General features: G+C 59.9%; 53 protein-coding genes, 1 tRNA gene and 1 pseudogene (1 of these 55 only partly in view). 39 read left to right on the forward strand and 16 right to left on the reverse strand.

The genetic code is table 11. The annotated features are described in order from the left end of the window. The first annotated feature begins 292 nt into the window (after window positions 1-292). Both HMPREF2785_RS09210 and HMPREF2785_RS09215 read left to right on the forward strand, forming a co-directional pair. Window positions 293-1951 carry a DIP1281 family NlpC/P60 protein gene (locus HMPREF2785_RS09210; protein WP_070615044.1) on the forward strand — a complete coding sequence of 553 codons (1659 nt, stop codon included), beginning with the start codon at window positions 293-295 and terminating at the stop codon, window positions 1949-1951. Between the two features lie 31 nt (window positions 1952-1982). After that, on the forward strand, window positions 1983-3041 hold the full coding sequence (locus tag HMPREF2785_RS09215) for a ferrochelatase (RefSeq protein WP_070484805.1): 1059 nt from the start codon (window positions 1983-1985) through the stop codon (window positions 3039-3041). Here HMPREF2785_RS09215 and HMPREF2785_RS09220 read toward each other — a convergent pair. Then, window positions 3038-3793 carry a hypothetical protein gene (locus tag HMPREF2785_RS09220; protein ID WP_070615045.1) on the reverse strand — a complete coding sequence of 252 codons (756 nt, stop codon included), beginning with the start codon at window positions 3791-3793 and terminating at the stop codon, window positions 3038-3040. The two genes, HMPREF2785_RS09215 and HMPREF2785_RS09220, sit on opposite strands and share 4 nt — an antisense overlap. A gap of 40 nt (window positions 3794-3833) precedes the next feature. Between HMPREF2785_RS09220 and HMPREF2785_RS09225 the strand changes: the two genes are divergently transcribed. From HMPREF2785_RS09225 to HMPREF2785_RS09235, 3 genes are read left to right on the forward strand one after another with little or no spacing between them, the layout of a single operon-like run. Further along, window positions 3834-4685: a DUF3097 domain-containing protein gene (locus HMPREF2785_RS09225; protein ID WP_070615047.1), complete on the forward strand. Its 852-nt coding sequence runs from the start codon at window positions 3834-3836 to the stop codon at window positions 4683-4685. Window positions 4686-4695: 10 nt separating this feature from the next. Beyond that, the gene (locus HMPREF2785_RS09230; RefSeq protein ID WP_070423155.1) at window positions 4696-5124 is read left to right on the forward strand and encodes an NfeD family protein; all 429 of its coding nucleotides are present in this window, start codon (window positions 4696-4698) and stop codon (window positions 5122-5124) included. Next, entirely contained in the window at window positions 5125-6366 is a 1242-nt protein-coding gene (locus HMPREF2785_RS09235) for an SPFH domain-containing protein (protein WP_083308955.1), read from the forward strand. On the opposite strand, the gene HMPREF2785_RS09240 is transcribed toward HMPREF2785_RS09235, so the two are convergent. From HMPREF2785_RS09240 to HMPREF2785_RS09250, 3 genes are all read right to left on the reverse strand, one after another. After that, a complete protein-coding gene (locus HMPREF2785_RS09240) occupies window positions 6338-6898 on the reverse strand; it encodes a MarR family transcriptional regulator (RefSeq protein ID WP_070615049.1) in 561 nt (186 codons plus the stop codon). The two genes, HMPREF2785_RS09235 and HMPREF2785_RS09240, sit on opposite strands and share 29 nt — an antisense overlap. Before the next feature lie 35 nt (window positions 6899-6933). Next, window positions 6934-7581, reverse strand: a complete 648-nt coding sequence (locus tag HMPREF2785_RS09245; RefSeq protein WP_070423157.1) for a TVP38/TMEM64 family protein — start codon at window positions 7579-7581, stop codon at window positions 6934-6936. Between the two features lie 77 nt (window positions 7582-7658). Further along, a tRNA-Leu gene (locus HMPREF2785_RS09250) sits at window positions 7659-7744 on the reverse strand. Between the two features lie 231 nt (window positions 7745-7975). Here HMPREF2785_RS09250 and HMPREF2785_RS09255 point away from each other — a divergent pair. The 4 genes and pseudogenes from HMPREF2785_RS09255 to HMPREF2785_RS09265 all read left to right on the forward strand — a co-directional run bounded on the left by HMPREF2785_RS09255 (window position 7976) and on the right by HMPREF2785_RS09265 (window position 12143). After that, window positions 7976-9415 (forward strand): ABC transporter transmembrane domain-containing protein, encoded by a 1440-nt coding sequence (locus HMPREF2785_RS09255; protein ID WP_371326011.1) that lies wholly within the window; start codon window positions 7976-7978, stop codon window positions 9413-9415. After that, a pseudogene (locus HMPREF2785_RS09260) lies at window positions 9416-11218 on the forward strand (ABC transporter ATP-binding protein); the annotation flags it as partial. Window positions 11219-11242: 24 nt separating this feature from the next. After that, window positions 11243-11776: a YbhB/YbcL family Raf kinase inhibitor-like protein gene (locus HMPREF2785_RS11640; protein ID WP_070423160.1), complete on the forward strand. Its 534-nt coding sequence runs from the start codon at window positions 11243-11245 to the stop codon at window positions 11774-11776. A 10-nt stretch (window positions 11777-11786) separates the two neighbouring features. Beyond that, window positions 11787-12143 (forward strand): hypothetical protein, encoded by a 357-nt coding sequence (locus tag HMPREF2785_RS09265; protein WP_070423161.1) that lies wholly within the window; start codon window positions 11787-11789, stop codon window positions 12141-12143. Here HMPREF2785_RS09265 and HMPREF2785_RS09270 read toward each other — a convergent pair. Both HMPREF2785_RS09270 and HMPREF2785_RS09275 read right to left on the reverse strand, forming a co-directional pair. Further along, complete coding sequence (locus HMPREF2785_RS09270) at window positions 12140-13219, reverse strand: quinone-dependent dihydroorotate dehydrogenase (protein WP_070423162.1); 1080 nt, start codon at window positions 13217-13219, stop codon at window positions 12140-12142. The genes HMPREF2785_RS09265 and HMPREF2785_RS09270 overlap by 4 nt on opposite strands. Window positions 13220-13228: 9 nt before the next feature. After that, the gene (locus tag HMPREF2785_RS09275; RefSeq protein WP_070615051.1) at window positions 13229-14266 is read right to left on the reverse strand and encodes a YncE family protein; all 1038 of its coding nucleotides are present in this window, start codon (window positions 14264-14266) and stop codon (window positions 13229-13231) included. 72 nt (window positions 14267-14338) lie between these two features. Between HMPREF2785_RS09275 and HMPREF2785_RS09280 the strand changes: the two genes are divergently transcribed. The 7 genes from HMPREF2785_RS09280 to HMPREF2785_RS09310 all read left to right on the forward strand — a co-directional run bounded on the left by HMPREF2785_RS09280 (window position 14339) and on the right by HMPREF2785_RS09310 (window position 22097). Continuing rightward, a complete protein-coding gene (locus HMPREF2785_RS09280) occupies window positions 14339-15166 on the forward strand; it encodes an undecaprenyl-diphosphate phosphatase (protein WP_070423249.1) in 828 nt (275 codons plus the stop codon). A gap of 10 nt (window positions 15167-15176) precedes the next feature. Beyond that, a complete protein-coding gene (mshC, locus tag HMPREF2785_RS09285; RefSeq protein ID WP_070615053.1) occupies window positions 15177-16391 on the forward strand; it encodes a cysteine--1-D-myo-inosityl 2-amino-2-deoxy-alpha-D-glucopyranoside ligase in 1215 nt (404 codons plus the stop codon). Window positions 16392-16415: 24 nt separating this feature from the next. Continuing rightward, a complete protein-coding gene (locus tag HMPREF2785_RS09290; RefSeq protein ID WP_070451478.1) occupies window positions 16416-16811 on the forward strand; it encodes a hypothetical protein in 396 nt (131 codons plus the stop codon). Then, a complete protein-coding gene (locus HMPREF2785_RS09295) occupies window positions 16804-17478 on the forward strand; it encodes an HAD family hydrolase (protein ID WP_256374921.1) in 675 nt (224 codons plus the stop codon). Before HMPREF2785_RS09290 ends, HMPREF2785_RS09295 begins: the two co-directional genes overlap by 8 nt. A gap of 55 nt (window positions 17479-17533) precedes the next feature. Next, entirely contained in the window at window positions 17534-18967 is a 1434-nt protein-coding gene (gene aspA / locus HMPREF2785_RS09300; protein WP_070615056.1) for an aspartate ammonia-lyase, read from the forward strand. A gap of 146 nt (window positions 18968-19113) precedes the next feature. Continuing rightward, the gene (locus HMPREF2785_RS09305; RefSeq protein ID WP_070615058.1) at window positions 19114-20424 is read left to right on the forward strand and encodes an anaerobic C4-dicarboxylate transporter; all 1311 of its coding nucleotides are present in this window, start codon (window positions 19114-19116) and stop codon (window positions 20422-20424) included. Between the two features lie 5 nt (window positions 20425-20429). Then, window positions 20430-22097 carry a formate--tetrahydrofolate ligase gene (locus HMPREF2785_RS09310; RefSeq protein ID WP_070615060.1) on the forward strand — a complete coding sequence of 556 codons (1668 nt, stop codon included), beginning with the start codon at window positions 20430-20432 and terminating at the stop codon, window positions 22095-22097. Here the strand turns inward: HMPREF2785_RS09310 and HMPREF2785_RS09315 are convergent. Beyond that, complete coding sequence (locus tag HMPREF2785_RS09315; RefSeq protein WP_070451605.1) at window positions 22094-22933, reverse strand: RecB family exonuclease; 840 nt, start codon at window positions 22931-22933, stop codon at window positions 22094-22096. The genes HMPREF2785_RS09310 and HMPREF2785_RS09315 overlap by 4 nt on opposite strands. A 26-nt stretch (window positions 22934-22959) precedes the next feature. Between HMPREF2785_RS09315 and HMPREF2785_RS09320 the strand changes: the two genes are divergently transcribed. Genes HMPREF2785_RS09320 through arc form a run of 3 tightly spaced genes read left to right on the forward strand, consistent with a single transcriptional unit; the run spans window position 22960 to window position 26582 of the window. After that, window positions 22960-24171 (forward strand): M18 family aminopeptidase, encoded by a 1212-nt coding sequence (locus HMPREF2785_RS09320; RefSeq protein WP_070615062.1) that lies wholly within the window; start codon window positions 22960-22962, stop codon window positions 24169-24171. A gap of 15 nt (window positions 24172-24186) precedes the next feature. Further along, window positions 24187-25020: a tRNA (adenine-N1)-methyltransferase gene (locus HMPREF2785_RS09325; protein ID WP_070423170.1), complete on the forward strand. Its 834-nt coding sequence runs from the start codon at window positions 24187-24189 to the stop codon at window positions 25018-25020. A gap of 38 nt (window positions 25021-25058) precedes the next feature. After that, window positions 25059-26582 carry a proteasome ATPase gene (gene arc / locus HMPREF2785_RS09330; RefSeq protein ID WP_070615064.1) on the forward strand — a complete coding sequence of 508 codons (1524 nt, stop codon included), beginning with the start codon at window positions 25059-25061 and terminating at the stop codon, window positions 26580-26582. A 9-nt stretch (window positions 26583-26591) separates the two neighbouring features. On the opposite strand, the gene HMPREF2785_RS09335 is transcribed toward arc, so the two are convergent. The 3 genes from HMPREF2785_RS09335 to HMPREF2785_RS09345 all read right to left on the reverse strand — a co-directional run bounded on the left by HMPREF2785_RS09335 (window position 26592) and on the right by HMPREF2785_RS09345 (window position 28545). After that, a complete protein-coding gene (locus tag HMPREF2785_RS09335) occupies window positions 26592-26852 on the reverse strand; it encodes a Txe/YoeB family addiction module toxin (RefSeq protein ID WP_070423172.1) in 261 nt (86 codons plus the stop codon). Next, window positions 26849-27109 (reverse strand): type II toxin-antitoxin system Phd/YefM family antitoxin, encoded by a 261-nt coding sequence (locus HMPREF2785_RS09340; RefSeq protein ID WP_070423251.1) that lies wholly within the window; start codon window positions 27107-27109, stop codon window positions 26849-26851. Before HMPREF2785_RS09340 ends, HMPREF2785_RS09335 begins: the two co-directional genes overlap by 4 nt. 77 nt (window positions 27110-27186) lie before the next feature. Then, window positions 27187-28545 carry a MocR-like pyridoxine biosynthesis transcription factor PdxR gene (locus tag HMPREF2785_RS09345; RefSeq protein WP_246821222.1) on the reverse strand — a complete coding sequence of 453 codons (1359 nt, stop codon included), beginning with the start codon at window positions 28543-28545 and terminating at the stop codon, window positions 27187-27189. Window positions 28546-28603: 58 nt separating this feature from the next. On the opposite strand from HMPREF2785_RS09345, the gene pdxS reads away from it, so the two are divergent. Beyond that, entirely contained in the window at window positions 28604-29479 is an 876-nt protein-coding gene (gene pdxS / locus HMPREF2785_RS09350) for a pyridoxal 5'-phosphate synthase lyase subunit PdxS (protein WP_070423174.1), read from the forward strand. A 162-nt stretch (window positions 29480-29641) separates the two neighbouring features. On the opposite strand, the gene HMPREF2785_RS09355 is transcribed toward pdxS, so the two are convergent. From HMPREF2785_RS09355 to HMPREF2785_RS11645, 3 genes are all read right to left on the reverse strand, one after another. Continuing rightward, window positions 29642-30226 carry a hypothetical protein gene (locus HMPREF2785_RS09355; RefSeq protein WP_141750679.1) on the reverse strand — a complete coding sequence of 195 codons (585 nt, stop codon included), beginning with the start codon at window positions 30224-30226 and terminating at the stop codon, window positions 29642-29644. Between the two features lie 113 nt (window positions 30227-30339). Next, the gene (locus HMPREF2785_RS09360; protein WP_070484790.1) at window positions 30340-31644 is read right to left on the reverse strand and encodes a hypothetical protein; all 1305 of its coding nucleotides are present in this window, start codon (window positions 31642-31644) and stop codon (window positions 30340-30342) included. A 16-nt stretch (window positions 31645-31660) separates the two neighbouring features. After that, window positions 31661-32410, reverse strand: coding sequence for an ABC transporter ATP-binding protein (locus HMPREF2785_RS11645; RefSeq protein WP_083279525.1), 750 nt, complete (start codon window positions 32408-32410; stop codon window positions 31661-31663). Between the two features lie 642 nt (window positions 32411-33052). On the opposite strand from HMPREF2785_RS11645, the gene dop reads away from it, so the two are divergent. Genes dop through HMPREF2785_RS09405 form a run of 8 tightly spaced genes read left to right on the forward strand, consistent with a single transcriptional unit; the run spans window position 33053 to window position 42140 of the window. Further along, complete coding sequence (gene dop / locus HMPREF2785_RS09370) at window positions 33053-34573, forward strand: depupylase/deamidase Dop (RefSeq protein WP_070615068.1); 1521 nt, start codon at window positions 33053-33055, stop codon at window positions 34571-34573. A gap of 16 nt (window positions 34574-34589) precedes the next feature. Then, complete coding sequence (locus tag HMPREF2785_RS09375) at window positions 34590-34784, forward strand: ubiquitin-like protein Pup (RefSeq protein WP_070423179.1); 195 nt, start codon at window positions 34590-34592, stop codon at window positions 34782-34784. 5 nt (window positions 34785-34789) lie between these two features. After that, complete coding sequence (gene pafA, locus HMPREF2785_RS09380; RefSeq protein WP_070615070.1) at window positions 34790-36184, forward strand: Pup--protein ligase; 1395 nt, start codon at window positions 34790-34792, stop codon at window positions 36182-36184. A 3-nt stretch (window positions 36185-36187) separates the two neighbouring features. Further along, window positions 36188-37123, forward strand: a complete 936-nt coding sequence (locus HMPREF2785_RS09385) for a helix-turn-helix transcriptional regulator (RefSeq protein ID WP_070615071.1) — start codon at window positions 36188-36190, stop codon at window positions 37121-37123. After that, window positions 37113-38045, forward strand: coding sequence for a helix-turn-helix transcriptional regulator (locus tag HMPREF2785_RS09390; RefSeq protein ID WP_070615073.1), 933 nt, complete (start codon window positions 37113-37115; stop codon window positions 38043-38045). The genes HMPREF2785_RS09385 and HMPREF2785_RS09390 overlap by 11 nt, the downstream gene beginning before the upstream one ends. A gap of 34 nt (window positions 38046-38079) precedes the next feature. Then, entirely contained in the window at window positions 38080-38346 is a 267-nt protein-coding gene (tatA, locus tag HMPREF2785_RS09395) for a Sec-independent protein translocase subunit TatA (RefSeq protein WP_070570299.1), read from the forward strand. A gap of 6 nt (window positions 38347-38352) precedes the next feature. Beyond that, a complete protein-coding gene (tatC, locus tag HMPREF2785_RS09400; protein WP_246816802.1) occupies window positions 38353-39372 on the forward strand; it encodes a twin-arginine translocase subunit TatC in 1020 nt (339 codons plus the stop codon). 5 nt (window positions 39373-39377) lie between these two features. Next, window positions 39378-42140, forward strand: coding sequence for a DEAD/DEAH box helicase (locus HMPREF2785_RS09405; protein WP_070615075.1), 2763 nt, complete (start codon window positions 39378-39380; stop codon window positions 42138-42140). Here the strand turns inward: HMPREF2785_RS09405 and HMPREF2785_RS09410 are convergent. Beyond that, entirely contained in the window at window positions 42127-42678 is a 552-nt protein-coding gene (locus HMPREF2785_RS09410; RefSeq protein WP_224212714.1) for a S1 family peptidase, read from the reverse strand. The genes HMPREF2785_RS09405 and HMPREF2785_RS09410 overlap by 14 nt on opposite strands. A 23-nt stretch (window positions 42679-42701) precedes the next feature. Here HMPREF2785_RS09410 and HMPREF2785_RS09415 point away from each other — a divergent pair, with 23 nt between their 5' ends. From HMPREF2785_RS09415 to HMPREF2785_RS09440, 6 genes are all read left to right on the forward strand, one after another. Then, window positions 42702-43814, forward strand: a complete 1113-nt coding sequence (locus HMPREF2785_RS09415) for a M24 family metallopeptidase (protein ID WP_070615078.1) — start codon at window positions 42702-42704, stop codon at window positions 43812-43814. Further along, window positions 43807-44532, forward strand: a complete 726-nt coding sequence (locus HMPREF2785_RS09420; RefSeq protein ID WP_371326406.1) for an SDR family oxidoreductase — start codon at window positions 43807-43809, stop codon at window positions 44530-44532. Before HMPREF2785_RS09415 ends, HMPREF2785_RS09420 begins: the two co-directional genes overlap by 8 nt. Before the next feature lie 365 nt (window positions 44533-44897). Beyond that, a complete protein-coding gene (locus tag HMPREF2785_RS09425; RefSeq protein ID WP_246821224.1) occupies window positions 44898-45746 on the forward strand; it encodes a lipase family protein in 849 nt (282 codons plus the stop codon). 10 nt (window positions 45747-45756) lie between these two features. After that, window positions 45757-46281, forward strand: coding sequence for an FxsA family protein (locus HMPREF2785_RS09430; protein WP_070451519.1), 525 nt, complete (start codon window positions 45757-45759; stop codon window positions 46279-46281). Then, on the forward strand, window positions 46282-47826 hold the full coding sequence (gene lnt, locus HMPREF2785_RS09435) for an apolipoprotein N-acyltransferase (RefSeq protein ID WP_070615085.1): 1545 nt from the start codon (window positions 46282-46284) through the stop codon (window positions 47824-47826). 26 nt (window positions 47827-47852) lie between these two features. Then, window positions 47853-48839 (forward strand): polyprenol monophosphomannose synthase, encoded by a 987-nt coding sequence (locus tag HMPREF2785_RS09440; protein ID WP_070615090.1) that lies wholly within the window; start codon window positions 47853-47855, stop codon window positions 48837-48839. A 4-nt stretch (window positions 48840-48843) separates the two neighbouring features. Here HMPREF2785_RS09440 and HMPREF2785_RS09445 read toward each other — a convergent pair whose 3' ends face one another. Next, the gene (locus HMPREF2785_RS09445) at window positions 48844-49221 is read right to left on the reverse strand and encodes an RNA polymerase-binding protein RbpA (protein ID WP_070615094.1); all 378 of its coding nucleotides are present in this window, start codon (window positions 49219-49221) and stop codon (window positions 48844-48846) included. A 124-nt stretch (window positions 49222-49345) separates the two neighbouring features. On the opposite strand from HMPREF2785_RS09445, the gene HMPREF2785_RS09450 reads away from it, so the two are divergent. From HMPREF2785_RS09450 to HMPREF2785_RS09460, 3 genes are all read left to right on the forward strand, one after another. Further along, window positions 49346-49693 (forward strand): hypothetical protein, encoded by a 348-nt coding sequence (locus HMPREF2785_RS09450; protein WP_244268723.1) that lies wholly within the window; start codon window positions 49346-49348, stop codon window positions 49691-49693. A gap of 38 nt (window positions 49694-49731) precedes the next feature. After that, entirely contained in the window at window positions 49732-50397 is a 666-nt protein-coding gene (locus tag HMPREF2785_RS09455; protein ID WP_070615097.1) for a YceI family protein, read from the forward strand. A gap of 99 nt (window positions 50398-50496) precedes the next feature. Further along, window positions 50497-53418: an FAD-binding and (Fe-S)-binding domain-containing protein gene (locus tag HMPREF2785_RS09460; RefSeq protein WP_070615099.1), complete on the forward strand. Its 2922-nt coding sequence runs from the start codon at window positions 50497-50499 to the stop codon at window positions 53416-53418. On the opposite strand, the gene HMPREF2785_RS09465 is transcribed toward HMPREF2785_RS09460, so the two are convergent. After that, on the reverse strand, window positions 53415-54749 hold the full coding sequence (locus tag HMPREF2785_RS09465) for a class I SAM-dependent methyltransferase (protein WP_070615102.1): 1335 nt from the start codon (window positions 54747-54749) through the stop codon (window positions 53415-53417). The two genes, HMPREF2785_RS09460 and HMPREF2785_RS09465, sit on opposite strands and share 4 nt — an antisense overlap. 116 nt (window positions 54750-54865) lie before the next feature. Between HMPREF2785_RS09465 and HMPREF2785_RS09470 the strand changes: the two genes are divergently transcribed. Continuing rightward, window positions 54866-56206 (forward strand): NAD(P)/FAD-dependent oxidoreductase, encoded by a 1341-nt coding sequence (locus HMPREF2785_RS09470; protein WP_070615105.1) that lies wholly within the window; start codon window positions 54866-54868, stop codon window positions 56204-56206. Between the two features lie 244 nt (window positions 56207-56450). Then, window positions 56451-56924, forward strand: partial view of a pyruvate formate lyase family protein gene (locus tag HMPREF2785_RS09475; protein WP_070615108.1) — the beginning only. It continues 1644 nt past the right edge of the window; 474 of the gene's 2118 nt are visible here — the first part of the coding sequence; its start codon is at window positions 56451-56453; its stop codon lies off the right edge, out of view.

Raw genomic sequence — 56924 nt, forward strand, 5'->3', positions numbered from 1 at the left:
GCGGGTCGATAGTTGTCACACGTTTCGCGTGAAGCTTCATTGAGCGCTCTAGTCAAGCGTTCGACTGATGGATCGGGCTTGTGGGGAAGCACGCCGAGATCCTGAAACATTGTTGAAGCGCCACGGATTCTTGTGGTGGCTACTTCTTCGCGCTGCCGCGTTAGTAGTCAACATCGAGGCCGCACGTTCCTACCCCTAGTCAGGGTTTATGTGTGCCTTGGCGCGCCTGCAGGTTTCTTGATCACCTGCAGGCCTGCCACGGTATGCGCGTGCGGCGTGAAGGAGCACCTTCGTGGCAAATCCACTTAGGGGCACCCGGTTTGGACGTGCACGTAATGTGTTCGGTACTGCCGCGTGTGTCGTTACCGTGTCGTTGGCGGTGGGCCTCGTCAGCCCGGCTGCCTCTGGTCAGAGCTCGACGTCTACCGTCAGCGAACTCGTTTCCGCAGTCACCCGCGCTCAAGCGGACGTGGACGCCCGAAACTTGAACCTCGGCGAACTGCAAGAGGCGGTTAACCAGTCGCTCGTCGATTTGCACGACGCTCATGCAAAGGCCCAGCAGGCCCGCCTCGGCGAAGAGGAAGCTAAGCGTCGACTGGACGAGGCTCAGGCTCGCGTCGAAAGGCTGCGCACCGAGCTTGATGAGTTAAGCCGTTCCCAGTATCGCGGGGCGTCGACAAGCGATGTGCTCACGTCGATTAGCGGTAAGGACACGCAGCGCGACGTGCTGGATCGCTCGCTGTTCCTGCGCCAGCGTTCTGAAGAAAAGCGTGCGAAGCTGCAGGAAGCGGAGCAGGCCCGTGCAGAGGCGGCGAACGAAGAGTCGACGCTGCGTCAGACGCGTGAGCTTGCCGACTCGGCTGCTCAAGAAGCCGAGGCTGCGGAGGCGCAAGCGCGTCAGCTTCTCGACGACAACCGCGCAGCGCTCGAGGCAAGCACGGCTGAGCGCGACGCCGCGCAACGCGAGCTTGAAGCAGCGCAATCTGATCTCCAGGAGCAGCGCGCGCCTGAGCAGCAGGAAGCATCCGATGGGACAACGGAGGGCCCTGTGGCCAGCCCGTACGCTTCAACCCTGACCATTTCGCGCGGCGATGCCACCTATGAGGTCCCAGAAGAGGTCGTGGACCGTGTTCGGGAGCGCATCTCTGGTACCTCCCCTGAAGCCGGCGAGCCGAGCCGTGAGGCCATCGTGGATGCCGTGCGTGTTGTCGCCCAGACTTCTTCTTCAGATACGACGTCCGACGACGTGTCCCAGGTTGCTGCGCTTTCTTCGGCAGCAGGCTTGCCACAGCTTGACGACGACGCTATCGCGAAGGCTGGTGCCATCGCCGTCGGCGTAGCCCTGGTTGGCGGCGTTGCTGCGAACCACGGCTCCTTCTCTGATGCAGTGAATAGCGGTGACGCAGGCCAACTTGTGACTGCGTTCGCAGAAGGGCTCACTGGTGCCTTGGGCAATGTCGATAACACCTCAGGCACTGTGGCTGACGTATTGCCGCAGGTGCAGACTGCGGCAGATCTTACTGAGAAGGCTCGTGCTGCCTCTGCGGCCGTATCCGACGCCTCTCAGGTTGAGACGGTTATCGCACGCGCTCAGTCGATGATCGGCACGCCGTATGTCTGGGGCGGTGGCGATGCAAACGGTCCAACCACGGGCTTGGAAGGTGGCGGTCAAGCTGGCTTCGACTGTTCCGGCCTCGTGCTTTACGCATTCGCCGGCGCTGGCATTGCATTGCCCCACTACACGGGCTACCAGTACCAGCGCGGCACGCATGTGCCGGCGAGCGAAGCGCAGCGCGGCGACTTGCTGTTCTGGGGTCCGGGCGGCAACCAGCACGTTGCTATCTACCTCGGCGACGGCACCATGATCGAGGCACCCCAGTCTGGCATGAACGTGCAGATTTCTCCGGTCCGTTGGTCCGGCATGGCGCCGAACGCGGTCCGCCTGCTCTAATTTTTCGGGGCCACAGTCTAGGCTCAAGGCTATGGCTCTCAACGACTACGACGCACTCCTCGTCCTTTCCTTCGGTGGACCCGAAGGAAAGGACGAGGTTATTCCTTTTCTAGAGAATGTCACCCGTGGCCGCGGGATTCCGCGTGAGCGGCTCGCCAAGGTAGGGGAACACTACTTCCACTTCGGTGGTGTTAGCCCGATCAATGAACAGAACCGAGTGCTGATTAGCAACATCGAAAAGCAGTTGGAGGCTCGGGGGATTGAACTTCCGGTGTACTTCGGCAACCGGAACTGGCACCCCTTTGCGGAAGATACTGCGAAGCAGCTGGAGGCTGACGGGCATAAGCGCGTGCTGGTGTTCGCGACCTCGGCATGGGGTGGGTACTCGGCCTGCCGACAGTACGACGAAGACATCCAGAGGATCCGCGAAGTGACACCGCAGCTTGAGTACACCAAGCTTTGGCAGTTCTACGCCCACCCGACGTTCGTGCGGCTTATGGCGAACGTGTTGCGTAGCGCCGTCGATGCAGCGCCGGCTGGTGCAAAAGTACTGTTCACTGCTCACAGTGTTCCGAATGCTGCGGATAATGTCTCAGGTGGCCCGGAGGATGCCAACCTGTACTCACGGCAGGTGCATGAGGCGGCCCGGCTGGTCGCCGCGGAAGCTGGCGTCGAAGAGTACGAGGTTGTCTGGCAGTCTCGCTCCGGCAATCCGGCAACGCCGTGGTTGGAGCCGGACATCGTAGATCGCACCGAGGAGCTCCATGATCAAGACAGCACCTTTACGCACTTGATCTGTGTGCCACTCGGCTTCATCACCGACCACATGGAGGTGATCTGGGACCTCGACACCGAGCTGCGACAGGCCTGCGAGGCACGCAACATCACGCTAGATCGCGTTGCGACGGTGGGGCTCGAGCCCGATTTCGCTGGCATGGTCGTCGATATCGCGCAAGCTATCGCCGATGGTGACAAGCCTGAAACCTTGTCTAACGTTACTGTTCAGGGTTGTACCGTCAACGGCGCGCCGTGCAAGCCGCATTGCTGCGAGCCGTTGAAGCACCCGGGCCGACCGGGTAGCGCAAACTAATTCGCTAGATATTCGCGCCGGTAATCGATCACTGCGTCTGCGACCCCCGCCATGCGGGCGGTGCGGACGTGCCGCCACAGTGCAAACAGGTGGGGGTCGAAGGAGTGGTCGTCGAGGCGCTCCGTTACCGTCTCGATCGTCGCGGCAACACGGTCAGCCCTGGCAAAAAGCTTTGCCGCTCGCGCAGTCACCCCAGCCGGCAGCCCAGGGGTGTCGTAGAAATCAGCGAGCGTGCCGACGGTAAGCCGGGGATTTGGCAATTCCTTCGTGGTGCCACCAGCCGCCTCAATCAAAACGGCGGCTTCATCGGTTGCGCGCGACAGCAGTTGATCTGCCTCACCTGGAGTTAGCCAATCCGGTTCCGGCAGCCGCTCAGTTTCTTCAAACCAACGCCAGCGCACTTCCGCCCCCGAGTAGTCGGGGACAAGGATGTGGCTGATCCCATCTCCCCGGACAACCAACGCACCAGCCTGGGAGAGGGCGTCCATTGCGGGGGATCCAGCTCGGAGGCGCGGTGCCTGTCCTGGCCCCCACAGAATCAAGCGGATAACTGGATCCGGAGACTCAAGGTCGGCGGCGGCGCGGACGTCGCTAAGCAATTGCACCATGGGGGCGTCGCAATAGGTGTGGGTGCCGCCAAGGTCTGTTAACGCGTCGAGGGTGTCGTCCGTGGACTCGATGTTGTACAGCCATGCGGCAAGCCACACTGCAGTGTTTTGGAGAGGCGAGTAGACCTGAGCGCGCGTGTGCATCCAGTTGAGTCTAGCTAGGGGGATAGAATACGGAGCCACTATGGGAGATAGCCGGTATAGCGGAGATATTTTTCAAGGCCACGCGCGTAAGAGGAGGCCAACGTATCCAGAGATGCCTGCAGAGCCAGGCATCATCGTGGAGATCGTCGGCAACGACTTTGTTGGCGCAGTGGTTGGATTCGAGCGAACCTACGACGGCGACTTCGTCCGCCTGGAGGACCGCTATGGAACCCAGCGGCTGTTCAAAATGCTGCCGGGGGCATTCATGGTCGAAGGGCAGCGTGTCACCCTCACCCGATATGTTGCACCGCGTAACGACGAACCAAAGCGCTCCAACTCGGGCTCACGCAAGGTTGCTAACGTGCAGGCGAAGGTTGCAATGCCGTCACGCATCTGGGTGGAGGGCATCCACGATGCTGCGATCGTTGAGCAGGTGTGGGGGCACGACCTGCATGTTGAGGGGGTTGTCGTCGAGTATCTGGAAGGGCTAGACAACCTGCAGATGCGTCTCGACGAGTTCCAACCTGGACCGGACCGTCGCGTCGGTGTGCTCGCCGATCACCTCATTAGGGGGACTAAGGAGGCTCGGCTCGTCGAAAATGTAGGACCTCATGTGTTGGTGACGGGGCACCCCTACATCGATATCTGGGCTGCGGTGAAACCGAAGAGCGTCGGCATCGCCGCCTGGCCGGAGGTTCCGTACGGCGAAGACTGGAAGACGGGCGTGTGCCGTCGCTTGGGTTGGTCTGATCCAAAGGAAGGCTGGCGCCGCGTTTCATCGTCCGTGCGCACTTTCCGCGACTTGGATTCAACACTTATCGGTGCAGTTGAGAGACTGGTGGACTTCGTCACTAATCCCGAGCTCACGAAGGAAGATCTCACACACATGTAAGATTTGCGCCGTGGGAGCATTGATTTGGTTTATTGTCGCGGCAGGTTTCGCGCTACTCGAGCTTGGCGTGGGCGAATTGACGCTGCTCATGCTCGCTGCGGGTGCGTTGACAACATCGGGGGTCGCCTTATTCGACGTTCCACTTGCAGCTGAAGTCGCGGTGTTTATCGCTTCCTCGTTGCTGTTCTGGTTCTTCCTAAGGCCACGTCTGCGCAAGCGGATGGATAAGCCGCTGGTGCTCGATGAGACGCCACGCGCGCTCGTCGGAAGTCGTGCAGAGGTTGTCGAGGACATCGGCCCCGGGGGTGGGCAAGTGCGTTTCGACGGCAGCCTGTGGTCGGCACGCGCCCTGGATCCGGCAAAAACTATTCCTGCAGGTTCCCACGTGACCGTTTACGATATCGACGGACCCGTAGCCGTCGTTTGGAAGGAGTCCTAAATGGGTGGGTTAGTTACCTTCGCCGTCATACTTATTCTGTTTATCGCGCTGCTTACAGCGTCGATCAAACTGATTCCGCAGGGAGAAGCTGCGGTTATTGAGCGTCTGGGACGCTACACGCGCACTGCGTCCGGTGGGTTGACGTTCCTGGTGCCGTATATCGACCGCATCCGTGCGCGCGTAGACACGCGTGAGCGCGTGGTGTCGTTCCCGCCCCAGGCAGTAATTACCCAGGACAACCTGACCGTGGCGATTGACACGGTGGTGACGTTCCAGATCAACGAGCCTGCGAAGGCCATCTACGGCGTGGACAACTACCTCGTCGGTGTGGAGCAGATTTCGACGGCAACGCTGCGTGACGTCGTTGGTGGCATGACGCTTGAGGAGACGCTGACCTCTCGCGAAACCATTAACCGCCGCCTGCGCGGTGAGCTAGATGCTGCGACCGCAAAGTGGGGCCTGCGCATTAGCCGCGTGGAGCTCAAGGCGATTGATCCGCCACCGTCGATTCAGCAGTCCATGGAGATGCAGATGAAGGCGGACCGCGAAAAGCGCGCGATGATCCTCACCGCTGAAGGTAAGCGCGAGTCCGACATCAAAACCGCTGAGGGTGAAAAGCAGGCTCGCATTCTTTCTGCCGAGGGTGAGAAGCACGCAGCGATTCTCGCCGCTGAGGCTGAGCGTCAAGCAATGATGCTGCGCGCCGAAGGTGAGCGTGCCGCGAAGTACCTCGCTGCGCAGGGTGAGGCGCGTGCGATCCAAAAGGTGAACGCCGCGATTAAGTCCTCTGGAGTGACGCCGGAACTCCTGGCATACCAGTACCTGGACCAGTTGCCGAAGATTGCCAACAACGAGGCGGCCACGATGTGGATGATTCCGTCCCAGTTCGGCGATTCGTTGCAGCAGTTTGCCAAGGCGTTTGCCAACAAGGACGACGACGGAGTGTTCCGCTACGAGGCGGCGCAGGTTGACGAGCGCGATCTTGAGATGGCCGATGAGGGCAATCCGGAGCGTTGGTTCGACACCTCGACCGACCCGGAGCTAGCCAAGGCGCTTGCAGAGGCCCGCGCGGTGGCGAACAAGCACGTGGACGATCCGGATCCGACCCAACCTACCGCTGACACCGCTTCCAGCGACTCGGGGTTGCGAGAGATCAGTGCCCCTGCGAACAAGCCGACCGATTTCGGGTTCAATGACCAGGTGTCGAACCCGCTTAATCAGCCAGATCAGCAGCCCGAGTAATCAGGTTGAGGGCCAGTTGCCAGCCGGCTTGTTCGGCTGGCCATCCCGCTGCCTGGAGCCTCTGGCTGATTGCCTGCTTGGATATGCCGAGCTCGGCTGCTGCTTCATTCTGATTCAGCCCGCGGCGCACGAGCGAGGTCGCTTCTCGTCCCTCGAATGTCCGCTTGTGCAGCACGTGGGCCAGCAGTGCGAATGCGGCAGCGATATCCGCAGCCTCAGTAGTTGCGCCTTGCTTGTCGACGACCACACGCACCTGGCCCGCTTTCACCCCAACCGCCTTTGAGGCAGCTTTCAAGGCATCGCTGTTGCTTGCAGCGACCCCTAGGCCGATGGCCCAGTTGCCGTCGGAGAGCAGCGCCATGATCAGGTTTAACGAAGCCTCAGCGTCATCCACCAGGGTGCGGATATCTTCAACACCGAGCACTTCAAACGGGCTGATGCCTGGGAGAGTGCCAAGCGCCTCCGCGGAACGCTCGACGACGGTAGCACGCCCTTTTTCGCGGCCCCTGTATTTCGCATGCACGGCAATCATGCCTGCCAATACTACGCGGGTCTACCCGTGAGCCTTTACTTACGCGCCGGAAGTCGTGCGTCGAGAATCAACCCGCTAAGGCCAATCACTGCCAATACAGCCATCACTGCGATCACCACAGGGTTTGCCTCACCCGTGAGGGTGTCGCCAAAGATAGTGACCAACACGGTTCCTGGAAGTGAACCCGCAAACGTTGCGATGGCAAACGGCAACACCGGAACGCGCGTGAGCGCTGCTGCGTAGTTGAGGACGGAAAATGGAACGGCTGCAATGAGGCGCAGGCTGAAAATCGCGAGCCAGCCGCGTTCTTCGAGGCGCCGGTTGATCTGCTCAACAGCAGGATGTGTCAGCCGCGGTTCTACCCAATCCCGCAGCAGAGTGCGCACGATCAACAGTGAGATAACTGCGCTGACTGTCGTCGCGGTAATCGCGATCAGGATCCCTTGTACCGAACCGAAAAGAATGCCGGCAGAGACGGTCATCACGGTGCGCGGGATAGGGAATTGGGTAATCAAGATATAGAGCAGCCAGAACGCTACTGGGAACCAGGGGCCGAGTGTGTCAGCCCAGGTGCGAAGTGTGGAGAGCGGTGGGACGTCGAGAAACACCCAGCCCGCTATGAACACGACGATAAGCGCTGCGAGTACGAGCTTGTTGCGGGCGGAACCCGATATCTTGGGCATACGCACTCCTCGACCATGTCTGTAAATATAAATGTCCCGCTCCGCAGTTCTATTGACTGCTGAGCGGGACTTATCTGTGCCCGGAGGGGGACTTGAACCCCCACGTCCGTTAATAGGACACTAGCACCTCAAGCTAGCGCGTCTGCCATTCCGCCACCCGGGCTAGGGTGTTTGTTCAGCCTCTCGGCTGGGCACCTGCACTACTATAGGGTCGGTTCTTGCAGGTACCAAATCGCCAGCATAACGCGCAGATTCTGCTAAATTTTGCGGGGTGATAGCTCCACCGCGCAGAATGCTGACGTACCGCTGGTTCGTCCCACAAGTTCCGCCTGCTCATGACCCCGCCCGGCTCCACCCGGCGCGATGGGAGGAAGGTAACCGGGTCGTTCGGGACATGGTTTCCGCGTACCCGGGTGTGCTCGCGCTGCATATTCTGAGCTACCTCTTTGGCTCCGGTATCGCAGCGTTCGTGCCGGTGGTGGTCGGCATGATCGTGGACGGTCTCCTTGGCGAAGAAACGTTTAACGCGTGGTGGCTGTTTGCGGTACTGGTGGGCATTTTTGTTTTGTCGTTCATCGGTGAGGCAACCGGCGACGGCCTTGCGGCAGCGTCGGTTGGCCGGGTTACCCACAACGCCCGGTTGCACTTATCCTCCGGAGTGCTGCGCGATGGTGCAGGCGCGATGAGCCCGGGTACGGTGCTTAACACGATCGATGCAGACGCAAGCACGGTCGGACGGTACCGCGAACTGCTGTCGTTTCCGCTTATGGCGATCGGTTATGCCGCGGGTGCAGTGGTGGCGATGTGGTCTGTGTCCCCGTGGGTGGCACTTGCCATTCCGGTTAGCGCGATGATCATTGGGCTTTTTGCGGCGTGGACCGCAGGACCAGTGACACGGATCTCGTTGAAGCGTCGCGCTGCGGAAGCGGATGTCGCGGGCTTGGCCACGGATGTCTCTCAAGGCATTCGTGCTGTGAAGGGCCTTGGCGCGGGTGCATCTGTTGCACAACGTTTTGCAGTTGAGACGGCCAACGCCAGGACATTGATCTTGAAGCACCTGAAGGTTGAAGTCGGGCTGGGCTTTGTTCGTCTTGTGGTGGCTTGGCTGTGCAATCTGGCGATCGTGGCACTTGCTGCCTGGTTGACGCTTCGCGGAGAGATCACGCCTGGGCAGATGACATCGGTTGCGCTGCTAGTGCCGCCTGCGCTGAATATGGCGGGATTTGCCTTCGGTGACCTAGCTAGTGGGTGGGGCAGGGCGGTTGCCAGTGGCAAGCGCATCGTGGAGTTGCACCATGCAGCCGAAAAGGTGTCTGAGCCGCAGCCAACCTCCAACGCGATCCCCGGTCCAGGGCTGTGGATCCTCGCTCCGGATGAGCGATCGTTTGCGGTCGTTGAGGCATGGGCGGAGCGTGAGGGGGTGCTGTTCCCACCGCACACCGTCAACGTATTTGAGGGCACGATCGCGGATAACGTGAATCCGCGCGGTGATTTGCCGGCAGTCGTCGTCAAGCAGGCGCTCGCTGCGGCGCATTGTCAGGACATTCTGCGTCGCCTCGGAGGTGTCCGAGAGAACGGTGAATTGCCTGATGCGCCGCTGGGGGAGGCGGGGCTGAATTTGTCGGGCGGGCAGCGGCAACGTGTGGCACTTGCACGCGCACTCGCAGCGGATCCGAACGTGCTCATTTTGGACGATCCAACAACAGGGCTGGACTCTGTCACCCAAGCTGACGTCGTTGCGGCGGTTAAGACGCTACGCGCGGACAAAACAACCATAGTGATCACTGGAAATGCCGCGTGGCGCTCTGCAGGTAACGCATTGGAGGTGCAGTAAATGAAGCGTGAATACGAGCGCGTCGATGCCGTTGCCCCCGCTGGGGTGAAGGAGACCTTCGCGTACCTTGCGGAACTGCCGAACGCACTGGATCGTCGGTGGTGGGTAATGCTGTTGAGTATCCAGGCTGTGATCGTTGCTGTGAACACGACACAGTCGAACCTGTTTGGGCGCAGCGTTGACCCGTTGATCGGTGGCTCGATACCCGGGCTCGGCTCTGGCAGCAGTGCTTTTATTTGGGCCATCGCATTGGCAATGTTTTGCATGCTGATCGAGCTGTCCCTCCGTGGTCTGGGCAACTATGTGGTGGGCCAGAAGGTCGCCCGTGCGTCGATCGATCTGCGCCGTCGTTGCCTCGACGCTATCTTGCGCGCGCCTGTGCCGCGGGTGATGGAGTTGGGCACCGGCAACGTGATTACGCGCATGACGAAGGACATCGATGATGTGGTGCAAACGATCACCGCGATCGGATCCAGGGTCCTCACCACAGCCTTCGTGTTTCCGATTACCTTTCTCGGGCTTTTGCTTATCGACGTCCGCTTTGCCCTCATCCTCGTCATAGTCGGTATCTGCACGTACCCGTTCGCGCGAGCCGTTGTGCGTGCAATCCCTGCTGCGTCGAACGCAGTGAGTGTGGCGGAGGCTCGTAGAAACGCAGTGCTGCTTGATACGGTGCGTGGCCTGCCGACGCTTCGCGCGTTCGGACTAGAACGTTGGGCGCTTGGGCGCATGCGTCGCACCTCCTGGGGTGCGGTGGAGGCGACGATGGATCGTGTGCCCTGGTTCATTCGTCTCATGGGCATCGGACAGTTCGCCTTCGCAGCATGGGTGCTGCTCACTCTTGGTGTGGGTGCCTGGTTGGTGTCTACAGGCGCTGTGACACCTGGGGAGGCCAGCGCTGCTGTGTTCATGGTGATCCGTGCTGAGGTCGTCGTGTTTAATGCGCTGTTTTTCATCGGAGAGCTCCAAAGCGCCGCCACGTCTGTTGGGCGCGCGGTGAGTTTGGCCAAACTGGCGGACGGCCGAGCGGCCACCGTGGTACCTGATGACCTCGATGTGCCTGAAGACGTTGAGATCAACCACGTGTCCTTTGCCTACCCCGGCGGAGCTAACGTTCTTGAGGACCTCTCGGTGACGCTCGCAGCGGGCACGATGACGGCGCTCGTCGGCACGTCTGGCGCGGGCAAATCCACGCTGGCAGCGCTTATCGCAGGCTTAGTGGAGCCGACTTCGGGGAGCATCCGAGTTGGTGGGGTAGATACCTCCCAAGTCAGCGACGTCTGGACTGCGAAGAACGTCACCCTGCTCACCCAGGACGTGCATATCTTCGCGGGCACGCTGCGCGAAGACCTGTCTATGGCTGCTCCGGGAAGTGACGACACTGTTTTGCTCAAGGCGCTCGCCAGTGTCGGGTTGGATCCGAACAGCACGCAGTTTGCCCGACTCTTCCCCAATGGGCTCGACACCGCTGTGGGAGCAGGCGCAGATGACCTCCCACCCGAGGTGAAGCAACAGGTCGCGCTCGCGCGTGTGGCGTTGGCAGGTCCGAAGATCCTCATCCTGGACGAAGCGACAGCAGAGGCGGGCAGTGATGCCACAAACACGCTCGAAGATGCTGCTGCAAGGATTACTGAAGGCACGACGGCGTTGGTTGTCGCGCATCGCCTCGATCAAGCTGCAACCGCTGATCGCATCCTGGTGATGGAGGCAGGACGCATTATCGAAGACGGCACCCATGCCGAGCTGCTTGCTGGCGGTGGGAGATATGCACAACTCTTTGAGGCGTGGAGTGGCGAGGGTCACTTGTTTTCAGGTAGGAATGGGTCTATGACTGCTTCCTATGTTTCAGACCGTTTCCCCGGCCCCGACCCGTATGCGCCCCTGGCGGACGTGCCTTCGTTCACGGTGACCTCGGATGACATTGTTGACGGCGAGCGTCTCAACGACACACTTGCCGGCGATAACGCCACCAGCCCGCAGCTTGCGTGGGAAGGTGCGCCTGAGGGGACGAAGACTTACGCAGTGACGTGCTTCGACCCGGACGCACCAACCGCGTCAGGTTTTTGGCACTGGTCCGCGTTCAACATCCCGGCAGATATCACCGAGCTGCCTGCTGGCGCAGGCGCCAAGGAGGACCTGGGCGTCGGCGCGGTTGTGCTCACCGGTGATTCCGGAGTTAAAGGGTTCTACGGCGCAAACCCGCCGGCAGGCCACGGGCCGCACCGCTACCTGTTCGTAGTCCACGCGGTGGACACGGAATTGCCGGCAGATCAGATCGCGAACCCAACGCAGCTCGGGTTCAACCTGAACTTCCACTCGTTGGGCCGGGCAATCATCTGGGGTTGGTACGAGAACCAGTAGTATTCGGCGAATGGTACCTGTGCAGCTTCGCGTCGGCGGCGCCTTTTTAGGTCTTGCCGCCGCACTCGTCCTCTATGCAGTCGTCGGATTTACCCGTGGTGATGAGGGGTTTGTGATCACCCCTCAGGTGCTCACGGTGCTTGTGGCTGTCGCTCTCGTCGGTGCGTTTGCGACCACGAACAAAGAGCAGCAAGGCTCGCGCACGCAGGTTATCGCCCTTTTCATCGCGATCGTCTTGATCGGCCTTGGGGTAATTTTGCCGAACACCGCATTATTCACGACGACGCCGGTGTGGCTTGTCGCTTGGGCTATCGCCGCGGGCTTCTGCGCCGTGATTCTACGGCGCAGCGTGCAACCGAAGGCCTAGAGCGCTTTCCACTCAAGCCCACTGCCCACGGCCTGCTCAATAGAGTTCAGACCGTGGGCCTTAATCTGTGCAGCAATGCCCCGGTGGATATCCCGGATCCAACCCGGGCCGCCGTAGATGAATGGCGTGTAGCCCTGCAACAGATTGGCACCTGAAGTGATGCGTTCCCACGCCTGTTGGGGTGTGGAGATACCGCCAACACTGATGATCGCCAATTGGCCGCCGATGCGGTCGTAGAGGCGCTTGAGCACCTCGAGTGAGCGTGCCGCAACGGGTGCACCAGAGATGCCACCCGCACCCATGGCTGCAACCTCGTCTGCATTGGTGTGCAGCCCGTCGCGGGAGATCGTGGTGTTGGTCGCCACGATGCCGTCGAGTCCAAGTTCGACAGCGAGGTCTGCAACAGCGTCGATGTCCTCGTCCGAAAGATCTGGCGCGATCTTGACCAGCACCGGGGTGGTGGTCGACTCTTTCACCACGGAAAGGATGGGGCGAAGCTCCTCCACCGCCTGCAGGTCGCGAAGACCCGGCGTGTTCGGGGAGGACACGTTGACCACGAGATAGTCGGCCAGCGGGCCAAGGGCGGTAGCGGTTGCGCGGTAGTCGGCTACAGCGTCCTCGGCGGTCTTGTTCTTGCCGATGTTAATCCCGACGATGTCGTCGGACTTCCTGCTGCGCAGGTTATCTGCGACAACGAGTGCACCCTTGTTGTTGAACCCCATACGGTTCAAAATTGCCTTGTCCGCGGGAAGGCGGAACAGGCGTGGGGCGGGATTACCCGGCTGCGGCTTCGGGGTCACCGTGCCCATCTCTGCGTAGCCGAAGCCAACGGCGCCCCAGGCGTCGATAGCTTCAGCGTTTTTATCAAACCCAGCCGCAAGTCCGAGCGGGGCAGGGAAGTCAACGCCGAACACTGTCTGGCGCAGCACGGGGTCGTGGACGCGTACAACCTTCTCGAGTGCGCGGTTGATGGGACTCGCGGCATCCAGCACACGCAGGCCACCGCTGATGATGCCGTGGATGCGCTCCGGCGGGATGCGGAACATCAGTTGCAGGGCGCGGTCGTAAAGACTCATGTTGGTCTCCTAGTTAATCTGCTCGTCGGGTGCGACGATTTGGATGCCATCGCCGGTGGCGGATGCGAGGACGACGGTGCCGTCATCAAGCGAAATGATGCTCTGAGCGTTCGCGACAGTGGCGAAACTCTTCTTTTCGATCGGCACACCCTGGGAGATGTCGTATCCGGTTGCGGTGTTTTCAGCCAAGGAACTTACCCATGCAAGGCGTTGCGACGAATCCCACGCGACGTCCCACGGGCCTTCCGGCACAGGTGCGCTCTGCTGGAGACGAATGATGTCGTCGGTGGTGTAGACGTGGATCTGGTTGCCAGTCGAATCGGCGGCGAGCACAAGCCCGTGCTCGCCTGCGGCAACCTTGCCCACGCCAAGGCCAACGCGCAGCGTGCCACCCTGGCGGGAGCCCTGCCAGTCGATATCCTGGATGGTGGTGTCGAAGCTGCTGATGCGAACTACCGCGTCATCTTGGCCGTCAAGGGCAACCGCCTGCAGCTGGTCGGTCTCGCGGGCAACATCGATCGTGTCCGACAGTTCCCCGTCCTTAAACACCCACACTTTGCGCTCCGTATCGCTTGCAGCGAGCACTTCACCGCTGGAAACAACAGTCGCCGAAGTCACCGTAAGGTCGGTGCTAATAGTTTGCGCGGCTTGGCCGAAGACGTTGACAGCCCCATCACACGCCACTGCGAACGACCCATCGCTGGCAGATACATCCCCGCACGACGCGTCGAGTGGATGCTCTTCAGCCTTGCCGTTGGCAATGTCGTCGATCGACCCAATCAGTAGAGCGTTTTCTGTGCGCACCCCGACAACACCGTTTGTCGTGTCGAGGTCGCGCACAGCCTCAAACTGCACTACACGCCCAGCCGGGTTCTCGCTCGCAGGGGACTGGGCGGGTTCGGCGCTGCCCATGTTGGCTGCGGCGTCGCCACCCGCCTCCTCGATTTTTGCGTTCGGGGTGGCGCTGCATGCTGCCAGCGCGAGCGGTAACGCCGCGCTAAGGCAGAGTGCGGCAGTAAAACGGGAAGCAGTACGTCGAACAATCACGCACGTAAGCCTAGCAATCAGCCTGCTGCGTTCAGTGATCAAGCGCGGTGCGGAGTAGGGTGTGCAGCCATGATGTCGTGGCTACAGGTGATCGTCCTCTCCATCGTGCAGGGCTTGACGGAGTTTCTCCCGGTGTCCTCGTCAGGTCACCTCCGTATCGTCTCAGAGTTGTTTTGGGGGGAGGACGCTGGCGCAAGTTTTACCGCTGTGATCCAGCTCGGTACCGAGCTTGCCGTACTTGTGTACTTTGCCAAGGACATTTGGCGGATTCTCACCGCGTGGTTCGCTGGACTGTTCGACAAGGCCAAGCGAGGGTTTGATTACCGCATGGGCTGGATGGTCATCGCCGGCACGATCCCAGTCGGGTTGGCAGGTGTGTTGCTGAAGGATCTGATTCGCGAAAACTTCCGCAACTTGTGGATCACCGCGACCGTGCTCATTTTGTTCTCTCTGGTGTTCATTCTTGCGGAACGCCGCGGCAAGAAGTCCCGTGGGTTTGAGGAGCTGACTATGAAGGACGCCGTTCTCATGGGCCTGTGGCAGTGCCTAGCGCTGATTCCTGGTGTGTCGCGCTCCGGCGGAACGATCTCGGGTGGTTTGTTCCTCAACCTCGACCGCGAGGTGGCTACCCGGTTTAGCTTCCTTCTGGCTATCCCTGCGGTACTCGCGTCTGGTCTGTTCTCCTTGCCCGATGCGTTCGACCCGCAAGCGGGCCAGGCGGCTTCCGGAATGCAGCTGCTTGTCGGCTCCGGAATTGGCTTTATCGTCGGTTACATCTCCATTGCGTGGTTGCTGAAGTTCGTTTCTAACCACTCGTTTGCCTGGTTCGCTGCCTACCGCATCCCACTCGGTGTCATTGTGATGATTCTGCTTGGCACTGGTGTCATGCAGCCTGTGTAGGGTTGGGCGCATGCAAGCTTGGCCGAACCCAATTGTTCCTAACGTTGCCGGCACTTCGGTGCCGCTGAAGCTCTACGACACCGCTGATCAGCAGGTGAAACCTGTGGATACCACGCCGGATGCGAAGGGCGAAGTGGGGTTGTATGTCTGCGGTATCACTCCATACGACTCGACCCACCTGGGACACGCTGCCACCTATCTCACATTCGACCTTGTGCAGCGTCAGCTGATCGCTAACGGTCACAAGGTGCACTATGTACAGAACATCACCGATGTTGATGACCCTCTGTTCGAGCGAGCCGAGCGTGACGGTGTGGATTGGCGCGAACTCGGCTCAAACCAGATCGATCTGTTCCGCAGTGACATGGAGATTCTCTCCGTCATCCCGCCGCGCGATTACATCGGCGCGATGGAGTCTGTCGATGAGGTCATCGAGATGGTGCAGAAGCTTCTCGACGAAGGCGTGGCCTACACACTCGACCAGGGCGATGTGTATGCCTCGATCGATGCAACCGAGCAGTTTGGCTACGAGTCGAACCTCGACCGAGCAACGATGGAGGAGTACTTCGCTGAACGCGGTGGTGACCCGGAGCGTGAAGGCAAGCGCGACAAGCTTGACGCGCTGATCTGGCGTGGTCACCGTGAGGGCGAGCCAGCCTGGGACTCGCCGTTCGGCCCAGGTCGTCCGGGATGGCACGTGGAGTGCTCCGCGATTGCGACGAACCGCTTAGGGGCAAGTTTCGCGATCCAAGGTGGCGGTTCGGACCTGGCGTTTCCGCACCACGAGTTCTCAGCCGCGCACGCAGAGGCCGCGCTGCACGTGGACCGGATGGCCGGCCACTATGTGCACGCGGGCATGATCGCACTTGATGGTGTGAAGATGTCGAAGTCACTAGGTAACCTCGTCTTTGTTCACAAGCTCACCGAGCAAGGCCACGAGGCTTCCGCGATCCGGCTGGCGGTGTTTTCCCAGCACTACCGGGAAGACCGTGATTTCTCCGACGCGATTCTTCACACTGCTGAGGAGCGACTCGACCGGTGGCGTGAGGCTCTGGCGAACGAGGTGTCTGAAGACGAGGCGCTCGGTGTCGTCGATAAGTTGCGCGCTGCGCTGGCAGACGACCTTGACACGCCCACAGCTCTTCGTGTGGTCGATGAAGCACGGGGCGACTGCGACGGTGTGATTGCGACAGCACTTGAGGGGCTACTCGGTGTGCATCTCTAGGCCTCATCCAGCACAATGGTGGTCATGAGCGCAGCAGCACACACGATTCGTGCCCAGTTCCAGCCTGAGGTCGACGAGTTTATCGATGACCTGACGATGTTCGCCTCAGGCTCCTACCTTTCTGAGGAAGACAAGGAGTTGTGGGACGAGCCATTCGACCCGTCCGTGTTGCCTGAGTTGCGGAAAATGCTTGAGCAGTACCTCGACGAGGTCGACGCACTCGGTTCCCAGCCAGAGGACCAGCAACTGGTGGGGCTAGTTGGACCGTTCTACGAGCGCTTGGAGGCATTCAATGTCCGTCATGCGGACGCGGTGCTTGAGCCAGAAGAAAAGGCAGATATTGAGACGCTCGTGATTCGGGTGTGCACCGCGGCGGGCGCGACCGATGAGGCGCTAGAAGCGCTGCCGGAATTTGAGTAGGCAGCGTCCGGCGGCCGTCTTCTGGGATATGGACGGCACGCTGATAGACACAGAGCCGCTCTGGGGACAGGCGACCTACGAGTTAGGGGAGTTGCTTGGTCGGCCACTGACCCCAGAGGTTCGCGAGCGCACCATTGGCGGGAGTTTCCCGAACACGCTTCGCATTGTGGCGCAGTGGGCGGAGCACACACTGACTGACGGCGACGAACAGCGTTATAAAGACTGGATGTTCGGTCGGATGGCTGAACTGTTTTCTGCAGGTATCGAATGCAACCCAGGGATTCTTGAAGTGCTGCAGTCGCTGAAGGAAGACCACATGCCCATGTTCGTGACGACGAATACTGAACGCGTCCTGGCAGATCCGTGCATTGATGCGATTGGGCGTGCGTTCTTCACCGGCACCATTACTGGCGACGAAGTGATCCACCCGAAACCTGCCCCCGACATGTACCTCGAAGCAGCCCGGCGCGTCGGCGCCGCTCCGCAAGACTGTCTCGTGGTCGAGGACTCGTTCAGTGGCATGTCAGCTGCGGCTGCAGCGGGATGTGCAGTGTTGGGGCTCGCGGATCATGTACCTGCCGGTGTGTATCGGTTTGATCCCCACCTGTTTGTGGGGGCCAGTGCCGACGACGTTTACCGCTGGTTTGCTGCAGCCTGCAGCGCGTAGGTGTCACGCGCACAATCGTCGAGAGGCTTCGCTTTGCTACGTATAGTGGTGTGCCATGAGCACTCGTATTGAAGAAGACCTGCTTGGCAAGGCTGAAGTCCCCGCTGATGTGTACTACGGAGTGCATACGCAGCGAGCAGTAGACAACTTCAAGTTGTCGGCCAGCACCCTGAACGATTTGCCGGAGTTCATCCGTGGCATGGCCCAAGTCAAGAAAGCTACCGCTATTGCGAACCGTCGCCTGCATGTGTTGCCGCGCGAGAAAGCCGAAGCAATTGCGTGGGCCTGCGACCAGATTCTGGATGAGGGACGCTGCATGGATCAGTTCCCGATCGACCTATTCCAGGGTGGCGCGGGTACCTCGGCAAACATGAACACGAACGAGGTGGTGGCTAACCTCGCACTGGAATACGTTGGTGCTGAGAAGGGCTCCTACGGCATCATCAATCCGAACGATGATGTGAATATGTCCCAGTCCACCAACGATGCGTACCCGACTGGTCTGCGTCTCGGTGTGTACTACGCGGTGCAGGGCTTGCTTGAGGAGCTCGACGAGCTGCAGAAGGCACTGCGCGCGAAAGGCGACGAGTTTTCCGACATCATCAAAATGGGTCGTACTCAGTTGCAGGACGCGGTTCCGATGACGCTGGGTCAGGAATTCACTGCGTTTGGCGCAAACCTCAATGAAGAGCAGCGCACCATCAGCAACGCTGCGACGTCCCTGCTGGAAGTCAACCTTGGCGCAACCGCAATCGGTACGGGAATTAACACTCCGAACGGCTACAAAGATCAGGTTGTCACGGCACTTCGCGAGGTCACCGGCCTGGACATCCAGGCCTCTCCGGATCTGATCGAAGCCACTTCGGATACCGGCGACTACGTCATGATGCACGGCGCTATCAAGCGTGCGGCAATGAAGCTCTCCAAGATGTGTAACGACCTGCGTCTGCTGTCGTCCGGTCCTCGCGCTGGTCTGAACGAGATCAACCTTCCGGAGCGCCAGGCTGGTTCCTCGATCATGCCGGCCAAGGTCAACCCGGTTATCCCGGAGGTTGTTAACCAGGTCTGCTTCAAGGTCTTCGGCAACGACGTGACGGTCTCCATGGCTGCTGAGGCAGGTCAGCTCCAGCTCAACGTCATGGAGCCGGTCATTGCTCAGTCCTTGTTTGAGTCGATCCGTCTGCTGGCCAATGCGGCACGTACGCTGCGCGAGAAGTGCGTTGTGGGCATCACTGCGAACAAGGACGTGTGCGAGGCTTACGTGACTAACTCGATCGGCATCGTCACCTATCTCAACCCGGTGATTGGTCACCATAACGGCGACATCATTGGCCGTGAGGCTGCTTCCACCGGTAAGAGCGTCTATGACCTAGTGCTGGAGAAGGGCCTTATTGAGGAAGAGGATTTGAAGCGGTTGCTGAGCAAGGAAAACCTCATGCACCCGGAATTCCGCGGCAAGCTCTACGTTGATGAGGACGACGCTAATTAGGTTTTAAAACCGCATTTCCTTCCGCGTCAGCGGTGAACCGGGGCAGGGTGGTAGCCAATCTCACACCTGCCCCGTTTCCTTTTGGTGTGATCAATACGGGATAATGGCGGAAGTTCTTACTAGCCCGTAATGAAGGAGCGCACACCATGTTGGTTGCCTTGCACACCCTCATTCTTTTTGGGGCAATCGTGTTGGGTGCACGCATTGGCTCGATCGCGATCGGTTTCGCCGGGGGATTGGGGGTGCTGCTTCTCGGCGCAACCGGTATGCCGGTCACCGCAGATGCAATTCCGTTTGATGTCATCGGCATCATCATGTGCGTTATCGCAGCCATCTCTGCAATGCAGCTCGCCGGTGGCATGCAGTATCTCGTGGATCTTGCGGAGCGACTCTTACGCAGGAACCCTAAGCGCATCACTGTGTACGCCCCGGTGGTGACGTGGTTGATGACAGTCTTCGCGGGAACGGGGCATACGGCATTTTCCACGATGCCGGTTATTACAGAGGTAGCTAAGGAAGGAAACGTTCGTCCTTCGCGCCCGCTGTCAGCGGCCGTGATCGCTTCGCAGATGGCGATCGTCGCTTCACCAATCTCTGCAGCAGTTGTGTTCATGGCGTCAGCGCTGGAACCACTTGGGGTGGGGTATCTCCAGATTCTTGCGGTGATGCTTCCTGCGACGTTCCTGGCAATTTTCCCGACGGCGTGGGTTGCCAATCACATGGGCAGTGAGCTTGACGACGACCCCGTGTACCGCAAACGCAAGGCCGCTGGGCTCGTCGCAACGCACCAAGCTCATGACGATTACGTTGCCGCACCAGGAGCGAAGCGCTCGGTCGCTATCTTTCTGGCAGCGATCATCATCGTGATGGTCTACGCAACGTTGATTTCGGATCAGATCGGTCTGATTGCGGAGCCAACAGTGCCACGGAACGAGGCAATCATGGCCATCATGCTCGGTGCCGCGGTTGTCATCGTCATGAGTACCCGCACGGCTGCCGCGGAGATTCTGAACACCCAAGTCTTTCGATCCGGCATGTCCGCATGCGTGTGCGTTCTCGGCGTGGCGTGGCTGGGTACGACGTATATCAACTACTACATCGACGACATCCAAAACATCGCCGGAAACGTCCTGACCTCAAAACCTTGGCTGCTTGCGGTCGTGCTCTTCGTCGCCGCATCACTGTTGTATTCACAGGCCGCGACGGCGAAAGCGCTCATCCCCGCCGCGCTGGCGATTGGGGTCAGCCCACTCACGGCACTTGCAGCATTCCCGGCGGTTTCTGCACTATTCGTCCTGCCCACGTACCCAACCCTGCTCGCGGCGGTGGAGATGGATGACACCGGCTCGACCCGCATTGGCAAGTACGTGTTTGACCACCCATTCCTCGTCCCCGGAGTGGTCTGCATTTTAGTCAGCGTAATCCTGGGATACCTCATCGGTGCGGCGGTAGTGTGAGATGCATGACTGCACAACCGTTGACTGACGTCGAAATCGCTCAAGCACACGAACTCGAACCCATCACCGACATTGCCGCTCGCGCCGGCGTGGATGAGGATGCGCTCATCCCGTACGGCAAGTACATGGCCAAGGTGGACATCAACAAGACCCCGAAGGACAAGCCGGGCAAGCTCGTTCTGGTGACCGGTGTGTCCCCAACCCCGGCTGGTGAGGGCAAGTCCACCATGCTGATCGGTCTGACCGATGCACTGGCGAAGCTTGGACACAAGGCGATGGTGGCGCTTCGCGAGCCTTCGCTCGGCCCGGTCATGGGCGTCAAGGGTGGTGCAGCAGGTGGCGGCTACTCCCAGGTCGTTCCGATGGAGCAGATCAACCTGCACTTCACCGGCGACTTCCACGCCATCACCAGCGCCAACAACACCCTGGCTGCGCTGATCGACAACCACATCCATCAGGGCAATGAGCTCAACATCGACCCGCGTCGCGTGACCTGGCAGCGTTGCGTGGACGTGAACGACCGCGTGCTGCGCAACGTCATTACCGGCCTCGGCGGCCCGACCTCGGGTGTTCCGGCAGAAACCGGCTTCACCATCACGGCTGCGTCCGAGATTATGGCGATCCTTGGCCTGGCCACGGACCTGGAGGACCTGAAGCGTCGCCTCGCTGCGATCACCATCGGTCTGACGTACGACGGCAAGCCGGTCACCGCCGGTGAGATCGGCGCACAGGGCGCGATGGCCGCGTTGCTTAAGGACGCCGTGAACCCGAACCTGGTGCAGACGCTCGGCGGTACCCCCGCCTTTATCCACGGTGGTCCGTTTGCCAACATCGCACACGGCTGCAACACGCTCATCGCAACCCGCACGGCACTCGACTACGCCGACATTGTGCTCACCGAGGCTGGCTTCGGCTCTGACCTCGGTGCGGAGAAGTTCTTCGACATCAAGGCACGCTACGGTGATCTGGATGTCGCAGGTGCGGTGATCGTCGCTACGATCCGCTCGATCAAGCACCACGCTGGCATTGCGAAGGAAGACCTTAAGGCTGAAAACGTCGATGCGCTGGCAGAGGGCATCGTGAACCTGGAGCGCCACGTGGAAAACGTGCGCAAGTTCGGCGTCACCCCGGTGGTTGCGCTCAACCGGTTTGTCACCGACACCGAAGCCGAGCTCGACTTCTTGCGTAACTGGGCAGAGTCCAAGGGCATTGCGCTTGCCGACGCCAACGTGTGGGCCGAAGGCGGCGCCGGCGCCACCGAGCTCGCTGAAACCCTGCTGGCGAACCTCACCGAGGGCGAATCGCACCCGCTGTACGACCCGGCTGAGGGCGTGGAGAAGTCCATCGAAACCATCGCCAAGGAGATCTACCGCGCAGGCGAGGTGCAGTACTCCGCAGCAGCGCTGAAGGATCTAAAGACGCTGAAGGACAACGGCTTTGACACCCTGCCGGTCTGCGTGTCCAAGACGCAGTACTCCTTCTCCGACGACCCGACGGAGCTCGGTGCGCCAGAGGGCCACACCCTGCACGTACGCAACCTCATCCCGCGCACCGGCGCAGGCTTCGTCCTCGCGCTGACCGGTGATGTGATGACCATGCCTGGCCTGCCGAAGAAGCCGGCAGCCAACAACATCGACGTCGACGAGAACGGCGTGGTCAGCGGACTGTTCTAGTCCGTTTCCGGTCCCGGCTCCTCCTCTGCGCGGGAGCCAGGCCAACCGGGATACTCGGGTGGTGTGCCGCCAAACACTGGACACAGTGATTGGAAGGCGCACCACCCGCAAAGCTTTGACTGCTGTGGACGGAACGAGCCGGCTTTGCCGTCGGCTTCGATCTTCCACCACAACTCCGCCAGGTCGCGCTCGAAGTACTCCAGCTCCTCGCGCGAAGGCGTGAGGATCATCGAGTCCATCACCTTCAGGTACATCAGTTTCAGCTGGGTCGGCACAACGCCGAAGAGCCGCCAGTACACCAGCGCATAAAACCGCATCTGGAACTGTGCGTCCTGGGAGTAGCGGGGCAGTGGCTTCTTGCCGGTCTTGTAGTCGACAACACGCACCTCGCCGGTCTGCGCGATGTCCACCCGGTCGATGAACCCGCGCACGGGAACCCCGTTAGGCAACGTGAAATCAACCGGCATTTCTTGCGCGTGCGCGTCGAACCCGAGTGGGTTTTCCATGGTGAAGTAGCCACGTAGGAGCGTGCGTGCATCTACGAGCAGCTGGTAGTCGTCTTCGACGGGTTCGGCGCAGGTGGGGTCGTCGATACGCATCTGCTCCCACGTCGGCTTGAGCCGCTTCACGGCGGCGGGGTAGGTGCGCTCCTCCCTGGGCCAGGAAAACATCTCTTCCAGTACCGCGTGCACCAGGGTGCCTTTCACCTGCGCTTCCGTGGAAGGTTCCGGCAAGCGGTCGATCGCGCGGAACCGATACTGCAGCGGACAGCGCTTGTAATCGGATGCGCGGGAGGGGGACAGGGCGAGTGGTCGTGGCGTATTGCTGGGAGTCATGGTGCCCAACATCTTAGAGTGGGGGTATGACACAGCCGTTCATCGATTTCATCAGCCAGAGTCCATCCGCCTATCACGCAGCGGAAAACGTCGCCAAAAGCCTCGAGGCAGCAGGGTTTACTCGTCGAGCATTGCTTGACGACGACGCCACCCGCCCCGGTGGCCACCTCATCATCAACGATGGCGCCGTGATTGCGTGGTGGGTCCCGGAAAACCCCAACCCGCGGTTCCGTGTTGTCGGCTCGCACACGGACTCGCCTGGCTTGATGGCCAAGCCCGATCCGGATGTCGTGCGCGAAGGGTTCCGCCAGGTTGCCGTCGAGGTCTACGGCGGGCCGATTCTGGCGAGCTGGTTCGATCGCGACATCACCTTCGCCGGACGAGTGGTGACCACCGACCGCAAGGAACACCTCGTGAACACGGGTGCTGTGGCGCGCGTGCCCAACCTGGCTATCCACCTCTACCGGGGTGACATGCCGGAGATCGACCGCCAGGTGCATACCCAGCCGATCCTGGGTGTGGACCGTCCGCTGCTCGAGCTAGCGGCGGAATCGGCGGGCATTGCTGCAGACGACATCGTGGCGCACGAACTTATCACCGCGGACGCACAGCGGGGCGAGGTCATCGGTGATCTTCTGGCCGCTGGTCGCCTGGATAACCTGACCAGTGTGTGGGCGTCGCTCGAGGCGATGCTCGCAGCCAAGGACGATGCCCAGGACATTCTGGTGCTTGCGGCGTTTAACCACGAGGAGGTGGGCTCTGCATCCACCGCCGGAGCCGGTGGCCCGATGCTAGAGCGCGTCCTGACCAAGGTGGCGGCGGCATTCGGCGAACCGTCGGAGATTATCGCGAACTCCATCCAGGTTTCCGCCGACGCCGCGCACGCGGTGCACCCGAACTACCCGGGCAAGCATGATCCGACGCACCATCCGCTGATCAACAAGGGTCCGGTGCTGAAGATCAACGCCAACCAGCGCTACGCATCCAATGCAGCGACGGAAGCCGAGTGGATCCTGGCGTGCCGCGCTGCCGGCGTGCCGCACCAGACCTTTGTCGGCAATAACGCTGTGCCGTGCGGGTCGACGATTGGCCCGATCTCCTCGACACGTCTAGGCCTTCCGACGGTCGATGTGGGTGTGCCGCTTTTGTCCATGCATTCCGCGCGCGAGCTGTGCGGAGTGGACGACATGGATTACTTCGTGCGCGCACTGTCGGCTTTTTACACCGGCGCACAGTAGGGCATACTTACCGGCATGTATTCGGGACCGTTCCAGCCAGGCGACAAGGTGCAGCTCACTGACGCGAAGCGCCGCCACTTCACCATCGAGCTCAAGGAGGGTGGCCAGTTCCACTCCCACAAGGGCATCGTCAGTCACGATGACATCATCGGTGCCGACGAGGGCACGGTGGTCAAGTCCACGCTGGGTTCGGACTACCTCTGCTTCCGCCACCTCCTGGTGGATCACGTCCTGTCCATGCCGCGCGGCGCTGCGGTGATCTACCCGAAGGATGCGGCCCAGATCCTCGTTGAGGGTGACATCTTCATGGGCGCACGCGTGCTGGAGGCGGGTGCCGGCTCCGGCGCGTTGACCATGTCGCTGCTGCGCGCGGTCGGTCCCGAGGGGCACGTGTACTCCTACGAGATTCGCGACGACCACCTGGCGTTTGCCAAAGACAACGTCGCTGAATACTTCGGCGGCGAACCGGAGTGGTGGACGCCTCGCCTCGGCGACTTCGGCGAGGTCACCCCGGAAGACCTCGACGGCCAGGTGGACCGCGTCATCTTGGACATGGTCGAGCCGTGGCACTTCATCGACACCGTGAAGAACGTGCTCATCCCAGGTGGTGTGTTCATGACGTACGTGGCCACCGTGCCACAGCTGATGAACATTATGGAGGCTATCCGCGAGGCGAAGTGCTTCACTGAGCCACGCGCCTGGGAGACCCTGCTGCGTGAGTGGAAGGTCGATGGCCTGGCTACCCGCCCGGAGCACCGCATGAACGCACACACGGCGTTTCTTGTCTGGACCCGCAGGCTCGCCGATGGTGTGACGCCGCCGCGTCCGCAGCGTAAGGCTCGTCGATAAGCACTTGCGTCCTATCGGCGATAGGTAGGCTCGGATCCATGGTTGGACACATTGAAGACGATGCTTTCGGGCCCGAATTGCGCAACCTCAAGCGCGAGAACCAGGATTTGGGGGCGCGCAACAAGCGGCTTGCGGAGTTGCTGAAGTCCAGCCGCGACAAGCTCAATGACCTCTACGTCAAGGTCGAGGAACTCGGCGAACCCGCGTCTACCTACGGCATCTACCTTGCCCCGGGTACTCGCGATGGGGAAGCGGAGGTGCACACGTCCGGTCGGCGGATGCGTCTGAAAATCTCGCCTTTGGTCGAGCCGCAAGCCCTTGTACCAGGCACGCTTGTGCGCCTCGGTGAGGGGACCGTTGTGGTGGAAGCCTGCGGGTTTACCCCAACAGGCCAGATTGCCACGATGGTGGAACGCATCGGCACAGATCGCGCCGTGGTCGCCGACCAGCAAGGCGCGGAGTCGCTGGTCATGCTCGCCGAACCGCTACTCAAGACCACGCGTGCAGGCGATACGGTGCTGGTGAATTCGTCCGCCGGTTACGCGTTTGAGCGCATTGAGAAGACCGAAGTCAACCAACTCTCGCTCGAAGAGATCCCGGATGTGACCTATGAAGACATCGGCGGGCTGTCGTCTCAGATTGAGACGATCCAAGACTCCGTCGAGCTGCCGTTTTCACACCCCGAGCTCTACGCCGCGTACGACCTCACCCCGCCGAAGGGCCTGCTGCTCTATGGTCCTCCGGGTTGCGGTAAGACGCTCATTGCAAAGGCGGTGGCGAACTCGTTGTCGCAGCGCATTGGCGACGGAGGACAGGCGCACTTCATCAACGTCAAAGGCCCCGAGCTGCTGAACAAGTTCGTCGGCGAAACCGAGCGGCGCATCCGCCTGATCTTCGAGCGCGCCCGCGAACTCGCCTCCGAGGGCAACCCCGTCATCGTCTTCTTCGACGAGATGGAATCGATCTTCCGCACCCGCGGTTCCGGTGTCTCCTCAGATATGGAAACCACCGTGGTGCCGCAGTTGCTGACTGAGATCGACGGCGTGGAGGACATCGCGAACGTCATCGTCATCGGCGCGACCAACCGCGAGGAACTCATCGACCCCGCAATCCTGCGCCCGGGTCGCCTCGACATCAAGGTCCGCGTGTCGCGACCGAACAAGGAGGAGTCGAAGGACATCCTCGCGCGCTACCTCACTGACGAGATCCCACTCGCGGCTCCTCGCAAAGAACTTATCGACGCAGCCGCTGCCGCTCTGTTCGCCCCGCGCCCCTTCGTGCGACTCGAACTTGTCGACGGCACCGCCGAGGTTTTGCACTACTCCGACTTCGTCTCTGGCGCTTTGATTGCCAACGTGGTGGATCGCGCGAAGAAGCTTGCGATCAAGGACCACCTCTCAGGTGTATCTACCGCGGGTGTCACCGCTGATCACCTGCGCGAAGCAGTACGCGACGAGCAAGACGAAAGTGAAGACATGCCGAACACCGCGAACCCAGACGAGTGGGCGCGTATTACTGGCCGTCACGGCAAGCGAGTCGTCGCCGCCGAGGTCATCGGGTAGTAGAGGAGTCTATTCCCCGTAGTGGTAGCGACAAGCCGCAATTCGGATCTCGGTTTCGGTCATTTTGTACACGAGTCGGTGCTCGCTGGTAATCCTCCGGGACCAATAGCCACTGAGCTCATGTTTGAGCGGTTCAGGCTTGCCGATGCCTTGATTGCCGTTGCGTTGAATATCGCGGATGAGCATGTTGATGCGTTTGAGCACACGCTTGTCCGTGGTTTGCCATTCGACATACTCGGCCCAGGCATCTTCGTCCCAAGACAGAATCATCTATCTTCCTCGATGAGCTCATTCTGAACCGACGTTCCTTTTTCCAAGCGTTCGATTCGCTCCTTGAGTACGCGAGCATTCGCTGGGGATTGAAGCAAATAAGAGGTCTCCTTCATCGATTCGTATTCCGCCAGCGAGACAATGACAACCGGATCGTGGCCGGAACGGGTGATGACGACCTCCTCGCAATCGTCAACAACTGTGTTCAGAACCTCCGCATAGTTTGCACGAGATTCCGAGTAAGACATGACTTTCATCATTTGCCTCCAATAACCCCGATAAGTACAACTTCCTGTACAACTCTATTCATTATTGAACGGGCGTGTCAATGAGATCACACAATCCGTGTGACGATCTCAACGGCGAGGTCGAAGTCAGTTGCACTCAAGTGGGCAAAGCTCAACACCAGCCCGTCGCCGCTGTTGGTCCACAGTGCAGATTCGTGACCAGACTCGATACCTGCCTCGAGCAGGCGTTGTTCAAACTCATCCCGTTCGTTTCGTGTGTCAAAACGCACCGTGAGGTCTGCGCCATCGCCGGGCGCGAGTTCGGCACCGTTGATTAACGGAACCAGTCGCTCGTTGAGTACTTTGCGTCGCTGTGCCAGCCCACGATGCACGGCGCGAGATGAGCGGCGAGCGACGCCGTCGTTAAGCAAGTATGCGATGGCACGCTGGGTGACCGAAGAAACTGGCATGCCGAGGACGCTGCGTACCTCGCGCAGCACTTCTGCGGTTGCTGGTGAGGCGACGACGTAGCCGGCCGCGAGTTCCCGGGAGAGCAGCGTGGAAAACGTGCCGAGGGTGAGCACGTCCGCGCGTGTGGCCAGCGAGGACAGCGCAGGCTGTGGGGAGATGCGGTAGCGCAGTTCGGTATTGAAGTCGTCTTCGATCACCACGGTTTCGGTGCGAGCCGCCCATTCCAGGAGCTCTACGCGGCGGGCGGCGGGCATGGCGCCGCCGAACGGGTAGAGGTGGGAGGGGGTTACCAGCAGAGCGTCCAGAGTGTCAGGGAGTTCGCTGACCACAATGCCCTCGTGGTCGGTTGAGCATTCCACGACCTCGTGGCCGCCGAGCGGGATCACTCGCCTCAGGCCTGGGTGTCCGGGGTCCTCCACGCCGACGCGCAGTGCGGCACCTAGCGCGTAGAGGATGCACATCAGCCCTTCGCGTGAGCCGCCGGTGACCACGATCTGATCCGGAGAAACGTGCATGCTGCGTGCAAGACGGAGGTGTTCAGCCACCGCGTGGCGTAGCTCTGGTTCCCCGGACTTATCCATGGAGTTATCGGGTTCTGCGGCGGCCTCGCGCCACGCTTTGCGCCAAGTGACGGGGCGGATGGTGCCGGCGTTGCCGGGAGAAGGCTTCAGGGAGATCTGGGCCTTCGGTGTCATGCGGGGCGGCGCGTCGGTGGTGCGTTCAGGCATCCGTGCGGCGACGGTGAGGTCTGGGTGGATCCGCGTGGGCGCTCCCTGGCTGGTCAGCAGGTAGCCCTCACCCTCGAGCTGGTCGTATGCAGTGACCACACTGCCTCGCGATACCCCAAGTTGCTCGGCGAGAACACGGGTGGACGGGATTGCGTCGCTAGGCGAAAGCGCGCCGGTGGCAACAGCGTCGCGGATCCCTGCCGCGATTTGAGCAGGAATGGGCGTGGGATAGTCGCGTGAGACGTCGAGAAGCATCAACTGGTCCAAAGAATCTAAATATAACTGGCTCTTGGAATCTACCAGTTGGAGGTGCAGACTAAGCGGTATGTCTGATGTAGAACAGTTGAACCAGAAGTTCCTCGGCGGCGTGATTATGGACGTCGTCACCCCAGAACAGGCGAAGATCGCCGAAGACGCCGGCGCGGTCGCTGTGATGGCCCTCGAGCGCGTCCCCGCGGATATCCGCGCCCAGGGCGGCGTGGCCCGCATGTCGGATCCGGATCTGATCGAAGGCATCATCAACACCGTCGATATCCCGGTCATGGCCAAGGCCCGCATCGGCCACACGGTGGAGGCGAAGATCCTCGAGCACCTGGGCGTGGACTATATCGACGAGTCCGAGGTGCTCAGCCCGGCGGACTACGTCAACCACATTGACAAGCGTGGCTTTTCCGTGCCGTTCGTCTGTGGCGCGACCAACCTCGGCGAGGCACTGCGCCGCATCAACGAAGGTGCATCCATGATCCGCTCCAAGGGTGAAGCTGGCACGGGTGACGTGTCCGAGGCCACCAAGCACATCCGCAAGATCACCAGCGAGATCGCTGGCCTCCAGGCTATTTGGGAGAACAACCGCGACGAGCTCTACGTGGCCGCCAAGGAGCTGCAGGCTCCGTACGACCTTGTAGCGTGGGTTGCCGAGAACGGCAAGCTGCCAGTGCCATTGCTTGTCGCTGGTGGCGTGTCCACCCCGGCTGATGCGGCCTTCATGATGGAACTCGGCGCGGACGGTGTGTTTGTCGGCTCCGGCATCTTCAAGTCCGGCAACCCTGAGGCCCGCGCAAAGGCTGTGGTGAAGGCGACGCAGAACTGGAACGACATCGCGGTAGTCACCGAGGTGTCCCGTGGCCTGGGCGAGGCGATGGTGGGCATCAACGTCTCCGACCTCCCGGCACCGCACCGCCTGGCTGAGCGCGGCTGGTGACGCATTTATTCGTGCATCGACTAACCGGTTGAGAATGGCCATAGTTGTACGACCCTAAGTTCTCTGCGACTCGAACCTGTCAAACACATCGCCCCCAGGTCATGCGTGATACTTGGGGGCGAAGACTATTTCCTCATAACCACTCGAATTGGGCGGTCGAATCTATGTGTCTCTTCGAATTGCGAAAGCACTAGCACCGGCAGTGCGGAACTGCACCAGAAAACTCGCAATCAGTACTAGCCCTGTAGTGCATAGGTGCTCCGGAGAGAACCACGGTCCAGCATCTAGAAGTACCGCAAAAGGCCATGGGGTGAAGTTGGTAAAGAAAACCAAAGGCGTATTACAAAGCGCCCACAGGATAATGGTGGCGAGTGTCCCCAGTGATTTTCCCCACTGCGTGATCAGTATTGCACCTGCCGCAAATATCAACACACTGTTGTTGATAATCAGTTCGCTCTCTGGACTGACGGCGGGATCGGTCCCCGGCTCAAGATGATAAGCAACATTGCTCTGGATCGAGGCGAAATAGGCGACAATCACGACGACCATCGCACCAAAGGTTTGTCTAAATACTGATAACCACTGAGCCCGTCGTCTCCGCAGATCAATGTGAGGCATCGAAGGTGTTACAAGCACAACCGTGGTCAAAGCGAAAAGAAGCGAAACTAGCTCAACAGCTGTAATGCCAAAGGTCTCAGTGGGACTACCTCCGACCTCAAACGTTATCCCACGAACTAAACGAATCATTACTCCGCAAAATGCCCCCAAAAGGCAAATGATGTGCCACGGGGTGGACAAGAGAATACTACGGATCGGCATCGGGCTACCTCTGAGTAACTAAACGATGGTCAATGGTTGACCTAGGACTCCTCCGTCAACATTTCCCATGTAGCTTGACAAGACACAATTGCTCTCCAGTTCTTCGCTATGTTTTTGTCAACCACGCTGTGGTCAAGGGAAGATAGCACGTCCTCCGGTGCTGGATCCGTCTCACCGCTCTCGGAAATGCTTTTGTAGAAAGCACCATTTTTCTCAACGCTCTTGGAATAAACACCAGTGCGCTTAGTGATATAGACCCCAACTCGGTCGATCACAAAGGCTCCTTCGGACGTCGGATCTGTACATGACCCGATTCCTAGCTCATCGAGAAGAAGCCCACTGATGTCTAGGCGCCGATCCTCGCCGGCGGTCGTAAAGTTTTGGTAACCGTGGTCCCCGGACTTGATCCGGTAAGCCGAATTGCTGGCGAGTTTCCTCGGTCTTACGCCGTCCGGTAAATATTCTTCGAGGGCGGAGATATCACGAGTCATTTGCTCAAGCCCGGGCTCATCGGCCGAATCCACACATATCTCTGACCCGCCCGACGAGAATGCGCAAGAGTCTCGATCGACGATCGCGACGGGACCTGCAGCTGCCTGCAACAGACCTGCAACACCGACAATCGCCGTAATAGCAATTACTCCGCTAAGACTAATGTTTTTCGAAGCACCAGCAGCCAACAAAAGAAGTCCACCAGCTACCAGTGCGAGGCAAACGCTTACACCCAAGGCAACTACCAGGTTTCGAGGCTCAGTGAGATCAGTCGGATCAACCGCCTGCAAAACAATTGGAGCGACTGCCCAAGTTTTGGCACTGTTAGCACCGAACGCGACAACAAAGTAGGTGACAATAACTGCAATCAATGGCGAGACAGCGGGATGAAACTTGCGAAAGGCAAGCGCAACGAAAGCGGACAGCGCAGCAACCGTGGAGAGAAAAACAGTGCTGACAGCGACTACCAGCAGAATCCAGACGGATCCATCTGCACTTTTAGCGATAGCATCGGTAAAAGCAGGAATAGCCCCAAGTGATATTGACGCGGCTGTAATTAATGCTGGGGCGAGGGTCAAGAATAGAACCTGCAGTTTTAGCGGGTATCGGCCAAGTGAGTTGGCAGTTCCCACGCGAGGAGAAGCTAACGCTGCCACGTTGTAGGAGACGATGACTGCTAGTCCAAAGCAGGATAAAGCAGTTGCATCTCGAAATGCCTCAGCGATATCCGCAGTTCGCGGATACGCAAATTGCATTTGTTTAGAGGTCACCCAAAAGGAAACCCCAACACCGAATACCACCTGAAGGACACCGAGCACCATGAGCACTGGTGAGCCAAATTTTCTAGTGATCATAAGCTGAAGTCCTGAATTAATGTTTCGATGCCACGTAAGCGAGGGCGCGTTCTAGGGGATCGGTTGACACCGAGGAAAAATTGTCTGCCGAAACAGCTTTTAACCGATTCCATTCTCCCTCGTACGCGATGCGACCGTTGTGGAGCGCAACCACGTTGTCAGCCACATGCTCGAGATCATCCTGCAGATGCGTGGAGAGAATGATTGTTGCGCTATCTTTGAGACGATTTAGGAGATGTCGCACCTCAATCCTCGCCTGCGGGTCAAGACCTGCGGTAGGTTCATCCAAAAATAGAATATCGGGCGAATGGATCAGGGAAGCTGCAATTCCAACGCGCCGAGTTTGTCCTCCAGACAGGTTGCTGACTCGGGAATTCTCAATCTCTGGGAGCTCGATCATCTCCAATACTTCCGGGATTCGTCGCAAATAGGCGCGTCTATCAAGCCCTGCAACCCAGCCTGCGTATGCAAGGGCATCACGGCATGTCATAGTCGAGGCGAAACGTACATCTTGGGGTACATAGCCAATACGACGCCGATAGTTAACTAACGCTCTTCCTGCGATCTCCGTTCCATCGACCGAAAATCCACCTCGTGTCGGCTTTTCTATGGTGCACAGGAGACGTATCAACGTAGACTTTCCACTGCCGTTGCCGCCTATCAGGACCGAGAGACCCGGCGGGAACGTTACAGACACGTCTTTGACTGCTTCCGTAGTGCCAGTGCGTGACTTGAAAGTCTTGCTTAAGGAATTGGTGCGGATCAAGGAGCTTCCTTCCTATTTATCGGCAGGCCCCGGAGTTATCTCCACGCAACGAGTTTCCTGTGCTGCTGGCCACCCGGCCGTAGTAGCTTCCAGGTCCCTTGCATGCCCCAAAAGCTCGAACTATTTGATTGTTTACGCCCCTGACAGAACCAATGAGTGGGTCCGGTGCCCGAGGAATATCCTTGCGCAGCTCTAAGAAAAATTCAGCATTGTTCGCGCAGTTTTCCCGACCGCCTTGGATGCCCAGCCAATTTGTGGACTTGTCCCAACCGACATCCCAGACAACCAAACGGCAGGTTCCCGGCGCTCCACTTTCGCGGAAATCGTACGGAACAATCTCTGAAACATCGTCAGTCATCGATGTGGTGGGCGAATCGGACCACTGAGAAGGTTCCAAGGAGACGCCACTGCTTGGCGATGCGTCTGATATGGGCGAGAGGAATGACATACCAATTGCGGTTGCTGTCAGTATGGCGAAGATGTGGCGCCTTGAAGCTTGCATGTTCGTTACTCCTAAAAAGTTCGGAGGTGAAGCACCTCCATCAGAAAATTACTGGTGTAAAAAATATAGCATGGGTTACTATTCTGCGACAATAGTGAGAATACTCACAATTTGCCCCCGGCCTGTAGTCTGTTGAAGTGATGAGTAATAACCAATTGCGCTACATGGGTACCGAGACCGAATACGGCATCACTTGCCCCGATAATCCGCTGATCAGCCCGCTCGTCACTTCTACCCACGCGGTGGTGGCGTATGCGGCGTTGCGCACAAAAGCGCGTACGCGATGGGACTATGCGGAAGAAGCCCCGCTGAAGGACGCCCGTGGGTTCGATCTGCAGCGCTACCGCAGTGTGCCGGTGGTGGATGCGAATGCGATCGGGGTGGCGAACGTTGTCGTCGCTAATGGTGCGCGTTATTACGTCGACCACGGCCACCCGGAGTACTCAAGCCCGGAATGCTCGAACGCGATGGATGCCATGATCTATGACGCAGCCGGCGATCACATTCTTAATGACGCCGCAGCTGACATCCGTCACCTGTGGGAGGAGCAGGTCTCCGTCCTCGCCAATCACGATCCGTGCCCGCCGCTGAAGTTCTACAAGAACAACGTCGACGGCAAGGGTCGCTCCTACGGCAGCCACGAAAACTACCTGTACTCCCGCCACACCAATTTTGAGCGGCTCACGCAGGCGTTGATTCCGTTCTTCGTCACTCGCCAGGTGATCATCGGCGCCGGGCGCGTCGGCATCGGCCAAGCGTCGGAGAAGCCCGGTTTCCAGATCTCGCAGCGCGCAGACTACTTCGAGCAGGAAGTCTCGCTCGAGACCACACTCAACCGTGGCATTGTGAACACGCGTGACGAGCCACACGCACCGGAGGAGGACTTCCGTCGCCTCCACGTCATCGTGGGCGATGCGAACATGAGCCAGTACTCCAACTTCCTCAAACTCGGTATGACGAAGTTGGTCCTCGACGCCATTGAGCAGGACGTGGACTTTTCGGACTTGCGACTGAAGGACCCCGTCGCGGAGATCCATGCGGTCAGCCACGACCCGACGCTGAACCACGAGCTTTCGCTTGTCGACGACACCACGCGCACCGCAATCTCCATCCTGCGGACCATCCGTGAGCGGTGTGCAGGCCTTGAGGGACTTGGGGTCGTCGATAAGCAAGTGCTCGAAATGTGGGGCGAGATTCTCGACGACTTGGAGCGCGATCCACTCTCGACGGCTGACCGGCTGGACTGGACCGCAAAGTGGTCGCTGATCCAGCGTTTCGAGCAGCGCGGCGCGACGATGGCAAAACTGCAAGCGATTGACCTGCAGTACTCGGACATTGACCCGTCGCAGTCGCTGTACCACGCGCTTGTCCGCAAGGGTGCTATGCGCACGCTGGTTGATGCGGAAACGATCAAACGCGCCGCCGCAGAACCACCGCGCGACACGCGTGCGTATTTCCGCGGCACTGCCGGCCAAAAGTTCGGCGAGAATCTGGTTGCCTCAAGTTGGCAATCCATGCTGTTTTCTGTCGACGAACAGCTCTACCGGGTGCCCTTGGACCTGCTTGGGGAGCACACCGCGGCCGACACCGAAGAACTCATCACCCAATCCAACACGGTGTCCGACTTGCTGGCCGGACTGGGCTTGAAAACGAATAGGTAAAGGTAGGCTGATAGCCATGGCTACGCAACAGATGCACGCCGCAGGTGGCGGCGGTGAAGATAATGGTGACAACTTCGACGCATCGCAAGGCGCCGGGCAAGCCCAGATCAACACAACCGGTACGGATGATCTGCTGGACGAGATCGACGCGCTGCTGGACACCAACGCGGAGGAGTTTGTGAAGTCCTTCGTGCAAAAGGGCGGTCAGTAAACGCAATGGTGGCTGGGTACCCGCGGCGCATCATGGGCGTCGAAACAGAATTCGGCGTGGCTGCCTACGATGGTGCCCGCCAAGTGCTCACCCCGGAAGAGATCGCCAGATACCTCTTCCGCCCGGTAGTAGCGCAGCACCGCAGTTCCAACGTGTATGTGGACAACGCGGCACGTCTTTACCTCGATGTCGGCTCGCACCCGGAGTACGCGACAGCGGAGTGCGACTCGCTGTCCCAGCTCCTCGCGCACGATAAGGCGGGCGAGTGGATCTATGCGGATCTTGCAGAAACGGCCGACAAGGCGCTTGCGGCGGACGGTCTCGGTGGGTCTACCTACCTGTTTAAGAACAACGTAGATTCGCGCGGCAACTCCTATGGCGCGCACGAGAACTACCTGGTCAGCCGCGAACTTGCGCTGAAGTCCTTTGGCCAGCAACTGCTGCCGTTTTTGATCACGCGCCAGCTCATCTGCGGCGCTGGCAAGATCGCCGGCGACACGTTCGTCATCTCTCAACGCGCCGATCAGGTCTGGGAAGGCGTGTCCTCTGCGACGACGCGCACCCGCCCGATCATCAACACCCGCGACGAACCGCACGGGGATTCGCACCGTTTCCGTCGCATGCACGTCATCGTCGGCGATTCCAACATGTCCGAGCCGACCTTTGCGCTGAAGGTGGGCTCGATGCTGCTGGTCATTGAGATGCTCGAGGCAGGCTTTGACCTGCCCGACATGGAGCTCACAGACCCGATTGCGCATATCCGAGACATCGCAGCGGACCCGACCGGATCGACGCCACTCGACCTAGCAGCGGGTGGCACCGTGACCGCCTTGGAGGTACAGCGCACAACGCTTGAGGCTGCAAAGCGCTGGTTGGCGCAACGCCCAGACGAGGGCACGCCGAACGAGGAGATGGCCCGCGTCGTGGACCTGTGGGAGCGCACCCTCGATGCGATTGCGACACAGGATTTCTCCCAGGTAGATACAGAGATCGACTGGGTGATTAAGCGCAAACTGCTTGAGCAGTTCCGCGCCAAGCTCGGTTGTGGCTGGGACCACCCAAAGCTCGCCCAGATCGACTTGACGTATCACGACATCAACCGCAAGCGCGGACTGTTCTATCTGCTGGAGCGCAAAGGTCTTGCCAAGCGCTGGATTACCGACGACCAGATCGCACAGGCTGTGGTGAACCCGCCTGAGACCACACGTGCCGCCATCCGCGGGAAGTTCCTCGCGGCAGTACGTCAGGCAGATACGCCACACAACGTCGATTGGGTGCACCTGAAGGTCAACCGTCCGGAGCCGCGCACGATTGAGTTGCTCGACCCATTCGCCAACACCAGCGCCGAGGCAGATGACCTCATCGACTACGTCAACGCTCACGCGGGGGAAGGGGAGTAACGCATGGCCGACGATTCTGACATGATCATCCGCCAGGTCGGCCTCACCTTTGCACTGCTCAACTCACCTGAAAAGCGGGACGTCGCGTGGGTACAGCGCCACGTCGACGGTTACGGAGGTCGCAGCCGTGACGCTGCAGGTCATCTCATCCGCCGTGACGTCGCAGAACTGCGCCGACTCTGGGTTCCCGCCCACTTTGTGGACGGGGAAGTTTGGGTAGATAAAGACCTCTACGAGCTTCCCCCGGTGGATCTCACCGCCGAGGAAGCATCCGTCGTCGGTTTGGCCGTAGACCTCTCCCAGCCGGGCTCGCTCGGCAGTTTCGCGCGCTCGGGATGGACAAAGCTCGCCGCATCCGGTGCGACGCGGAACCTTGATGCTCCGACGTTGGTGTCGGTGTCCAACGATATTTTCCAACTTCGACCAGAGACGTTGCGCGCCATCGTTGCGTGTGTGCGCAACAAGCAGCGCATGTCCTTCGACTTCGTCCGCGCACCAGGCAAGGATCCTGAGCGTCGCGTAGTGGACCCGTGGGGCGTGGTGTCGCTGAACAACCGCGCCTACTTCGTCGGCTACGACATCGACCGCGGTGCCGAGCGCGTCTTCCGCGTGAAGAAGATCTCCCAGGTCAAACGTGTCAACACATCGGAGCAGTTCCACGAGCAAGAACGCGAGCTCCAAAGCATTGTGGAGGCATCGTTGCGAGGCGACCTGGTTGATGCCACCGTCACCGTTACCAATGGCGCCGGTGAAGAACTCGCAATGCGCGGTGAGCGTATCGACGACACCATCACGCTCACCTCAGTCGATCGCGATTGGGTCGTTCGCGCGATTGCCAGCATTGCGGGCAGCGTTATCGCGGTGGAGCCAGCTGGGGTACGGGAGGACGTCGTCAAGCTTCTGCGCTCTGCGAAGGGAAAGGAGCCTCATGAGCACTGATCTGCAGCGACAAGAGCGCGTGGTGCGTTTGCTCAACCTGGTTGCTTACGCATCCAACCACGCGGACCTGACGGTGATGGAGATCGCGCGCGACCTCGGCGCAGATCCGCAGCAGGTGCGCGATGATCTGGACTTGCTGTACATGTCGGGCGTTGGCACTGGTCCGGGGGAGATGATCGAGCTGGAGCACTCTTGGAAGGGCGTGCGGATCATCGACGATCAAGGCTTGACCAAGCCGCTTCGCCTCACCCCAGTCGAAGCAAGTGCGCTGCTGGTGCTGCTCGACTCGTTAGAGACAATGCCTGGGCTTGTCGACGCACGCGCGGTCCGCTCCGCAGCCGACAAGATCCGTACCGCGACAACCTCGAGCGGCATCGGCGATGCGGAGCACCCCACGACGTCGAGTATTGCGTCTACGGTCGCCGAGGCACTCTCTGCCAAGCAGCAACTTGAGGTGACGTATTACTCGGCAACCTCAGACTCAACGAGTAAGCGAATAATCGAACCGGCGAGCCTCTTCCACGAAGACGGCAACACGTACCTCCGCGCCGCAGATGCCGGCGAAATGAAGACGTTCAGGCTTGACCGAATCCGGGAAGCAGTGCTTCTCGACGAGCCGTCCACCGCCACAGACACCGACTTCGACAGCGCCGATCCCTTCGGCATGGCCCAGCAGGCGAAGGCTCGGCTGTTAATTCATCCGGACGCGACGTGGCTGGCGGACTACTGGGACATCGATATCGAAAGTGACGTAATTGACTCCGAAACGGGGTGGATTCCGGCTACGATGCACTACGGCAGCGGCGACTGGCTGATCCGGTTCTGCCTAGGTCAAGCCGACCGCGTACGCATCCAAGAGCCAGCGAAGCTGGCTGCTGAACTCGAGGCGCGCGTGAATTCTGCGCTCGAGGCGTTAGACTAAGAGCCCTTACACGTCTGTTGTTGAAAGGAACGCAATGACTTTGCCGAGTGGAGCAGAACTACTCCTTATTCTTTTCGTAATCCTGCTTTTGTTTGGCGCAAACAAGCTGCCGGATCTCGCACGCTCCATGGGTCGCTCCGCCCGCATCTTTAAATCCGAAGTCAAGGAGATGCACAAAGACGAAGCTGACGAACAACCGAAGCAACAGCACGAGATTGAATCCGCGGCTGCCCAGGAGACCCGTAGCGCCGCGCAGGACGCCGATTTCTGGGAGCGCCCGGAGAACCAGCCGCGCTCCTAGGTGGCAATGAAGGCAAAAGTGACAAATCGGAGGAAGAATCCTACCGGCGAGATGTCGCTGGTCGAGCACCTCCAGGAACTTCGTCGTCGGGTACTTGTCTCTCTAGCTGCGATTCTCGTCGGGACTATCGTGGGCTTTATTTGGTACCAATATGCGCCTTGGCGCTTGATGCCGTTGGGTGAAATCATTCGTGGCCCATATTGCAGTTTGCCAGATGAACTTCGAGCGGATTTTACCGGAGACGGCGAGTGCCGGCTTTTGGCAACAAGACCACTAGAGATGTTCATGCTGCGACTGAAGATTGGCGCTCTCGCCGGTCTGGTACTGGCATCTCCGGTGTGGTTATCCCAAATTTGGAAGTTTATTACGCCAGGACTGCTAAAGAACGAACGCCGCTATACGTTTGTCTTCGTAACTATTGCAGTGATTCTTTTTGTAAGCGGCGCAACTCTGGCCTATTTCATCCTTGACCAGGGATTTCTGATCTTGATGTCAATTGGATCTGAGTTTCAGATCGCTGCACTGTCTGGTGGAGACTACTACAACTTCCTGCTGTCTCTCATCGTGATCTTCGGAGTGAGCTTCGAGGTGCCGCTGATCATCATCATGCTCAACCTCGTCGGAGTGTTGCGCTACGAACATGTGAAGGACAAGCGTCGCTTCATCATCGTGTTGATCTTCATCTTCGCGGCCGTCATGACTCCAACACAGGATCCATTTTCCATGACGATCCTGGGTCTTTCTATAACGTTTTTGGTCGAGCTCGCGTTCCAGTTCTGCCGTTTCAACGACCGCAAGCGCAAGCGTGAGCGTCCAGACTGGATGGATCTTGACGACGAGCAGGGTTCCGGCCCGATCGACGCTCCGACTCCGGTTGGGTCTGCGAGCCCGATTGGCTCGTCGACAAGCATTAAGGCTGCACCGATCGAGCGCCCACAACCGGTACACCGTGCCCCGGCGGCAAAGTCGAGCACCTCGCAGAAGCGAGGCTTCGAAAACGACATTGACTTTGGGGACGTACTGTAGGGGGCATGCTTTCCTCCGAGAACTCCACGCCGTTTCTGCAGGAATTCGCCGCAGCGAAGCCTTTCGATCTCGACGACTTCCAGATTGAGGCCTGCAAAGCCGTCGAGGAAGATCGTGGCGTGCTGGTTTGCGCACCAACCGGCTCGGGCAAAACCATTGTTGGCGAGTTCGCCGTGTCCCTCGCCCTGCACCGTGGGACGAAGTGTTTCTACACCACGCCGATCAAGGCGCTGAGCAACCAGAAGTACAACGACCTCGTTGCCGAGCATGGCGAAGAGGCTGTCGGTCTGCTCACCGGGGACACCAGCATCAACGGCTCGGCTGAGATCGTCGTCATGACCACTGAGGTGCTTCGTAACATGCTCTACGCCGAGTCACCACAGTTGGATCGCCTGACCCATGTGGTGATGGATGAGATCCACTTTCTGGCAGATCGGGACCGTGGTGCCGTGTGGGAGGAGATCATCCTCAACCTGAGCGACTCGGTGAGCCTCATTGGTCTTTCAGCTACGGTGTCAAACTCCGAGGAGTTCGGCGAATGGCTCTCTACCGTGCGTGGCGATACCGAGGTGATCGTCTCGGAGCACCGCCCGATTCCGCTGAGCCAGTACATGATGGTGGGGCGCAAGATGTTCCCGCTGTTTGAACCCGGCGCGGACGGGCGAGTCAACCGCTCCCTCGAGCACGCCATTGAGCGCATCGAGTCCGGCCATTCCAATGAGGGGCGCCGCGATTTCGAGGAGGGCCGTGGGTTCCGTTCGCGCTCCCGCAGCGGCCGTACCCGCGGCCAGGACAAAGTGCGTCCAGTAGGGCGCCCGGAGGTCGTCTCCGTACTGCAGGGCCAAGACATGCTGCCCGCTATCGTGTTCATCTTCTCCCGCGCCGGCTGCGACGGCGCACTGTTCCAGTGCCTGCGTTCCCGCAAGGAACTGACGACTCCCGAGGAGCGCTCCGAAATCGAGCAGATTATCGACGACGGCGTGGAAGGCATTCCCGACGAAGACCTTGAAGTGCTCAACTTTAAACAGTTGCGCACCGCTTGGATGCGCGGCTTTGCCTCCCACCACGCAGGCCTGCTGCCAGCGTTTAAGCACATCGTCGAGCAACTTTTCGTACGCGGCCTGGTCAAGGTGGTCTTCGCCACCGAAACGCTTGCGTTGGGCATCAACATGCCGGCGCGCACGGTCGTGCTAGAGAAGATGGTCAAATTCAATGGCGAGGCCCATGTCGATCTGACTCCTGGCCAGTACACGCAGCTGACCGGGCGTGCGGGGCGTCGCGGCATCGACCACATCGGCAACGCCGTCGTGCAGTGGGCACCGGCGCTGGACCCCCATGCGGTTGCCGGGTTGGCCTCGACCCGCACATACCCGCTGATTTCGCAATTTCAGCCTGGCTACAACATGGCCATCAACATGCTGGCCATGAATGGGTTCGACGATTCGATTCGGCTTATCGAGCAGTCCTTCGCCCAGTTCCAAACCGACCGCTCCGTGGTCGGGGAGGTCCGCGACATTGAGCGTCTGCAAACCAAGGTCCGGACCCTTCGTGAGAAGTTGGAGCGCGACATCTCTGCGTTCGCGCCGCCGTCCGAAGACCCGGCTGCAGAGCTTGTGGAGTACTCGCGGTTGCGTCGAGACCTCAACGATGCGGAGAAGAAAGCGCGCCGCGAAGCGATTGAGAACCGCCACACGGAGACCGTCAAGATTCTCGCTCGCCTCCAAGTAGGCGAGGTGATCGCACTGCCGGGTAAGCGCAAGCCGGAACTGGCCGCTGTCGTGCAGCCTGCGGCGAAGCAGCACGACCCGCGTCCCTGGGTGACCACGGAGCGCGGCTGGTCGGCGCGTATCGACGCCGCCTCGTTCCGCAACCCACCCATGGTCGTCGGCCGCATCAAGGTGCCACGTCATATGCAGCAACAGCCACGAAAACACGCACGCAAGGTGGCAGACATGCTGCACCGTGGCCACTTCAACGCGCCGAAGCGACTGCGTGAGAAAGCAAGGACCCGTCCGAACAAGCAGGTGCTGGCGATTCAAGAGGCGCTTCGCAACCACCCGGTTCATCACTGGCCAACCCACGACCGCGAGCTTCTTGCCCGGACCGCTGAAGACATCGTGCGCGACGAACGCAAACTTGCCTCACTTGAACGCCGGGTCGACTCGTCGACTGATTCCCTCGGCCGAACCTTTGAGCGCATCATCGGGCTGCTCACGGAGATGGACTACGTCGAACTAGTCGACGGCGAACCCAACGTCACCGACGAGGGCGAGCGTCTGTCGCGTATTCACAACGTCTCAGACCTCCTGGTTGCGCAGTGCCTCAAGCGTGGCATCTGGGACGAGCTGGATCCAGCCGAACTTGCCGGGGTGGCATCGATGGTGGTGTTTGAAAACCGTCGTGCAACCCAGGGTTCGCCGGAGGCGGCAACCGACGCGATGGCTGATGCGATGAACGACACCATGCGTATCTACGGCGAACTGGTGTCTGATGAGCAACGCCATAATCTTCCCGCAACACGCCTTCCGGATGCCGGGTTTAGCCTGTCCATGCATCAGTGGACCGCGGGTGCTCCCTTGGGCTACGCACTCGCAGCGGCGGCAGAATCTGGCGCAGAGCTGACACCTGGCGACTTCGTGCGCTGGTGCCGCCAAGTCATCGACCTGCTCGAGCAGATTAAGAAGACCGGCTACTCGGACCAGATTCGTGATAACGCCAACCGTGCGGTCGACGCGATCCGCCGCGGTGTGGTGGCTATCGGTAACTAGCGGGCAATAGCGACACGGTGGCGATGCGCAGGTTTCGGTTCATCGGATCCATGATGAGCGACTGCACTGCGAACACCTTGCCGTGTGCAAAGACCGGCCCGCCAGAGTCTCCTTTGATCGCCGGGGGAGAGGCGTAGACCAAGCCCGCGGGGCGGATACGCGTGGCAAACGACCGTGACGCAGAAAACGGCAACTTGCCCAGGTAGAGACCTGGCTTTCCCTGAGGAGTTTTCGCACGTCCGCCGAAGCCAACCGTCAGCGTCGATGCGCCAATCTTCGGAGGAGCCCCAATCGCAAGCAGCGGAGCCGATGAGCGTTCGGTGAGCCTTGCCAATGCAATATCAGTACCGGGAATCGGTGCGGCGGATTTGAGGCGGTACGTGGTGTCGTCGATACGCACACGCACCTTCGATTCATCCACACCGCGAAAGAAATGCGCACACGTGAGCACCGTATCGGGCGTGATCAGCGCGCCTGAACAGTAACTACGTCCAGGCATACTGATGCGGGCGATTGATCGTGCGAGGGATTCAGACACAGCAGCGATGGTATCGATCTACCATGGCCAGCATGACGTTTGATGCAAGTGTGTATGCGAAGCGCCGACAAATGGCTGCCGACTTGGTAAAGCAACGTGGCTTGAGCGGATTGGTGATCGGGACTGGTGCAGAGTTTGCCTACCTCACCGGCTCCTGGGCGTCCTCCCACGAACGCCTCACCGCCCTCGTCATCTCGGCCGATGGCGCGCGTGTCGTCGCACCGATGACAGACCTGCTTTCGTTGGGGCTCGACGGCGCGGACGACGTCGAGGTGATTGGCTGGCGCGATGGTGAGAACCCGTACCGCCTCGTTGCTGACTCGCTCCCGGATGGCCCGGTCGGTCTCGGCTCCTCTTTGACCGCCGACCACGTGTTCGCACTGCAGGCCCTGCTGCCACGTACAGATCTGGCTGAGACTGAGGTCGCGGAATTGTTCATGGTGAAAGACGCTGCAGAGCTTGAACAACTCGAGGCCGCAGGCAGGGCAATCGACCGTGTGCACGAACGTGCTGCGGAGCTGCTTCAGCCGGGCCGTACGGAGCGCGAGGTCGCTGCAGAACTGAACGCGCTGATCCTCGAAGAGCACGAGACGGTAGCCTTCGTCATCGTCGGTTCGGGTCCCAACGGCTCGAACCCGCACCACGACTTTTCGGACCGCGTGCTCGAGGAGGGCGACCCCGTGGTCGTAGACCTCGGCGGTGCGCTGCCATCTGGCTACCAATCGGACTGCACCCGTACTCACGTCGTGGGTGGTAGGAACAAGGCGAAGCCAGACTTCCTGGAGGCGTACGACGCGCTGGAGCGCGCGTTCCAGGCGGCCTGCGACGCAGCCCGCCCCGGCATTACCGCAGGGGAGCTCGACGCCGTCGCACGAGGCGTACTGGAGGAGGCCGGCTACGGCGAGTGGTTTACCCACCGTCTTGGACACGGTATCGGATTGTCGGGCCATGAGCAGCCGTTCATCATCGCAGGTAGCGACGTCATCTTGCGCGAGGGAATGGCCTTTTCCATCGAGCCGGGCATCTATAAGCCAGGTGAGTGGGGCATGCGCATCGAAGACATCGTGACGCTGACGGCTACCGGCATGAAGACCTTCAACACCACTCGCCGCGACCTGGATGCAGCGCGTGGATAACCCCGGGGTTGTGCTCCTGCTCGGTGCTCGCAGCGACATCGGCGGCGAGATCGCTGTGCGCATCTGCAGTGGTCGTGAAGTCGTACTCGCAGCGCGTGGTAGCGACGGCCTCGATGACGTGAAACGTCGTTTGCTTGCAGCGGGCGCGACTGTTGTCCGAGCCGTTAATTTTGACGCTACCAACCTCGACTCGCATCGCCGCATCGTCCGCGAGGCGGGGGAGGTCACGTCCGCCATCGTCGCCTTCGGCATTTTGGGCGATCAGGAACTGGCAGAGCGCGATGAACGCGAGGCCGCTTGCATTGCCACGGTGGACTACGTGGCACAGGTCAACATGCTCACCGTCCTTGCCGACGAAATGGCACGCGGCGAGATCTTCGCCTTTTCTTCCATCGCTGGCTGGCGGGCACGTCGCGCCAACTACGTCTACGGATCGACGAAGGCAGGCCTCGACGCGTTTTGCCAAGGACTCTCCGACAAACTCCATGGGACAGGCCTGAACCTGATACTGGCGCGCCCGGGCTTTGTCATCGGTGCAATGACTGAGGGCATGAAACCAGCGATCATGTCTGTGACCCCGGATGTCGTTGCAGATGCTGTCGTTGAGGCCGCAGTCAAGGGACGGAGCACGACAGTGTGGATTCCGCGTCGCCTTACCGTTTTGGCCACGATTATGCGCTTGGTTCCACGTCCAATCTGGCGTCACATGCCGAGGTAGCCATGGCGTCGTTGCTCCTTCCTCGTGTGCGCTCACTTGTCGGGCTCGGCCTTGACTTAGTTCGTCCTGCTCAACGAACCGGGCCAGACTTCGGCCGAGCTACCTGGCTTATGGGCGTGACGCCGGGGTCCCTTCTCGAGGCCGTACAGATCCGACCAGTAGGGGCAAGCGGGCTGTTGAACCCCTCAGACTCCTGGCGTATCGAATACGCCACGAGCGATACTCAAGGCCGGATCTTGTCCGCGACAGGCGCAGTGTTTCGCTCTCGTACGCCGTGGATGGGGAAAGGTGAACGGCCCACGATCGCGTTTGCGCCATCGACGCAGGGCGTTGCACGGCGTTGCGACCCGTCATATTCCTGCACCGTGGGCATCGGACCACGTATCAAGCCCATAGACTTGATCGCCGCGTATGAACAACCCGTAATCAACTTGTTCCTTGCAGCCGGCGCCGACGTAGTCATCACCGACTACCCACGCGACCCCGGGGACGATGTGGAGCTCTATTGCGACCACGTTGCGGCAGCACGCTCCCTCGCCGATGCCGTGCGCGCCAGCACCAACCTCGGCGTAGGAACAGCCAAACTCGGTCTGTGGGGTTTCTCCCAGGGCGGGGGAGCCGCCGCAGCGTGGCTCGAGGAACCTGAGTACGCACCCGATCTCCAACTGCTGGCAGCTGTGGTCGCAGCCCCGCCAGTGGACATGGTCAGCATGCTCCATCACGTCGATGGCGCGCTTGCCTCCGTAGTGATCCTCTACGCGGTCGCGGGCCTCATGGCCAGCGACGACGCAATTGCTGCCGAGATTGCTCCGCACTTGAGCCCAAGAGGTGTTGCGGCCATTGCGAACGGGGCGCGCACGTGTGCTTTAGGGGCGGTGCTGCATCGCCCGTGGTCGCATACTCGCTCTTGGACGAGGACCGGAGTGAGCATGGCATCGCTTCTCGACGACCTCCCGTTGACCAGCAGCCACCTTGATGCAACACGCCTAGGCACCAAACGCCCGCTAGGTATTCCGATTCGTCTGTGGAGTTCGCCATACGACGACCTTGTCCCGCACTCAGATGTCTCAGCCTTGGCAGAGAGTTGGGGAGTGGAGTTCCTCTCACGTACGGCCAAGCGTATCCGTGGCAGGACTGGCACGAACCACTTCGGCCCGTATTTTCTCTACGCTGCAACTGACGTGGGTTGGTTGCTCGATCGGCTCAACGGGTAGTCTCTGGCCTATGCCTGTGCTCCTGTTGTCCTACTTCGTTGTTGAAGCGATCGCGTTCTTTCTCGTCGCCAAGTGGATTGGTGTCGGATGGGCGCTGTTGGCAATTTTCGCACTGATGATCTTCGGCGGCTTTGCCGCCAGCATGTCGCTTCGCAGTGAACTTACGCAGATGGCTCGTGGGCGAACCAGCCTTGGCAAGTTGGCTGGCGACTCCGCGCTGTTGATGGCGGGTTGGGCGCTAAGTCTCGTCCCTGGTTTCGTGAGCTCGGTCATCGGCCTGCTATTAGTGTTCGGTCCGACACGAGCAATCGCGCGTCGTTCGATGACCAAACGCGCCCGTCGCGGCATGGAAGACCTCGGCGCGCGCCTCTACGAGGCCACCCCGATGTCGCAGTTCACCACCTCCTACGGTTCGTTTACCAATCCCAATCAGCCCTATCCGCAGAAAGGAGCGGATGCTGACGACGTCGTTATTGATGCCGACGAGTTGGAGGAATGGTTCCGCAACAGCGGCAATGAGCCGGGGGAGAAGTAGGTGACGGCCCTTACCCGCTTCCTCCGGTTCGTACTCGTGGCCTGCTCTGGCTGGCTGGTGTTCTTCTCGTACGAACCGCACGGACACTGGTTCTCCGCCATCGTCGGCATATCCGTGTTTTATCTTGCGCTCATGCCATGGCAACGCTGGCCGGGTACTGATCGTCCTTCCGCAGCCTTCGGCGGCCTACTGGGCTTTACGCAGGCTGCGTTTTGCTACCTCTACCTGCTGCCGTGGATCGGGGAGTTTGTCGGCGCAATGCCGTATGTCGCTTTGTCGATCTTCCTCGCGCTCTACGGCATCGCTATAGGTGTGTTTGGTGTGATCGTCGCGCGTTGGCGCTTTGGCTTCCTCGCGTTTGCGCTGATCTACCTTGCGGTTGAGTTTTGCCGCTCGTCGTTTCCTTTCGGCGGGTTTAGCTGGGTACGCCTGGCGTGGGGGCAAATCAATGGTCCACTAGCTGCTCTCGCACCTTGGGGTGGTCCGGCGCTGATCTCAATTGCGGTGGCGCTGGCAGGGGCAGGTCTCATCGTGGCCATCCTGCAGCGTGGGACGCAACGCTGGGCCGGCCTTGTAGCCGCAGTACTGCCCCTCGGTCTCGGCACCGTGGCGCAGATCGGGGTCAATAACCCTGCCTCGACAGTGGGCGAAGCAACCGTTGCCGCGGTACAGGGCAACGTCCCTCGCATGGGGCTTGATTTCAACGCACAGCGCCGCGCGGTGCTGGCCAACCACGTCAACGAAACGCTTGCGCTTCGCGACGACCTCCGCGCGCAAAACATGGATGTCGACGCCGTTTTCTGGCCAGAGAATTCCTCTGACGTCAATCCGTTCACCGACTCGGAAGCACGAGCGCTTATCGACGTCGCCGTGCGCGGCATCGACGCACCGTTGCTCGTTGGCACACTCACACGTGACGACGTTGGGTCCCGCAACACCATGGTCGTCTTCGACCCAAAAGATGGGCCAGGGGAGTACCACCACAAGCGGTTCCTCCAGCCGTTCGGCGAGTACATGCCCATGCGTGACTTTTTCCGGAGGTTCTCCGACATGGTTGACCTGGCTGGCGACTTCAAACCTGGTGACGGCAACGGCGTGGTGCACCTCGGCAACATCGCAGTCGGTGTGGCGACTTGCTACGAGGTGGCGGAGGACGAGGCCTACCGGATGGCGATTCGCAACGGCGCCCAGTTGCTCAGCACACCGACGAACAACGCCACGTTTGGGTTCACCGGCATGACGTATCAACAATTGGCGATGAGCCGCATGCGTGCACTGGAGACCGATCGCGCAGTGGTTGTTGTAGCCACCTCGGGTGTCTCCGCCATCGTCCATCCCGACGGCTCAGTATCGCAGCAGACGGAAATCTTCACGGCAGATCATCTCGTCGAAAAGCTGCCGCTGCGCGATTCTGTCACCCCGGCTGTGCGATTTGGAAAGATTCTGGAGTGGTTGCTTGTCGCGGCAGGGATCATGCTGATGGCTGTGGCAGGCGTTTCCGCACGTACCCGGGCGCACGGGTATGCTGCACCAAGGAATAAATAAGTGTGACAACGAGGAGACGTAGCACCGTGGCGAATACAACCCTGGTGATTATCCCGACCTACAACGAAGTGGAAAACATCCCGCTTATCGTTGGACGCGTGCTGGATGCCAACAAGGATGTGGACGTCCTTGTGGTCGATGACAACTCGCCTGACGGCACCGGAGCAAAGGCTGACGAGCTCGCAGCTACTCATGATGAAGTTCACGTGCTCCACCGCACCGGCAAAGACGGCCTGCTGGCTGCGTACCGTGCCGGCTTCGAATGGGCCCTTGAGCGCGAGTACGAGGTCATCGTTCAAATGGATGCAGACGGCTCGCATGCCCCTGAGGAACTCGTGCGTTTGCTCGACGCAGTAGCCAACGGCGCAGATCTGGCAATCGGTTCGCGCTACGTCGACGGTGGGGAAGTAAAGAACTGGCCGCGCAGCCGCTACCTGCTGTCCAAGCTGGGCAATGAGTACATCTCGATCGCGCTTGGCGACGATGTCAAGGACATGACCGCTGGCTACCGCGCGTTCCGCCGCGAAGTCTTGGAAGATCTCGACCTGGATGCGCTGTCCAACAAGGGCTACATCTTCCAAGTGGAGATTGCCCACAAGGTCGCAGACGCTGGATTCGGGGTTGTTGAAGTCCCCATCACTTTTGAAGACCGCAAGCTTGGCGAGTCGAAGCTGGATGCAAGCTTCGCTGCCGCATCGTTTGCGGAGGTAACCAAGTGGGGAGCGAAGGAAAAGGCTTCCTTCGTGGGCAACCTGGCGAGCGAAACCTGGCGACAGATTGAGTACGCTGCCGCCAACTCAAAGCTTGCAGATCTTCCAAATCGTGCGGCCAAGGCTCCGTCGCAGGTAGCTGACTTGGCTAACGAGGTTGCTTCCTTGACCAAGTACGAGCTCTCCGGCAAGAACCTGGATAGGGTTGGCCGTCGCGTAGCTGAAGGTGCCCAGACGGCAAAAGACCTGACGACGGAAACCGTGCGTCAGGTCCTTCACGTATTCAATTCCGGTTCGAAGTAGGGAATTAGCCTTCCTTCTGCGCGGCCTGCTCCTTAGCGAGCCGGGCCGCAGTGCGACGGCGCTTCCGGAGCTGCTCTAAGCGCTCCTCAAGCAGCACGTCAAGCTCCTCAATGCTGCGACGTTCCAGCAGCATGTCCCAGTGGGTACGCGGCGGCTTCGTCGGCTTCGACTCGACACCTTCGCCCTCCATGAGCGTGCCGGTCTGACCGTTCTTGCATATCCACTCTTCGGGGATCTCAGCCTCATCGGCGAACGGAACCTCAAACACCTCACCATTGGGTGTTTGGTACTTCGCCATGCGACGCGGCGCGAGATCATGGTCGCGGTCAGTTTCGTAGCTCACGGCACCCATGCGGCTACCGCGTAGCACTCGATCAGCCATGTTGTCTCCATCCTTGTCGTCGTTATTGCCCGGTTGCCCAGCAATCGCTCAAGTATAACGGTCCACTAATTCGTTTTGTTCCCTGACCTCACCCAGGCTTGACACCTGTAATAGACTTGCCGCCGTGAAGATCAGGAAGCGGAGAGTAAACGAGACTACAAACGTTTGCGCGTGGTGCGGTAAAGAGATTGAAATCAACCAGGGGCGTGGCCGCAAGCGGAAATATTGCAGTTCTTCGTGCAAGCAGCGTGCGTATGAGCAGCGCACACTCCTTGCAGGTACGACCGTGGACCCTGACGCTGTGATTCTGAGCCGTCAGCGCGTCGCAGAGATCCGCGATCGACTTTACGAGTTGCGCTGTGCCGCTGAGGATATCCAAACTGCAGCGGCCGAAGGCGCGACGGCGGACGAGTTGCATTCGTTGTGTGACGAATTAGTAGGCTTGGTCCAGAAACTCGAAAAACTGAGGTGAGGTACGTGAAGACCAGCTCCCGTAATACGAAGCTGCTTATGATCGCAGTTTTAGCCTTTGCCATTCTGGCGCTTGCAGTGGCGTTCATCCCGTTGGGAAGGACGCTGTTTTTTAGTCACGGTGTCAAAACTGAGGGTATCGACGAGTCCAGCCTGAAATCCGCCACAACGGAAATTGACGGCGTCTGGGAGGTAACAAACAAGCCTGGACCCAACCAAACGTCTGCAGGCTTCACATTCGCCGAGGTGCTGCCAGGTGATCGCCGGACTACGTCAGGCTCGACACAAGGCGTTCGCGGTAGCGTGACTATCGAGGCGGGCACGCTGAAGGCTGGCGAGATTGTCGTCGATATGACAAACATTCGCACCGACTCTGATGTCCGCGATGAAAGCGTGCGACGCAAAATTTTCCATACGGACGATTTCCCGGAGGCAAAGTTCGTTGTCACCGAGCCAGTGGACCTTAGCAGCGTGCCAGAGGGCGGGACGATGGGCACCGTAGACCTGACGGGCAACATGACCATCCACGGCGAGACGAACACGATCACGCAGACATTCAATGTCGCGCGCTCGGGCGATCAGCTGCTCGTCGCAGCAGACATTCCGATCAACCGAGAGGACTACGGAGTGAAGACTCCGGAGCTGGTGGCCGCAAAGATCGCCGAGGACGGCGAAATTAACGTCCGTCTGGATATGCGGAAGTAACCCTATATAACGTCACCTGACGTTATATAAAGGATATTTGTCCGATAATGTACATTATGTCAAGTAACATTTGGTGACACCACGGCGTAATCTGTCCCCATGGCAAAGCTCCTCTCTCCCGATCCCCGCAGGATCCCCAAGCCGGTTTACGACGATTCCTACCCGGACGCTGTCAGTGAGCAATTCACTGGCGGCTCCGACCCGGAACTCGTCGCGGCGCTCGCAGCAATCGTCGGCTCGGACAATGTTCACTCACGCGTCTCAGATCTCGTGCGTTACGCGTCAGACGCCTCTCCGTACCGCGACATCCCGTCCGTGGTCGTTCAGCCACGTAACGCGCAAGACCTTTCCGCTCTGATGCGCTATGCCCGTCGCGCAGGCCGGACGCTGACGTTCCGCGCCGCCGGGACGTCGCTTAACGGCCAGGCGATGACGAACGACATCCTCGTCGATGTGAAGACCCACTTCGCCGGCATGGAGGTCCTCGACGGCGGCAAACGCCTTCGTACGTTGCCGGGCGTTGTGCTTGGCGACGCTCAAGCAGTCCTGCGACGCCACGGCTACATGCTTGGACCCGATCCCGGCTCGACCGCATCTGCTTGTATCGGTGGCGTCCTCGCTGACAATGCCGGCGGCATGCGCTGCAAGATTGAGCGTGATTCCTTCCACACCATCGATCAGGCTGAGTTTGTATTAACGTCTGGCGAGATCGTCGATACGCGCAACGGCGACGACGCCTTCCGCAAACAGTGCCCTGAACTGCACAAACAACTCTCTGAGTTCCGCGATCGTTTGCGTGCCAACGAGACGCTGGTCGCTCGCCTGCGCTCAAAGTTCTCCATCCGCAACACCAACGGCTTGCGCATCGATGCATTCTTGGACGAGGACGAGCCGGTCCGTATCCTCATGCGCTTGCTCGTCGGCTCCGAAGGCATCCTCGGCGTGTTTACCGAGGCTGAAATTCGCACCATCGAGTTGCCAAAGAAAAAGGCTGTGACCTGGGTGGTTGTGCCCGACATCACTGATGCTGCCAACTATGTTGCACAGCTTGTCGACGCCGGGGCTGAAGCCTGCGAGCTGCTCGTCTCCGATGTCATGCGCGGTTCAGTTGGCCAATTTAGTGCTGCTCCTGCTGAATGGGCAGATATTGACCAGTCCACCGCTGCCCTGCTCCTCGAGGTCGGTGGCACCACCGAAGACGAGCTTCAGCAGGCCATTGCCGCCGCCGAGGCCGTGCTCGAGGGCGCGGAGCTGCTGGCACCGCTGCACTTTGAGACCGATCCAAAAAAGCAAAACGCCATGTGGCAGCTGCGTAACGGCCTGTTTGGCCTGATCGGGCAAAACCGCCCGCAAGGCGCCGCGCTGATTACTGAGGACGTGTGCTTCCCACCTGCGCAGGTCGGCGAAGGCGCTGCTGAACTTATGGAGTTGCTCCGGCGCTACGGCTACCCCGAAGGTGTGATGGGACACGCACCCTACGGGAACCTGCACTTCTTTATCACCCCGGACTTCTCCAACCCTGAGGAGCTCGAGAAGTACTCGCGCTTCCTTGACGAGCTGGTTGAGTTGGTCGTCGACAAGTACGACGGCTCGATGAAGGCTGAGCACGGTACCGGTATCAACATGGCGCCGTTCGTGCGCCATGAATGGGGCGACGAAATCTGGAACCTGTTCTGGGAGGTCAAGGAGATGCTTGACCCGGAAACCATCCTCGCGCCGGACGTGAAGTTGACTCGCCAGTCGGACATCCACCTGCAGCGCTTCAAGTCCTTTCCCAAGGTCGAGCAGGAAATCAATATGTGCGTCGAGTGCGGTTTCTGCGAGCCAGTATGCCCGTCACGCCACGTCACTGTTACTCCGCGTCAACGTATTGTGCTGCGCCGTGAGATGGCGCGTCAGCCGGAAGGCTCAGAGGTCTTGGGGGCACTGCGCGAGCAATACCAGTACGACGCGATCGACATGTGCGCTGCCGACGGAACCTGCGCTATCCCCTGCCCTGTTGGCATTGATACCGGCAAGGTAATGAAGCAACTGCGCGCAGCTCAGGCAACACCTGCAGAGAAGCGTGTCGCAACTGGGATCGCGAAGGGATACGGCGCGGTCGAGGCGTTGGGCCGCACTGCGGTATCTGGCGTCAATATTCTCGGTCCTGCGCTGGCCAATGCTGTCACCCAGGTTGGACGTGCACTCATCTCGCCCGAGCGCCTCCCCTCTGTGCCGGGGCCCATGCCGCACAAGGCACCACAGATGCCGGAAACCTCGCGCAGCGGTGCCGCAGCTGTCTACTTCCCTGCCTGTGTAAACCGTATCTTCGGCCAACCTGCTGGTTCTGCTGATCAGATTGCTGTGCCACATGCGGTTGTTGAACTCGGCCGACGAAGCGGAGCACCTGTGTGGATCCCGGAAAACGTTGACGGCGGTTGCTGTGGCATGCCGTTTTCTTCGAAGGGATTCGACGATGCATACCGTGCGAAGGCACTCGACCTGCTGGAGCGCATGTGGCAGTGGTCAGAGCAAGGCGCACTGCCTGTGATCATCGATGCAGCCTCGTGCACCCATACCGTGGTGGATTCCATGCCGGAGGTACTCTCCCCTGCTGATCTTGAACGTTTCGAGGCGATTCGCGTTCTCGACCTGGTGCAGTGGCTCGACGAAGAGATCATGGAGCACCTGCCCATCACTCAGGACCAGGGGCGTATTGCTGTCCACCCGCCATGCTCCGGTCAGCACCTTGGTACCACGGAAGCGCTCATGCGTGTCGCAGCTGCGTGTGGCGATGCGGAAGTGCCCGCTGGGGCGGCCCGCTGTGGCACAGCTGGCGATCGTGTGATGTTGCACCCTGAGCTGGTTGAGTCGGCGACTCGCGAGGAACGCGAGGGGCTCAATCGTGGCAATTATGCACGCTTCGTGTCAGCAAACCGCACCTGCGAGATGGGCCTACAGATGGTGGCCGGAAAGCCATTTGAGTCGATTGCAGTACTGGTCGAGCGTGCATCCCGACCGGAGGTCACGTTAGCCTAGCGACGGCCTCCGCGGTGGCGCTGCACCATCGTGACCTGCGCGAGGTCCAGCATTTCCAATCGTGCAAGGGCTTCGCGCAGGGCTAGCTGCCAAGTCCACATCCTGCGGAATACAACGTCGTAGCCATCCGCTGCGGCGTCGCGTAAGTGGGCGTCGAAGGCCATTCGCTGCAGCCTCAGCGATGCTGCGAGGTGTTCAGGTGCGGTTGTCACCGCAGTCACGCGCAATGCAGTGCGCTTATCGACGATCCGGGCAACGTCATCGCAACTCACAACGTTCATCCGTGGCCACGCATAACCGGTGGTTGAGGCCAAGGCTGCCGCTGCACTCCGGGAATAGTTGTTCGTGCGGACAATTGTTTGCAGCACTACCTTGCCGCCCTGTGCGAGCATCTGTTCCGCGGATACGAGATACGCGATCTGTTCCTGGTGCGGCATGTTCTCAAACGCCTGCATGCTCACTACTGCGTCGTACACCCCGCGACGCTGCCGTGCCAACGCTTCGATTTCGGCTGGGCAATCCAACACGTCAATGCGTGCAGCACCTTCAGCACCACTGAGGATCAACTGTTCTTCAAGGCTTTTCCTCACGCGGGCGTCAAAGGTAACCACATCCAGGGTGCAGCGTCGATCAAGTGCTTCCGCAGCCACCGCTCCTCCACTGCACGGCATCTCAAGCAAATGTGTGCTGGGCCCGGCAGCGGCGGCGTCGAGAAGCATCGAAATGCTCCTGCGTTGCGCATCAGCTAGGTCATCGCGATGAGCGTCAAGTGGAGCGCCGATTTCGGTGACGTCGACGAAGTGGTGCCCTGGCTCGTTTCCTCGCCCTGCCCCCGGAGTGTGGGACTTCATCCGCGTGCGCTGAGTCGTCGGCACACCCGTGCCAAAGTGTCCCTGTGCATGCGTTGCGGTGCCACCATCAAAATGCTGCACCAGATCCGGAGGTAGCTCCCCGATCACCCCAAGGGGTGTGCGACCGTGCTTCGGAGCAGACACGCGTGCTGGCCCCGGCCTGTACCCCGCACCGATCAGCGCCTGGAGTGCATCTACAAGCCCTTCGGACGTCGAGGTCACCCACTCGCCTGCCATATAACTTTCAGCAAGGCCAGTCCACCCACGCGCAGCGATACGCTCAAACATGTCCGCGGATTCCACGGTGAGCGCTGCATCGTCTCCTTCTAGAGCAAGTTCTGCTTTCGCACAGGCACGAGCAAATGTCGCCTCAGCGATCTTCGTGCGCAGCGCTCCTCCACGGGCCCTGGGTACCGCAGCAACAGCCGGCCAGGCCGCGGCGTCGATGGAACTTTTGCGTGCGCGGGAGATATCGGCCATTTCACAAATGCTAGTGGCCAAGAACCTGCTTCTGCGGTACGCCACGGCTCAGATAAAATGCGGCGCGTACTATATAGGCGTTGCACATATAAAAATTCAACCGAGGAGAGATATTTATGGCCTCTACGGTCATTCGCCCAGACGGAAACCGCCATCATGTTGTCATCATCGGCGCTGGCTTCGGTGGCGTCAACGCAGCCAAGGAACTTGCGGATGCTGATGTCGATGTGACCCTGATCAACAGCACCAACCACCACCTTTTCCCGCCACTGCTCTACCAGGTGGCAACCGGCCTGATGTCCTCGGGCGAGATCACCGGTGACATCCGCCAGATGTTTGCTAACCAGCAGAACGTCCGCGTCGTTCGTGGCACTGTTGAGACCATCGACGTCAAGGGCAAGACCGTCACCTCTGTTGAAAGCGGCAAGGAGTACACCTTCGGCTACGACTCGCTCATCGTCGCCGCTGGTGCTGGCCAGTCCTACTTTGGCAACGACCACTTCGCCGAGTTCGCGCCGGGCCTGAAGACCCTGGACCACGCGTTTGAGATCCGCGCACGCCTCATTGCAGCATTCGAGCGTGCAGAACTCGCGGAAACCGCAGAAGAGCGCGATCGCGCTCTGACCTTCGTCATCGTTGGTGCTGGCCCGACCGGCGTCGAGCTTGCTGGCCAGGTTGCGGAGATGGCGCACCGTGCCTTCACCTCGGGCCGATACTCCTTCAGCACCGAGCAGTCGAAGATTTACCTGCTTGATGGCGCACCGCAGGTGCTGCCTCCATTTGGCAAGCGCCTGGGCAAGAAGGCACAGCGCGAGCTTGAAAAGGCCGGTGTCACCGTGATCCTCAACGCCATGGTGACCAACGTTGATGCTGACACTGTCACTTACAAGGACATGAAGACCGAGCAGGAAACCACGATCCAGACTCCGACCAAGATCTGGTCCGCTGGTGTTGCGGCTTCCCCGCTGGGCAAGCAGGTCGCAGACCAGATCGGTGTTGAAGCGGACCGTGCCGGCAAGGTTGCTGTTAACGCGGACCTTTCCGTCGGCGACGAGCCCAACGTCTTCATCGTTGGCGACATGATGAATCGCGACCGTCTGCCAGGTGTGGCCCAGGTTGCAATCCAGTCCGGCGCTTATGTCGGCAAGGTCATCAAGAACCAAGTCGAGCACGATATCGCTCCGGAGGATCGCGCTCCGTTCGAGTACTTCGACAAGGGCTCCATGGCGATCATCAACCGCTTCAATGCTGTGGTGAAGATGGGCAAGGTCGAGATCACCGGCTTCATCGGCTGGCTGATGTGGCTTGGCGTCCACATGTCCTTCCTCACCGGCCGCCGTAACCGCATTGTGGCTGCCAACGAGTGGACGATTAACGCGTTCTCCCGCACCCGCCACAACCTGGCTGTCACCGAAGGCCAGCTGGAGAACATCCACCTGGAAAACGGCGAAAAGTAAGCGTTCATAGCGCTCCAACTTCCCCGGTTCTTCGCTCTCAACGAGCGCAGGACCGGGGTTTTTGCTACTCTCCACCCCCGAAGACTTTGTGTGACCAACACCACGCCAAACGTATTACCTATAGTCGGAGAACTTCTTTATACTCATAGGTAAGCGGCAAGCGCTTTAAAGAGACTGTGTTTGGGAATGGGTAAGCGCAGCCGCATGAAGACCACTAGTTATCTATGTGAAAGATCGTGCAACTGTGACTGTTTCTACAGAGCCGCAAATCCAGAACAAGGCGTGGGAAGGTTTCACGCCAGGACCGTGGACCGAGCACATCGATGTCCGCGACTTTGTTCAGCGCAATTACACCCCGTACGACGGGGACGCATCCTTCCTCGAAGGCGCAACCGACAAGACACTGCGCCTCTGGGACTACCTGGATAAGAATTACCTCGCCGTTGAGCGCGAGCGTCGCGTCTATGACGTTGACACTGACACTCCGGCCGATATCGACGCCTTCAAGCCCGGATACATCTCCGAGGATGATGACGTGATCGTCGGTCTGCAGACTGATACCCCGACCAAGCGTGCCATGATGCCTAACGGTGGCTGGCGCATGGTTGAGCAGGCCATCAAGGAGGCCGGCAAAGAGGTCAACCCGGAGGTGAAGAAGATCTTCACCCACTACCGCAAGACCCACAACGATGCCGTCTTCGACATCTACACCCCTCGT

The sequence above is a fragment of the Corynebacterium sp. HMSC067D03 genome, from assembly GCF_001811185.1.
In the GTDB taxonomy this organism is placed as follows: domain Bacteria; phylum Actinomycetota; class Actinomycetes; order Mycobacteriales; family Mycobacteriaceae; genus Corynebacterium; species Corynebacterium coyleae.

Excerpts from the sequence above, each read along its gene's own strand:
- HMPREF2785_RS09215 (WP_070484805.1), top strand. The coding sequence starts at position 1,983 with ATGGCTCTCAACGACTACGACGCACTCCTCGTCCTTTCCTTCGGTGGA.
- HMPREF2785_RS09220 (WP_070615045.1), bottom strand. The coding sequence starts at position 3,793 with ATGCACACGCGCGCTCAGGTCTACTCGCCTCTCCAAAACACTGCAGTG.
- HMPREF2785_RS09225 (WP_070615047.1), top strand. The coding sequence starts at position 3,834 with ATGGGAGATAGCCGGTATAGCGGAGATATTTTTCAAGGCCACGCGCGT.
- HMPREF2785_RS09235 (WP_083308955.1), top strand. The coding sequence starts at position 5,125 with ATGGGTGGGTTAGTTACCTTCGCCGTCATACTTATTCTGTTTATCGCG.
- HMPREF2785_RS09240 (WP_070615049.1), bottom strand. The coding sequence starts at position 6,898 with ATGATTGCCGTGCATGCGAAATACAGGGGCCGCGAAAAAGGGCGTGCT.
- HMPREF2785_RS09245 (WP_070423157.1), bottom strand. The coding sequence starts at position 7,581 with ATGCCCAAGATATCGGGTTCCGCCCGCAACAAGCTCGTACTCGCAGCG.
- HMPREF2785_RS09255 (WP_371326011.1), top strand. The coding sequence starts at position 7,976 with ATGGTTTCCGCGTACCCGGGTGTGCTCGCGCTGCATATTCTGAGCTAC.
- HMPREF2785_RS11640 (WP_070423160.1), top strand. The coding sequence starts at position 11,243 with ATGACTGCTTCCTATGTTTCAGACCGTTTCCCCGGCCCCGACCCGTAT.
- HMPREF2785_RS09265 (WP_070423161.1), top strand. The coding sequence starts at position 11,787 with ATGGTACCTGTGCAGCTTCGCGTCGGCGGCGCCTTTTTAGGTCTTGCC.
- HMPREF2785_RS09270 (WP_070423162.1), bottom strand. The coding sequence starts at position 13,219 with ATGAGTCTTTACGACCGCGCCCTGCAACTGATGTTCCGCATCCCGCCG.
- HMPREF2785_RS09280 (WP_070423249.1), top strand. The coding sequence starts at position 14,339 with ATGTCGTGGCTACAGGTGATCGTCCTCTCCATCGTGCAGGGCTTGACG.
- mshC (WP_070615053.1), top strand. The coding sequence starts at position 15,177 with ATGCAAGCTTGGCCGAACCCAATTGTTCCTAACGTTGCCGGCACTTCG.
- HMPREF2785_RS09290 (WP_070451478.1), top strand. The coding sequence starts at position 16,416 with ATGAGCGCAGCAGCACACACGATTCGTGCCCAGTTCCAGCCTGAGGTC.
- aspA (WP_070615056.1), top strand. The coding sequence starts at position 17,534 with ATGAGCACTCGTATTGAAGAAGACCTGCTTGGCAAGGCTGAAGTCCCC.
- HMPREF2785_RS09305 (WP_070615058.1), top strand. The coding sequence starts at position 19,114 with ATGTTGGTTGCCTTGCACACCCTCATTCTTTTTGGGGCAATCGTGTTG.
- HMPREF2785_RS09310 (WP_070615060.1), top strand. The coding sequence starts at position 20,430 with ATGACTGCACAACCGTTGACTGACGTCGAAATCGCTCAAGCACACGAA.
- HMPREF2785_RS09315 (WP_070451605.1), bottom strand. The coding sequence starts at position 22,933 with ATGACTCCCAGCAATACGCCACGACCACTCGCCCTGTCCCCCTCCCGC.
- HMPREF2785_RS09320 (WP_070615062.1), top strand. The coding sequence starts at position 22,960 with ATGACACAGCCGTTCATCGATTTCATCAGCCAGAGTCCATCCGCCTAT.
- HMPREF2785_RS09325 (WP_070423170.1), top strand. The coding sequence starts at position 24,187 with ATGTATTCGGGACCGTTCCAGCCAGGCGACAAGGTGCAGCTCACTGAC.
- arc (WP_070615064.1), top strand. The coding sequence starts at position 25,059 with ATGGTTGGACACATTGAAGACGATGCTTTCGGGCCCGAATTGCGCAAC.
- HMPREF2785_RS09335 (WP_070423172.1), bottom strand. The coding sequence starts at position 26,852 with ATGATTCTGTCTTGGGACGAAGATGCCTGGGCCGAGTATGTCGAATGG.
- HMPREF2785_RS09340 (WP_070423251.1), bottom strand. The coding sequence starts at position 27,109 with ATGAAAGTCATGTCTTACTCGGAATCTCGTGCAAACTATGCGGAGGTT.
- pdxS (WP_070423174.1), top strand. The coding sequence starts at position 28,604 with ATGTCTGATGTAGAACAGTTGAACCAGAAGTTCCTCGGCGGCGTGATT.
- HMPREF2785_RS09355 (WP_141750679.1), bottom strand. The coding sequence starts at position 30,226 with ATGATTCGTTTAGTTCGTGGGATAACGTTTGAGGTCGGAGGTAGTCCC.
- HMPREF2785_RS09360 (WP_070484790.1), bottom strand. The coding sequence starts at position 31,644 with ATGATCACTAGAAAATTTGGCTCACCAGTGCTCATGGTGCTCGGTGTC.
- dop (WP_070615068.1), top strand. The coding sequence starts at position 33,053 with ATGAGTAATAACCAATTGCGCTACATGGGTACCGAGACCGAATACGGC.
- HMPREF2785_RS09375 (WP_070423179.1), top strand. The coding sequence starts at position 34,590 with ATGGCTACGCAACAGATGCACGCCGCAGGTGGCGGCGGTGAAGATAAT.
- pafA (WP_070615070.1), top strand. The coding sequence starts at position 34,790 with ATGGTGGCTGGGTACCCGCGGCGCATCATGGGCGTCGAAACAGAATTC.
- HMPREF2785_RS09385 (WP_070615071.1), top strand. The coding sequence starts at position 36,188 with ATGGCCGACGATTCTGACATGATCATCCGCCAGGTCGGCCTCACCTTT.
- HMPREF2785_RS09390 (WP_070615073.1), top strand. The coding sequence starts at position 37,113 with ATGAGCACTGATCTGCAGCGACAAGAGCGCGTGGTGCGTTTGCTCAAC.
- tatA (WP_070570299.1), top strand. The coding sequence starts at position 38,080 with ATGACTTTGCCGAGTGGAGCAGAACTACTCCTTATTCTTTTCGTAATC.
- tatC (WP_246816802.1), top strand. The coding sequence starts at position 38,353 with ATGAAGGCAAAAGTGACAAATCGGAGGAAGAATCCTACCGGCGAGATG.
- HMPREF2785_RS09405 (WP_070615075.1), top strand. The coding sequence starts at position 39,378 with ATGCTTTCCTCCGAGAACTCCACGCCGTTTCTGCAGGAATTCGCCGCA.
- HMPREF2785_RS09415 (WP_070615078.1), top strand. The coding sequence starts at position 42,702 with ATGGCCAGCATGACGTTTGATGCAAGTGTGTATGCGAAGCGCCGACAA.
- HMPREF2785_RS09430 (WP_070451519.1), top strand. The coding sequence starts at position 45,757 with ATGCCTGTGCTCCTGTTGTCCTACTTCGTTGTTGAAGCGATCGCGTTC.
- HMPREF2785_RS09445 (WP_070615094.1), bottom strand. The coding sequence starts at position 49,221 with ATGGCTGATCGAGTGCTACGCGGTAGCCGCATGGGTGCCGTGAGCTAC.
- HMPREF2785_RS09455 (WP_070615097.1), top strand. The coding sequence starts at position 49,732 with ATGATCGCAGTTTTAGCCTTTGCCATTCTGGCGCTTGCAGTGGCGTTC.
- HMPREF2785_RS09460 (WP_070615099.1), top strand. The coding sequence starts at position 50,497 with ATGGCAAAGCTCCTCTCTCCCGATCCCCGCAGGATCCCCAAGCCGGTT.
- HMPREF2785_RS09465 (WP_070615102.1), bottom strand. The coding sequence starts at position 54,749 with ATGGCCGATATCTCCCGCGCACGCAAAAGTTCCATCGACGCCGCGGCC.
- HMPREF2785_RS09470 (WP_070615105.1), top strand. The coding sequence starts at position 54,866 with ATGGCCTCTACGGTCATTCGCCCAGACGGAAACCGCCATCATGTTGTC.